The sequence below is a fragment of the Paraliobacillus ryukyuensis genome (genome assembly GCF_003315295.1).
Taxonomy (GTDB): domain Bacteria; phylum Bacillota; class Bacilli; order Bacillales; family Amphibacillaceae; genus Paraliobacillus; species Paraliobacillus ryukyuensis.
The window spans coordinates 115,344-173,014 of the sequence record NZ_QNRI01000003.1 but is presented as its reverse complement, the minus strand read 5'-3'; the positions used below and the strand labels follow the sequence as shown (position 1 = coordinate 173,014).

Here is a 57,671-nt window from a genome sequence, read left to right as displayed (position 1 = left end):
AAAAATAACCCCTTTTACTTCTACATTAAAAATCATGGATTAACAAGGAGAGGAAGAAAAATATTATGAATCATTTTATCGGTCTAGTTGGAACGAATTCTGATAAGTCTACCAATCGTCAGTTATTACAATTTATGAAACAACATTTTAGTGAAAAAGCTACAATCGAAATTGTTGAGATTAAAGATTTACCACTTTTTAATAAACCAGAAGATAAAACATTACCGCCACTTGTAAAAGAAGTGGCAGATAAGATAGAACAAGCTGATGGCGTTATTATAAGTACACCTGAGTATGATCATGCAGTTCCAGCATCACTTATGAGTGCATTAAACTGGTTGTCTTATGGGATTTATCCGTTTGTTGATAAACCTGTTATGATTACGGGCGCTTCTTACGGCACGCTAGGTTCTTCACGTGCACAAGCACACTTACGTCATATGCTTGATTCACCAGAATTAAAAGCACGAATTATGCCAAGCTCAGAGTTTCTCTTAAACCATTCGCTACAATCCTTTGATGAAGAAAATAACTTAAAAGATCTTGAAAAAACCGAAGAGCTTTCAAATCTATTTGATGATTTTCTTGTTTTTGTAAATATTGTCAATCAATTAGTACATGCACATGGTAGTAATAAAAAAGCTGCTGCAAACTTTTCTTGGGAAAATCAATAAAATAGGAGTGTGATTAATATGAAATTTGTAGGAATTGTCGGATCAAATGCAGAAAAATCGTACAATCGAAAACTACTTCACTTTATCAAAACAAAATATCAAGATCTATTCGAATTGGAAATAGTTGAAATTAAAGATATACCCATGTTTAATCAAAGTAATGACCAGACACATAGTGAACCTATTCAAAAAATAAACAAAGCAATTTTAGATGCTGATGGTGTCATTATTGCAACACCAGAGCACAATCATACAATCCCTTCTGGTTTAAAAAGTGTTCTGGAATGGTTATCATTTAATATTCATCCATTTGATGGGAAACCTGTAATGATTGTAGGAGCTTCCTATTTTAATCAAGGTTCATCTCGTGCGCAACTACACTTGCGTCAAATCCTAGATGCCCCTGGAGTAAATGCGATCGTGATGCCGGGTAATGAATTTTTACTAGGTAAAGTAAAAGAAGCTTTTGATTCGAATGATCAATTAAAAGATGCTAATACAGTCAAATTCTTAGGAAGTGTTTTAGAGAAGTTCACAAAATTTGTTAGCTTAGTTAATCGATTAGAAGCACCTAAAGAAGAGCCGTTGCCAAAAGAGGATCTACATGCAACGAATGCGATAGATACTACGATTGCAGATGTTGATATGGCGGCAGAAGACTGGGTTGAACAAGCTGCAAAGAAAGTCAATGCAGTTGAAGGTAATACGTATGTAAAATTAAATCGTGGTATTTTAACAGTAGATCAAATCAATACTTTCCTTGCATCAATGCCAATGGAATTAACCTTTGCGGATGAAAATAATCAATTCTTATATTATAACTATACGAAGGAAGCCGCAGATATGCTGGCAGACCGTGTTCCTGGACAGGTTGGAAATCCGCTTGTGCTTTGCCATCCTGAGCGCTCGCTAGGTAGTGTAGAATGGGTTATTCAACAACTACGTTCTGGTAAGCAAGATGCTGTTCGGGTAAATGTTCCGACACATGGTCCAGATAAATTTGTTGTACACAATTATCAAGCAATGCGTGATGAAGAGGGGAATTATAAAGGTATTAATGAATATATTCTTGACTTTAAACCGATTGTTGATTGGTACTTAAAACAAACAGGACTAAAACTTGAAGGTGAAATAGATGCTGGATCTGGCGCCTCTGCAAAAGATCACGGTGTAGACGCAGGTTCCGGAGCAACAGCTAAAGGGTAAGTGTGGGAAACAGGGGATAGTTCATTTAGAGAGCAATCGGAATTTTGCAATAAAGAAGGCACAACTAGTGGAACTTATCTGCTCGTTGTGCCTTCTTCTATTTATATAATAGGCATAATATTGATTGTTCAAGAATGATGGCTCTATTATCTATTTTAGATCCGGTTTGATGGGGGCCTTCAAGGTGCTGTGCACAATCATGTGGTGGTTCTGTAGCTTGCTACTCTAGTAAAAAGGTGGGAAACGAATTAGATGAGGAATGTTGTAGGGATCATGATTGTTGTTATTCTAAGGATGCTGATGATGGGTGACCTCACTGCTACTGTTATTCAATATTATGTGAATGCGCTAAGAAAACCAGTTTTTGGAACAACAAAATGAAAATAGTTGTACAGACCTTGATGTGTTCTATCATATTATTTTATAATAAAAAACTTAACTAACTTGTCCAACTAAGTGTAACCGATTCAAAAAAAGTCTTAAAAAACTCAATAATAGCATTACATTCAGGTGAGGCAAATAACTTAGATTTTGTGATAAACTCTGAATACTGTAAAATAACTGTAATAGACTCCCCAGGAACTACAAATGTAGATCTTAGCACTTTGTTTTTTTAATATCTCAAGACAACTGATAACTATTAAAAAAACAATACCTAAGGACCTGCGTTGTGTCCAATAATTTCCCGCTTATATAAATCTAATAACACAAAAATGTAATGCCACCTCTGCCCACAATTGTATCATCTGTATCTTGAATTTGTTGGAAAATGTTCTTCTTTTTCTTGGCATTGGTTGTCATTCATTTATCCTGGTTGCATTCGTAGTATATTGTTTCATCACCGCCCTTGACGTGTAGCATCTGCAGGTGTGATGATCTTGCCAAGGAACTAAGTGGCTAATAATTTGGTTCAACGGGCAAAGGGTCTCACACCCATCTCTACACGTAAAGGAGCTTTGTGAGATTTCCTTTTGTTTGATTAGTTATATAAAGTGGTAGTTTACTTTAAATCTACTGAACTTTATTTTATTTGCCTAGTCAAGTATAGCAATCCAGTTTTTGTGTAAAATCCCATTCTTTTTATCTAATATACTGACATTATTGCAAAAATACCAGACACCTTTTTCAAGATAAAGGATATCTGGTATTTTTGTTATGGAGTAACGATTGTCCCATCAGGTATTCTACTCTGTGTCCAGTCGTGTGGTCTATATGTTACTGGATAATCTGCTGCTTTTTCTTCATCAAAATCAACGCCAATCCCAGCTTTTTCAATTGGATATAGAAATCCATTCTTTGGTTTTGGAACATAGCTAAATAGTGATTCCGTGTTTTCTTTCACATGTATATTTTCTTGGATAGCCGCATTGTGAAGGTGAATATTTAAGTGCGTATTGACAGCCATTCCGATAGGTGTGATATCGGATGGAGTATGCCAGGCCATTCTTATCCCCATTACCTCACAAAAATGAGCAAGCTTAAGTGCAGGCGTAATACCTCCAATTTGGGATACATGGCAACGAATATAATCGACACGGCGGTTAGCTATTAGCTCTTTCCATTCCATAGGATTATTGAAAAGCTCGCCAGTTGCAATCGGTGTTGCTGATTGGTAACGTAACTGTTCTAGCCACTCATTTTGATCGGGGGGTAAAAGATCCTCGATATAATATGGTTTATATGGTTCAACCTCTTTCGCAAAATTTATTGCCTGATTCGGGAAAAGTCGTTCATGTACGTCATGGAGAATCTCGAAAGAGAAACCGTATTTTTCACGAATCGATTTAAACATTTTGACTGTTGTCCGTATATAGTTGCTTTGGTCAAAATAGGAGCCAGGAGTAGGGTTTTCAGTGGTATGGAAATTAGCCGCTAAGCCTCCATAAAAGCCTAATTGACACCGGATATGTTGGTATCCCTCTTCTAGAATACTATCAATTTGCTTGCAAAGCTCATCTAAATTATCTGCAACTGCATGAGTATAGGCAGCGATCGCATCGCGTGATTTTCCACCGAAAAGTTGATATAACGGCATGTTTGCTAGCTTTCCTTTAATATCCCAAAGAGCCATATCAATGCCAGAAACTGCATTATTTAGGACAGGTCCATTCCTCCAATAACTATTCACCATCATCATTTGCCAAATATCTTCAATATTCCTTGCATCTCTTCCTATTAGTAAAGGTTTAAGGTATTCGTCAACTATTGTTTTAACTGCAAGTGGTCGTTGCTGGAAGGTAGCACACCCGTATCCATGGATGCCGTTATTTGTTTCAACTTTTACAACAATTAAATTATGTCTATCGGGTCGAGTAATGTAACATTTGACATTTGTAATTAACATAGGACTCATTGAGGCACCTCTATTCTAAGCTTTTACTCTTTTATTGAAACACTAGCTACCACCCCATGTCAATTTGGATTGGAATGATCAGTTATAAGTGATAAAAACCAGTCCAATTTAGAATTGCAGATAGAAAAAAACCTTTAGTGCCAACGGTTTTGAGTGTTTCTTTGTCTTTTTTGTATAGTTTTTCATTTTGTGATTGTGTGTTATATTTTTCTCAGAAAGCGCGCTCAACTATTTTTTTGAAAGCGTACACAAATATTTTTAAAAGGGAGTGTAGTAATGAGCGAGAGTAAACAAGAAAAAGTAGTGAAAAGCATTATTGCGTATTTAGGCGGTAAAGAAAATATAAATAATGCATGGCATTGCATGACTCGTTTACGGTTTGAAATCAAAGATGATTCTCTTATAAAAGAAAAGGACATTAAAAGTATCCCTGAGGTAATGGGAGCACAAAATCAAAATAATCAATACCAAATTATTATTGGAACAGAAGTAGAGTCTTATTTTGAAGTAATAGCTAGTGAGCTGGGAATAAATGATGAATTTTCTTCGAATGGGGACAAAAAAGAGAAGAAGAATCTGATAACGTTGTTTATGGATATCGTCTCGGGTGTTTTTGGCCCAATTGTTCCTGCTATAGCTGGAGCAGGGATGATCAAAGGTTTAATAGCCGGATTTGAAGCTTTAAATTTGGTCTCAAGTGAAAGCCAGACCATTCAAGTATTGGATATGTTAGCAAGTGGTGTGTTTACATTCTTACCGTTTTTCATAGCAGCGTCCGCAGCAAAAATCTTTAAAACCAATCAATACTTAGCTATTGCGATAGCGGCAGCAATGCAATATCCTACAATGACGAATGCTGCGGCAGCTGGGGATATAAGTGCATTTCATATTTTTGGTTTTATTCCAATCCCAGTTTTTAATTATGCTGGTAATGTTATTCCTATTATCTTTTCTGTGTTTATTTTAAGTTATGTGCAGCGGTGGGTTGATAAAGTATTACCTAAAGTTTTTCGGACAGTTTTTACACCGACTTTTTCGTTATTTATTGCCGGATTAATTGCATTCATAGTTATTGGCCCGATTGGAATTCATTTAGGACGAGGATTAGCAGATGTTATTGCCTGGTTATTTGACGTCTCTCCTATCTTGGCAGGAATTGTAGTAGGAGCGATTAGACCAGTTGCTATTTTAACTGGTTTACACCATGCGATGACGCCAATCGCATTACAAAATTTTGCGGAGCAAGGATACGATATGTTAATGCCGATGATGTTCATGGCGAATATGGCTATTGCCGGTGCGACACTTGCCATGTACCGCAAAGCAAAATCATCAAATGAAAAATCAGTCATTGTATCATCATCTTTTTCAGCATTTTTGGGAATTACGGAACCAGCATTATTCGGGGTTCTAACGAAATATAAACGTGGATTACTTGCAGCAACTATTGGTAGTGCTCTTGCATCTGCTTTTATTAGTGCATTTGGTGTACGAATTTACGGTTATATTTTATCAAGCATTTTCAGCTTGCCAGCTTATATTGGTGAATACTTTATTTTTGCTATTTTAGGTATTCTGATAGCGGTTGTCTTAGCTTATTTAGTAGCTGCCTTATTTGCTAAATCAAATGAGGAATTGGATGAAGTGAAAATAAAGTCAGAATCAAGAGACGAAGAATTAACAGCACTAGCCACAGGTGAATATATAGCCATTGATCAAGTAGCAGATGATGCATTTGCCTCAAGGTCACTTGGTGATGGATATGCAATTAAACCGAATGAAGATAAAATTTTCTCACCAGTTTCAGGTGAAATTAAAACTGTTTTTCCAACCAAACACGCGATTGGAATCGAAACAAAGAGTGGTTTAGAAGTTCTAATTCATATGGGAATAGATACAGTTAGTTTAGATGGGAAACCTTTCAATATTTTAGTAAAACCAGGTGATACGGTTACTGTGAATACACAAATCGCTACGATGGATATAGAAGAAATAGAAAATCATCAAAAGGATACATCAATTATGGTTGTCATAACAAATATGGAAAAAGTAAAATCACTCCCTTCAGCAACGAAACAATCATATAGTGCAGGAGAGAAAATTGGCGAAATTTTGACAAACTAAAAAACGTATCAGGAGATGTTTTAATATGAACCGTGTAACAGTATTAAATGACTTAGAAAAAAGTGGTGTTATTGCCGTTGTAAGGGCAAACTCGGTTGATAAGGCACTAAAAATAAGTAGAGCAATTGTGAAAGGTGGTATCGAGGCATTAGAAATCACGTTTACGATTCCTGGTGCGGAGAAAGTAATAATTCAATTGAAAGATGAATATCGAGATCAGAATGTAATCGTTGGTGCGGGAACAGTTTTAGACCCTATAACAGCAAGAGCTGCAATTATGGCAGGAGCTGCATACATTGTCAGTCCAACTTTCAATAAAGAAACAGCGAAAATATGTAATTTGTATCAGATCCCTTACATTCCGGGGTGCCTGTCTGTGGGAGAAATTCAGGAAGCATTAACATATGGGACGGATATTATTAAACTGTTTCCAGGAAATGTTTTTGGTCCAAGTTTCATCAAATCAGTAAAAGGCCCCTTACCACATGTAAATATTATGCCATCTGGTGGTGTTAGTTTAGATAATATCAAGGAATGGATAGACGCTGGGGCAGTAGCAGTAAGTGTGGGGGGGAATTTAACTAGAGGAGCAGAAACGGGTGATTATGACAACATAACTGAGCTTGCTAAACAATATCAACAGGTTTACATTGCTGAAAAAAGAGGTAATGAAGTATGAAAAAAATTGTAACCATCGGAGAAGTCCTGCTTCGTTTATCGACAGAACAAGGAAAACGATTTTCACAATCGACAGCGCTTGATATTCATTTAGGTGGAGCGGAATATAATGTTGCTGTCAATATGGCTAAATTTGGATACGAAGCTACATTGGCAAGTGTGGTTCCACAGAATCCAATCGGAAATATGGTGATTGAAAACCTAAATAAATATAAGGTAAAGACTGATTTTGTTGAAACCAATGGAGAGCGGTTAGGTACGTATTATTTAGAAAGTGGTAGCGCGATGAAAGCACCTTGTGTCGTCTATGATAGGAAATATTCAAGTTTTGCGACTAGTGATAATGATTGGGATCTTCATTCGCTATTTAAAGATGTATCTTTGCTACACATCTCAGGGATAACAATTGCCTTATCAGATAAGTGGTTAGAAAGCATTATTGAAATTATCTTATATGCTAAAGATATGGGTGTCAAAATTAGTTTTGATATGAATTATAGAGCAAAGCTGTGGGATATTGATAAGGCTAAGAACGGATATCAAAAAATTCTACCGCTAATTGACTATTGTTCTGCAAGTCAACTAGATGCCGTTACGTTTTTTGGCGTAGAGAAAAGTGTGAAAGATTATTATTTCGAAATGAATCGTAATTATCCAAACATAGAATTATTCTATGCAACAAGTCGAACGGTATTCTCTGCTTCTCACCATAAGTTGCAAGGGAACTTATGGAAGGATGGGAGTTTATATACGTCAAGGCTCTTTGATATTTACCCGATTGTTGACAGAGTTGGTGCGGGGGATGCATTCACATCTGGTATCCTTCATGGGATTTTATCTAGTAATTCTTTAAGATATACAGTGGAATTTGCAACAAGTAATGCCGTTTTAAAACATAGTATAAAAGGTGATATCAATTTATATGGACTAGAAGAAGTAGAGAACTTTTTAAACGATGGTAGTTTAATAGTTAGATAAAAAATCTAAAATAACTAATTGACCTTGGTTCATCATTATTAGGAGCTGAGGTCGATTTACGTGCAAGGGCTAGTAAGATAAATAAAAGGTATTATGACTTATTAATAGAATATTATTATAGGTAATGTATGATTAATTTCAGTAGTAGTACCTCGGCATAGTTAAATTTAAATTAGAGAGAAGAGTTAGGAAATGAAAAAGAAAGAATTCATTATTAATGATTTATTGAGTAAAATTTATCAAGATTATTACTCTGACGGTAAATTGCCAACACAGCGGCAATTAGCGGAATTTTATGAAGTATCTAGGTATACTATCCAAGCTGTGATCGCTAAACTTCGGGATATTGGTGTTATTAATGTAATTCAAGGTTCAGGTATTTTTGTCCGACAAAATATGAGTCAAAATCCTCTAATTTATAATTCTATTACAGCAACACCGTATTCGCGCATCTTATCTAAGCCGATTTATCTAAAAAAAGAAGTGGCAACGGAAGCAGATCGGCGGATGTTCGAAATTGAAAAAGAAGATGAAATTTGGGAGTTCCAGAGAATTAGAATTGTCAACTATCAAATTGTTCAGATTGAAAATTCCAGACTACCTTATAAATTGTTTCCCAACTTAGAAAAAGAAGATATCTCTAATTCAATTCAGGAGTACGTACAATGTAAAGGTTATAAGATTTCACACTATATTACTTCCTATACGCCGATATTGATTAATAAAGAACAATCCCAATTAATGGCTTGTAAAAAAGGGCTCCCGGCCATGAAAATTCAAAATAGATGTTTACTTAGAGATGGAACTGTCTACGAGTATAGTGAGGTTATTGCTTTAGATTACTCTTGTACATACATTACACCGTTTAATAAACAAAATCATTTACAACGAAAACAAAAGAAATAATTAGGGATGGTTTATAATAAAAATGGTAGCATGTTATAAAAAGTAACTGTCATCAAAAAGGCCAGTTCAGAAAATGATAAACACAAGGTGAATCTAGGACTGGTATTCTAAAAGGTTGAACGAATCTGTTAATTCACGATATTCTTCCTTCAAAAGATGAAAGCGGATTCCCCCGAATTTTGGATCATATAACTGTTAATCTAGCTTTTTCTTAAAATATCACATGATTTAATGGATCTTCTGCTTCTTTTTGTCCTTTTGGCAGGATAGCCATCCCATCAAAGGTAAAGGCTTTGCCCTATGCTATGTCTTAAACGGACAACTGGATAGACAGGCATCTTCCAATAGCCGGTGGAAGGATTCAATATGGACATTCATATTTGGTGTTTTGGGTGGTGTTCTTTTGTGTTCGATGCCCTGGTTTCCCCTAGCACCATTGTAATGGAATAGCCGTGTTAAATCCTGCAATCAGCTATTTCCATTTTTTCAGTAAGTGAGGGTTTTTCTTTTTTATAGAGAAAGCACCTACTTACACAACCCTTCAGGCCCATTTTGTACACGGATACACCTTCTTTTTTCGTTCCGCATTTTGGGCAACACGTCGGTTCATAGGTTAAACGTCCTTTAAATTATATAAAGTTAATTTATGTGTAAAATAACAAGAAGCACGCTAATTAAATTGACAAAAAATAAAGCCAGCTTCCTCATTAATCAGGAGGGCTGGCTTTATTCAACTGACAAAACCTATTGCCATAACTCAGACAACAATGTATAACTTTTTCTTCGTTTTTCCTGATCATGAATATCAGACGTAACAATCAGTTCATCAAACTGTGTTTGATCATGGAAAGCTTCTAATTCCTTTGCTACTTTTTCTTTATCGCCAATAAAGGAATAAGAGAGCGTATTGCTTACTTGCTGTTTTTCCTGTTCGTTCCATATGTGATCCATGTTTTCAACTGGAGCAGTGGAAGCACCGGAGCGGCCACGGATGATACTGAGGAATTTCAGTTTCAGTGTGGAGGACAGGAATTCAGCCTCTTCGGTTGTATCTGCCACAACCGCGTTCACGGTTAACATCGCATATGGTTTATCTAAATAAGCGGAAGGTTGGAACCGTTCACGGTAAAGACGCAATGCGTTGTGCAGTTGGCCCGGCGCAAAGTGACTCGCGAATGCAAATGGTAATCCAAGCGTAGCAGCAAGCTGTGCACTAAATGTGCTTGAACCAAGCAAGTAGACTGGTACATGTGTGCCATGTCCTGGATGAGCTTTGATTTGCAGATTCTCATCGCCAAGATACTGCAGTAATTCTTGCACATCATCGGGAAATCTTTCTGCAGCTGTGTGGGCGTCACGACGTAGGGCGCGACTTGTCATAAAGTCTGTACCAGGCGCACGGCCTAACCCAAGGTCAATGCGGTCATCATACATCGTTGCCAATGTTCCGAACTGCTCTGCCACTATGAGTGGTGCGTGGTTTGGCAACATGACACCGCCCGAACCAACACGAATGGTAGAGCTGTGGCTGGCAAGAAAACTAATTAGAACTGCTGTTGCGGAGCTGGCAATTGTCGGCATATTGTGATGCTCGGCCACCCAATAGCGTTTATATCCCAGTTTTTCTGTATGTTGAATGAGTTGCTTACTATTTTCAAAAGCTTCTTTTGCTGTTTGGTTATCTGGTACGGGTGATAAATCTAATACTGATAATGGTGTTCGGGTCATGCATTTTCTTCCTCTCTGTCTAAACCTTTTTATTTATAGTTGTATCCTTGCTGCTTTAGAGCTTCTGTAACATGACGATATTCTTTGTAATGATCGGCATAAAAAGCTGCAATTCGTTCGGACCATGGATATTCTGATACTACGCCAGTAGCTTCCTGTTGTTTTTTATCCATCTCATCAACCGCTTCTTGCTGGTTTTGCTTATATGTTTCTTTATGATAAAAAGCATCCATCGGAATACGCGGGCGTGGCGTTGATGCTGGTTCTGCCGAATAGCCCACAGCTAAGCCTGAAATCGGGAAGGCAAGCGCTGGCAGCTCAAGTAGTTCTGTCACTTCGGCAGGTCGTCTGCGTACCCCACCGATTGGCACAGTACCCAATCCCATTGATTCGGCAGCCGCTACTGCTGTTCCAAGGGCAATGCCAACATCCGTAGAGCCGACAATAACTGCTTCAATATCTTCCATTACTGCGATTTCTTTGTTATGCATCGCTGCCGCCTGTTTGTTACGGCTGTAGTCCATGCAGAAAACAAGTAAAGCGGCAGCATCATCGACATGCTTTTGATTTCCAGATAATGTTGCCAGTTTCCGCTTACGTTCGCTATCGGTTACGACGACAACAGAAACTTGCTGGCCGTTAATCCAGTTCGGTGCCTGGATTGTCGCCTTCATAATGCTGTCTAACTGTTCATCTGTTAGTTTTTTATCTGAGAATGCTCGAACAGAACGGTGTTGCTGTAATTGCTGAATGATATCGTTCATAATGGCCTCCTATTTATGTAATTTTCATGCTATACAGTTTATTATACGTAGATGATAGAAAAGAAAGCAAAAGAATAGCTTATAAATGGAAAATACAGATACTTCTATACTTTTTATGTATTGATCCACTGCTACCTGTATGGATAGAGAATATGGTTGGTAATCGTGGTGATCCAGTGTAACTGAATACATAAGAGCATCTATTCGCGCGGTTTTAGCTTGCTGCCACCTTTGAAACATGTTCGGCATCATCTTCCCGCCGATAAATGAAACCCTTTAGGCACAAAAAACGTATGAAAGGTAACAGCAAACAAGATATGATCAGTAAGTATCCTATTGAAAAGAAGGGGCTTTAATATTGAAAAAATTGTATATAAAGCAAAAGGTACTTAGTTTCAACGAGAAATTCACGGTAAAGGATCAGCAAGGGAATGATGCTTATTATGTGGAAGGAAGTTTGATGAAGATCCCAAAAACATTCTCCATATCGAATACAGCAGGAACAGAGGTCGCGCTTATCACGAAAAAAGTGTTCAGCTTCCTGCCTAAGTTTTATGTGGAGGTACATGGGCAAGAGGTAGTCACCATTAATAAGGAATTCTCTTTCTTTAAAGCACGTTATTCGATTGATGCTGCGTCGATCGAAGTGCAAGGGAATTGGTGGGATATGGATTTTGAGGTTTTTCAGTATGGGGAGGTCGTGGGGAAAGTAAATAAAGAATGGTTCACATGGGGAGATAGCTACAAGATTCAAGTCCTAAACGAAGAGATGGAGACAATCATTATTGCACTAGTAATCGCCATTGATTATGTCAAGGCTTCTCAAGCAGCAGCCTCTTCAGCGGCTACATAATAATAATTAATGCAAAGTAGATGATACCTCTCATTAATTATTTGTTTGTTACATTTTAGAATTTGTTTTGTCCCACCCTGCTATTTAGATTAAATATTATAAATACGCAAAAAAGAAGGAATTTTTGTTAGCTGTATGGAATATTTAGGAGAGCACGATACTAAAGGTATTAACTGACTAAGTATATACGCAACACAAGCCGATATTTTAAAATTATTAAAATACTTTTAAAAGAAGCTATGATTATCAATGGAAACATATAAAATCTGAGCAGGGTACTTTAAATAAATTAGCTTGAAGTGATCACGTTTTATTTAAATTGGGTCCCTAGAATTCTTAATTAGCATGATAATTTAAATTTAATTGGTGAGAATCAATTTCATAATTGCATCCACACTTATAAAACACGAACATTAAATTATGAAATTGATTCGTGAAAATGAATAATAATGATAGAGGGGAACGATAATGGTTGAAATAATAAACAAACTTAAAAATCCTCTAGTGCAAGAGGCAAGAGAACTATCGAGTAGCAATAATAGAGTGCTAAAAAACAAACTACAATTGCGAGGTGTAGAGCAATTATTATGGGCTAAGCAAGCTAAATTAAAAATCAATCATATTTTTATTACTCAAAATGAAAATCCCGAAGACTATAAAGGTTTTTTGGTACCAATTTATCAAGTTTCTGATGGGATTCTAAAAAAAATTACTGAGACAAATTATTTGATTCCGTGCGTTGGGATTGCCGATGGATATTCTAACAAAGATGTTAGTGATGATTTTGTTTTATTATTAGATAATGTTAAAGACCGTGGAAATATAGGAACTATTATTCGTACGGGTAAAGCATATGGAATCAATAATTTTGTAGCAACGAATAAAGAGTTTGATCCCTATGTTCCTAAAACAATTGATGCTTCACGTGGGGCTGCTTTTAAGGTGAATGTTAGAAGATATGAAAAGCCTAATGATGCCGTTTCCTATCTAAAGGAAAAAGGCTATCAAATAATTGCTACAAGTCCACGTGGGAAATCATTACAGTCTACACTCCATTTAGAAAAAAAACCAGTAGCTTTAGTGGTAGGCAACGAAACATCTGGAGTTTCTGAGGAGGTTTTACAAGAAGCAGACCATATCATCCAAATACCAATGTATACTAGCATTGAATCACTTAATGTAGGAGTTGCTACTGGTATAAGTATTTACGAATTACGTTTAAAGGAGGTTTTAACCATGTTAGCGGAAAAAATCATATCCAGTCTTGGAAGAGAAGTAAATGTAACATCCCAACTCATTAGAAGAGCTATTAACGTTAAGCTGAAAGAAGTAAGTGAATTTACTGGAGACCAAATTATATTTTTGATGGTGTTAAAAAGAGAATCACAAATGAACGAAGAGCAGATTGAAAAGCAATTTGGTTATTTTGGAGATGAATTGGAAGCATTTATGAAACGACTATATGAACAAAATCTAGTTAAAAAAGAGAATGAAGAAATTGAAATAACAAAAGATGGAGAAGAACTGCTAGCTAAGTTATGGCCAGTTCAGGAAAAGGTTGAAGACTTGATATTACAGGATTTTACACAAGAAGATAAACAAGCATTAAAAACCTATCTAGAAAAAATTAAACAAAATTGTATAAATGTTACGGAATATAAAGCATAAAAGCCCAAGAGGAGATCTCGGGTTTATCATGATCCAACAAAATACTAGAAACTCCACATAGATTGTAGAGCTGAAAAAAACTATTAACGTAAACAACAAAGGAGTGACGACCCCAAAGGAACCGTCACCTCCTCCATTTATTCAACTATTTTGAAACAATAAAAGTCATATGGTTCCAAGCTAATAATGGTATCTTTTTCGAAGGTAGATTTCTTATTTGTAGTTAATTCTTTAACTGCTTTGTTCTCTAACTGAGGAACAGTTATCTTACTATTTTTTTCATTATTGTTTAGTATAAAAATTATTTGCTCATCTTCCGTGAATTTTTCATAGACAATGATATTTGTTTCATCATCAGTTGATAGAAAACGGAAGTTGCCTTTGTTTCCGAAAGCTGGTATCGTTTTTCGCAAATGGATTAATTGTTTAACAAAAATAAATAGTTGCCGGTCTTGGAACGTTTCATCCCAAACCATGCATGCGCGACATCCTGGGTCTTCCCCACCGATCATGCCAATTTCATCTCCGTAGTAAAGACAGGGTGTTCCGATAAATGATAATTGGAATAGGTATAACAGTCTCATACGACGTTTGTCATTGCCTGCTAAGGTCAAAATTCTTGGTGTGTCATGGCTATCTAGTAAGTTAAAAGATACTTCATTGACATTGGTAGGGTACATATGCAACACGCTTGTAAGGCTGTGGGCGAATGCCTTTGCAGTTATGTCTTGTTTGGCAAAGAATTCAATGACGCTATTGGTGAATGGATAATTCATGACAGCATCAAATTGATCTCCTTGTAACCATGGCAGTGAATCGTGCCATATTTCACCTAAAATATAGGCGTCAGGTTTCACTGACTTCACGACGTTTCTAAAATCACGCCAAAATGCATGATCTACTTCATTCGCTACATCTAACCGCCAACCATCAATGTCAAATTCCTCAATCCAATATTTTGCTACATTTAATAAATAGTTCCGTACCTCTGTATTAGCCGTATTCAACTTTGGCATGGTAGCTACAAATCCAAATGCATCATAATTTGGTGATGGTTCTGTTTCTACTGGGAATTCCCATAGATGGAACCAATCTTTATATGATGATTGTGTTTGCTTTTGCAGTACATCTTGGAATGGCTTAAAATAGTACCCACTATGATTAAATACAGCATCAAGCATAACTTTTATGCCGCGTTGATGACACGCTCTAACCAATTCTCGAAAAGTGTCTTTATCCCCAAATTGAGGATCTATTTCCATATAATCAATGGTGTCATATTTGTGATTGGAATATGCTTTAAAAATTGGTGTGAAGTATATTCCGTTGATCCCAAGCTCTACCAGGTAATCTAAGTGATTGATTACCCCTTGAAAGTCACCACCAAAAAAATTCGAAGAGGTAGGCTCCGTACTTGCCCAAGGTAAAGTTCCTTCTGGATTAATAGTAGGGTCGCCATTTCCAAAGCGTTCGGGGAAAATCTGATACCAAACGGTATCCTTCACCCATGATGGGGCTTGAAAAACATCGTTTTCATGTAAATATGGAAAACAATAAAAATTACCGATTTCTTTAGGTATTTCCTCAAAATATCCCCGCTCTGTAACGATAATTGATTCATTTTGCGCTGTGGTACAGTGAAAGCCATATCGTAATCTTCGATAGGGTGGTTTTATCTCGATTTTCCAATAATCGATAGTCGCCGTAGAACCGGTTTGATACATGTCGCTTAGTTGGTATTGCCAATTATCTCCTTTAAAATTATAAGGATCAGCATAGATTAGCTCCACTTTTTTTATCATATCCTTTTTTGTTTCCAGCATAATCTCCACTGTTTCTTCATCCTTACCATATACATATGGAAGGACTGCCCGATGACAAATAGCTGTTGACATTATCCACACTCCTTTTCCTATAGTAAACAACCCCATTATTTTAATGGGGTTGTTATAAAAAGCATTGCCCTCTTCTTGATATTAATTGTTCCAGTTAAACTGAATGGTGTCTGTTCCATCGGTAGGGGTTGAATAGTTCCTATTTGTGCCACTTTCCCAAGTAACTTTTCCTTGGCTGTCTTTTTTAATAAATTTAAACTCAATATTCTTTCCAGCGGGTACCCCTATGTCATAATACCAAGAAGGATATTGATACATAACTTGATTGAAAAATGGGCCAACAGCATGGTCTACATCCCAATTACCTAATTCCTGTGTATTACCAACTAGATAAACAGAGGAACCATAATCTGTATTAGCGTTATTGACCACAAAACGAATAGGAACCAGTTTGTTGGTTAATACTTCAAATTCTTTGTATTTATTACTTGTTACTTGCGATGAGGTCTCAACAGCAACCGGATATTTTCCGGCATCGACAGCAGGAATTGTCACCACAATTTCTGAGTTGGTCCAGTTTTTAATTTTTGCTGCTTCGTCACCGAAGAATACTTTTCCGTCTTCGTTTCCAAAGCCTTCACCAGTTATCGTTATCTCATTTCCTGGTTGACCGACCATTGGACCAACATGTCCGATGGTTGGCTTTTCGTTCTCTGCTTTAAATTCCCAGACAGCTACCTCATTTGGATTTAATGCAAAGGCATTAACATGTTGATCTTGATTAACGGTAATGGAGTTTCCGTTTAATAATCCATCTAGCACATCGTTATAGCTTCCACTTGGTAAAGCTGTCTCCATAGCTGAGATATTGTGTGCTTTGTCACCACTATTAACAGCAGTTACGACAACATGATTTCCAAATTTTCTTTCGTAAATATACACATCTTGATTAATCCAACGCTCTGTTGTATTCCCATAGCCTAGCGCTGGGTTGGTTTGTCTTAAGTCGGATAACTTATTGATTAGTTGATAGGCTTTTGTATTACGATTAAATTCTGGCATGGGCTTTCTATTTTCTGGATCCCCTTCGCCTGTAAGGTATTGTTCTGTTCCATAATAAATAGTTGGAACGCCTCTAGAGGTTAAGAGTACAGCCAATGCCATTTCCGTATCTGTTTTTGAAGTAGTGTCAGATGTAAATCTTCCCATATCATGATTATCGATAAAGGTAACCTGGTCATTAACTTCTGCATAACTAGCAGCTGTATCCGTAATCATTTTATGGAAGTCAGTCCACGTAGCATCTTCATCCTTTAGTACAGAACGGAGTGTTTGACTATAACGAAAATCTAGCAAACTCATTCCACTTTCATTTGCAAATGAATGATTTTTCGGATCGATTTCTCCTTTACCTAAAAACCATTCCCCAAATGTAAAAACTGGCTGATTTGTGTAAATGTGATTAACTAATGTTTCCTGCCATCCCTGGGACATATGCTTGACTGCATCAACACGAATGCCATCTATCCCCAAGTCTAACCAATGCTTGATTGACTCTTTTAAATATCGATCTATCGTTTCATTTTGTAAGTTATAGTCAGCTAAGTCATAGAGATTCCGATAAATTCCATCTTCAATTGAGGAAAAATCGGTGCCCCCATTATGATGGAATAAGCCTTGTTCGTCATTCGAATAATTACCGATTAACGAACCATTGTCAAAAATAGCCCCGTTTTCAACATAATCAGGGTCCGTTTCGAGAGCAGGTGAAGAATGATTTGGCGTAAAATCAATAATAATTTTCATCCCATTTTCATGAGCTACAGTCACTAACCGTTGAAAATCCTCCAAATCACCGAAAAAAGGATTGGTTTTCTTATAATCTTTTGCCCAATATCCGTGATACGAGGTATAACCCTCAGGGTGCACGGCATAAACATTTTCAACTGGTTGAGAAATCCATAAAGCGGTTACACCTAAATCTGTTAAATAACCATTTTCGATCTTTTCGATAATTCCCTGCCAATCGCCACCTAAATATTTATGGAGATTACCATCCGGACTATAAAGCTCACCTGTTGGATTGTTTGTTTCATCTCCATCATAGAATCTGTCTGTAACAATTTGATAGATAACATCTTGAGAATAGTCTACTTTTGACGACGCCTCGATTTCTAAGCTAAATTGATGAAGAACGAACAAACTAAGCAATGTTAGTGCAAACGTTTTCGTTAATTTCAACAAAAAATTCACTATCTACCCTCATCCTTTCTAATTGAATTTGAAATTTTAATCAGAGCCTCCTTTCTAAAAAACAAACCCCGACTTCATTTTAGGAAGTCGGGGTTGTTGGTAGAAACCAAAGCATTGCCCTCAAATTATAAAGAGAGATAACCGTTTCATTATTTATATTATTACAACCAATTATATAATAAGTCAATACAAAAAATGCTTTAAAATTTTTCAAAAAAAACTATTTAATGAAGAAAATTTTTTAGAAAAAAATAAAAAAGAAAACGCTTGCAAACAAAGGAATGCAGATGTATAATATGGGTAATTAAGTGCAAACGATTGCACAATTGTAAAGGGGAGTTAGAAATGAAAAAGAAAACATTTTTATTCTCATTTGGGCTTTTGCTGGTTTTGCTTTTAGCATTAACAGGATGTGCACCTGATAGAGAACAGCCAAGTAATGGCGGTGGATCAACAGATGAAGGCGCTGCTGGCAAACCTGAAGAGCTTACAATATGGGCAAATGACGAAGAAGAGCAATTACAGGCTATGGAAGAAATTGCCGCCAAATACGAGGAAAAAGAAGGAATTAAGGTAAACGTTGTGGCGAAGTCAATGTTAGAACAAATAGATGAGCTAGCATTAGCTGGACCAGAAGGAAAAGGTCCAGACCTATTCATTCAACCTCATGATCGAATAGGTGATATTGTCGCTCAAGGACTCGCTCAACCATTAGAAATTGAAGAATCTACTCAAGAATCATATAGTCAAGTTTCACTAGATGCAGTTACGTATGAGTATGATGGAAAAACAGATTTATACGGTGTACCTGCTGTCATTGAAACCTATGGGATTTTTTATAATAAAGATATTATAACAGAGAAGCCTAGTACAATTGATGATTTAAAAGCAGCTATTAAGCAACACACAGACTCGTCACAGGATGAATACGGTTTTTTGATGAAGCCTAATGACTTTTATTTTACTTATCCATTCTTTAAGAATTTTGGCGCTTATATCTTCGGTGGTGATGTAGGTGAGTACGATATAAGTGATGTGGGCTTAGCTAACGAGGGAGCTATTAAAGGTGGCGAATTGTATCAATCGTTTTTTGGTAAGGGGATGATTCCGGCATCGACTACTACGGATGTCATTGATGGATTGTTTACAGAAGGGAAAGTTGGAGCCGTTATAAACGGGCCTTGGAGTATACCTAGCTATAGAGAAGCTCTCGGAGATAAAGTTGGATTTGTGCCATTCCCTGAGATTAATGGTAGTCCCGCTACTACCCTTGTTGGAGTGAAATCATGGATGGTCTCCTATTTTTCTGAGAATAAGGAGTGGGCTACTGATTTAGCGCTATTCATTACAGATGAGGCTAATCAACAAACGTATTTTGAAGTAGCTGGTGAGCTACCAACTAACACGAGTGCATTACAATCAATTGAGGATCCTATCTACGCTGCATTTAGTGAACAAATTGAGCATGGTGTGCCGATGCCAAGTACACCGCAAATGTCACAGGTTTGGGAACCGATGAACAATGCGCTGCAATTTTTAGTAGAAGGAGAAGACCCTGAAGCAGTGTTAACAGAAGCAGTAGAGTATATTCATTCAAATATTGAAGCAAGTGGGGGAGCGCAGTAGAGTAGAGTCCCTTGGGGGAGTCGGTTGCATAATGACCGCTCCTCCAATCTTAAAATATATTAATTGAAAAGGGGAGGGATTAGAAGTTGGTGACATCTTGCAAGAATATGATGTAGGTAAAGTAAATGGCTTGTATGAGCTTTGGTTAAATAATAGATAATTCGCTGTATTTTATAGAAAGGAATGGGGGTAATTCTTTTGAAAGAAGAAACGAGTAACCATCCTTTTAAAAATCATAATCCTACGATAGCAACAGTTTTATCGATTATATTTGCAGGGTTTGGACAGCTATATAATCGTCGGTTTTTAAAAGGATTTATCTTTATCCTATTGGAAGTTGCATTTTTATTAACAGTACTCGATTCTATCAATTATGGGCTATGGGGACTAAGGACACTTGGTACCATGCCAGGAACGGATCATTCCATTCGATTGCTTGTTTTTGGGGTGTTGTCATTAATCGCGGTTGTGTTTCTACTCGTATTGTATGTATTTAATGTTATCGATGCAAGAAGACAAGCGAAAAAGCTGAAGGACGGCTGGCAACCAAAGGGTTTTAAAAAAACAATCATTGACTTTTATGATAGTGCATTCCCTTATTTAATGACTTTTCCAGGGCTGTTCTTCATGATATTTGTGGTCATTTTTCCACTATTGTTTTCTGTTTTATTAGCTTTTACTAATTATAATTTGTACAATTCTCCACCACGTAATCTAGTGGACTGGGTAGGGTTTGCGAATTTTAAAGAGTTAGTGACTGTTCCTATTTGGCAAGATACTTTTATTAGTGTAATGGCGTGGACTGTTGTGTGGACAGTTATTGCAACAACCTTGCAAATTGGCGTTGGCTTAATATTAGCACTAATCGTTAATGATACGAGAATCCGATTTAAGAAATTAATTCGAACGATTTTTATCCTACCATGGGCGGTTCCGGCATTTGTAACCATTCTCATATTTTCTGCCATGTTCAATGACGATTTCGGCGCAATCAACCGAGATATTATTATTCCATTGATTGGCGGAGATGGTATACCTTGGCTTAGCGAACCAATTTATGCGCGCACGGCTGTTATTCTCGTTCAAACATGGCTTGGTTTTCCATTTATCTTTGCTTTGTTTACTGGTGTTCTGCAAAGTATTTCGAAAGATTGGTATGAGGCAGCTGACGTAGATGGAGGAACTCGTTTTCAGAAATTTAGACATATTACTTTTCCCCACGTTATGTTTGCAACTGCACCGTTACTAATCATGCAATATGCGCAGAATTTTAATAATTTCAATATTATTTATCTATTTAATGAAGGTGGTCCCCCTGTCCGGAATCAAAATGCTGGAGGAACGGACATTCTCATATCGTGGGTATATAAGTTAACCTTTGATACGAATAATTATGCGATGGCTGCAGTTATTTCCTTGATTATGGGATTAATTATTTCTGGATTTGCCTTCTATCAATTCAGGCAAACGAAATCATTTAAAGAAGAAGGTGAAATATAATGAACAAGAAACAAAAATCAATTGTAGAACAAACCTTTATGTACTTGATTATCATCCTTGTATCTATCATTATTTTTTACCCATTGGTTTGGACAGTTGGTATGTCATTAAATCAAGGGAATAGCTTATATTCTTCTTCTTTAATACCGAAAAATTTTTCCTTTGAGCATTACAAATGGCTATTTAGTGAGCAGAGTGACTATTTAATATGGTATAAAAATTCGATGATTGTCTCGATATCGGTTGCTTTTGGGAGTGTCGTCTTAACTTCCTTGGTCGCTTATGCATTTTCACGATATAAATTTGTTGGTCGGAAAAATGGGCTCTATGTCTTCTTATTATTGCAAATGTTTCCGGTGATGATGGCAATGGTTGCCCTCTATATATTCCTAAATATGATTGGGCTGCTCGATACACTAACTGGATTAATTTTTGTTTATTTGGGTGGGCAAATTCCGTTTAATGCTTGGTTAGTGAAAGGTTATTTTGATACGGTACCGAGAGAACTAGATGAGGCGGCTAGAATTGATGGTGCTGGACATCTACGTGTTTTCTGGAGTGTGATGCTTCCACTTTCGAAACCTATCTTAGCTGTTGTAGCCTTGTTTAATTTCATGATGCCGTTGTTTGATTTCTTATTGCCATCGATTGTTTTATCTAGTCAAGAAAATTATACATTGGCTGTAGGACTCTATAATTTTATTAATGATCAATTTGCTAATAACTTTACACGGTTTGCGGCAGGTTCGATTCTTATTGCTGTACCGGTCGCAGCAATCTATCTATATTTGCAACGCTATCTTATTTCAGGACTTACAGCTGGTGGGACAAAAGGGTAGTCTGTCCGAGATGCACAAAATGGATTATAATAGGGTGAATTGTTATACTTTAAATGTATTTTTGAGTTGTAGAAAAGATATTGAAGAATAGATTGGTGGAAGGTGTCATTTATGAGGGTTACAATTAAAGATGTAGCAAAAAAGGCTGGAGTAGCACCATCCACCGTTTCTAGGGTGATTGCAGATAATCAAAGGATCAGTTTAGAAACAAAAAAACGTGTGCGAAAAGCGATGAAAGATTTAGGATATCATCCAAATGTGAATGCTAGAAACTTAGCTATCCGTTCTACCCAAGCGATTGGTGTAGTTATGCCTTCTTCTACAGATAAGGCGTTACAAAATCCATTTTTCCCTGAAATTTTAGGAGGGATAGGCTCGGTTGCTCATGAGATGGAGTACTCCTTGTATGTGTCAACTGGTAGTACAGAAGAAGAGCAATTTGAAGAAGTGAAACGAATGGTGTTTGGTAATAGAGTAGACGGGATTATCCTATTGTATTCCCGCGCCAATGATGTCGTGATGGATTTTTTGTTTGAAAAAAATTTCCCTTTTGTAGTCGTGGGTAAGCCTTATAGTGAAGAGAATCAAATTACGTATGTAGATAATGATAATGTCAAGGCTAGTAGGGAAATTACGCAGCATCTAATTGATCTCGGACATCAATATATTGCTTTTATTGGTGGATCTACCGAGCGTGTAGTAACCGTCGATCGATTGCAAGGATATGAGTCGGCTTTAGAAGCAGCGGATTTACCTAATCGTGAAGAATACAAAGTTCAAACGGAATTTCTAGAGTCTGGTGGTCATAAGGCCGTTGAAAAATTATTTTCTTTAGACCAACCTCCAACAGGTTTAGTAATTGCTGATGACTTGGTTAGTCTTGGTGTAATTAATATGTTAGAAGAGTTGGGTTTTCGTGTACCTGGCGATATTTCAATCGCAAGCTTTAACAATGTTTATTTGTCTGAAATTACCAGACCGCCGTTAACAACGGTCGATATACAGATTTATTTACTTGGTGTCCATGCATTCAAATGTCTGATTGAAAAAGTGAAAAAGAAAGATGAACCTTCAAAACGAATTATTGTTCCGTATAAGATAAAGTATCGTCAGTCAACGAAAGAAATAGATGGGAAGTAACTATTTTTAATAAATAATAATTTTCTTATTACCTGCTAAAGATCGAAAGGTAATAAGAATTGCTGATTGCGCAATCGGTTGCACTGATGGTTTTGTTTTTACGTATTAATATGCATCCTGATTGTGCAACTTCACTTAATGAATGAGAACTAGTCATAGCAAGGAACAAACAACGAGGAGGAAGCTAGATGAATAAGAAATGGTGGAAAGAAGCTGTTGCTTATCAAATTTATCCACGTAGTTTTATGGATTCAAATGGCGATGGAATTGGTGATATTCAAGGGATTATTTCAAAGTTAGATTATATAAAAGAACTCGGAATTGATGTAATCTGGATTAGTCCAATTTACCAATCTCCGAATGACGATAATGGGTACGATATTAGTGATTATAAAGCTATCATGGCTGACTTTGGCACGATGCGTGATTTTGACGAACTATTAGCTAGTGTTCATCAACGTGGAATGAGGTTAATTATGGATCTTGTAATTAATCATACCTCTGATGAACATCCTTGGTTTATTGAATCCCGTTCTTCTATCGACAATCCGTATCGAGATTATTATATTTGGCATCCTGGTACGAAGTATGGCAAAGAACCAAATAATTGGGAATCGATCTTTGGCGGATCTGCTTGGGAATATGATGAAATCACGAAGGAATATTATATGCATGTCTTCTCCCGTAAACAGCCGGATCTAAATTGGGAAAATGAAAAGGTGCGTAACGATTTGTATGAAATGGTTAATTGGTGGCTAGATAAAGGAATTGACGGCTTCCGTGTTGACGCCATTTCTCATATAAAAAAGGTCCCTGGTTTTCCTGATTCACCAAATCCCGAAAATAAAAAATATGTGCCGTCTTTCGAGGGACATATGAATCGTGATGGGATTCAAGTGTTTCTAGAGGAATTAAAGGAAAGAACATTTGATCAATACGACATTATGACAGTGGGGGAAGCGAATGGCGTTTCCGTTGAACAGGCAGATGAGTGGGTTGGTGAAAAAAATGGAAAATTTAACATGATTTTTCAATTTGACCATTTAGGCTTATGGGGGAAAAGTAGTGATGGTGGTCTTGATCTGAAGGCACTGAAAGAAACGTTATCAAAATGGCAAAAAGGGTTAGAAGGAATGGGGTGGAATGCACTTTTCTTAGAGAACCATGACCAGCCTCGTTCGGTTTCTACTTGGGGAAATGATGAAGAACTTTGGGAGAAGTCTGCGAAGAGTCTGGCAACCTTATATTTTTTAATGCAAGGCACACCTTTTATTTATCAAGGACAAGAGATCGGCATGACAAATGTTCAATTTAATTCCATTCATGATTATAATGATATTGCTATTAAGAATATGTACCGTAATGAAAGAGAAGAAGGGAAGTCTCATGAAGCGATCATGAAACAGATATGGAAAAATGGTCGAGATAATTCTAGAACACCAATGCAGTGGAATAATCAAAAAAATGCAGGATTTTCAGAGGGAACGCCATGGCTAAAAGTAAATCCTAACTATCAAAGCATAAATGTTGCTGATCAGATAGAAGACCCAAATTCTATTTACGCTTATTATAAGCAATTAATTAGATTACGAAAAGAAGAAGAGCTACTTATTTATGGCACGTATGATTTAATCTTAGCAGACCATGATCAGATTTATGCTTACACACGAACATTAAATAACAAAAAAGCTTTAATCATAACTAATTTATATGGGGAAGAAGCAGTAGTTAAGCTATCTAAGTGTTTAGAAGAGCATACACCAAGATTAATAATAGCAAATTATGAAGTTAGTAAGACCGATACTGTTGACAACATGATCTTAAGGCCGTATGAGGCAAGAGTATATATTTTGGATTAGATTATTAGCTTGAGAGAAAAAGGGGTGGAATCTTATGTGTAATAGATTCCACTTTTTTCATAATACTTTGAAGGAGGGAAATTATGATGAATAATTGGTGGAAAGAAAGTGTTGTTTATCAAATCTATCCTAGAAGTTTTCATGATAGTAATGGGGATGGGATTGGAGATCTAAGAGGAATTACGCAAAAATTAGATTACTTAAAAGACTTAGGGATTGATGTGATTTGGCTATCTCCAGTCTATCAATCACCTAATGATGATAATGGCTATGATATTAGTGATTACCAAGCAATCATGGAAGATTTCGGTACGATGGAAGATTTCGATGAAATGCTAGCAGAAGCGCACAAACGTGGACTGAAAATAATGATGGACTTAGTGATTAACCATACATCGGATGAACATCAGTGGTTTGTGGAAGCGCGCGCTTCTAAAGATAATCCATATCGTGACTATTATATTTGGAAAAAAGGGAAAGATGAAAAGCCTCCAACGAATTGGGGAGCTGCCTTTGGAGGGAGTGCGTGGCAATATGATGAAACAACAGAGGAATATTATCTACATATCTTTAGTAAAAAGCAGCCAGATTTAAACTGGGAGAATCCGCGGTTAAGAAAAGAAGTGTATGAGATGATGACATACTGGTTAGATAAAGGTGTGAATGGATTCCGCATGGATGTCATTAACTTTATTTCCAAAGACGAGCGCTATCCAGATGGGGAAATAAACGCCACAGGTTATGGGGATGGAAGTCCATATTATATGAATGGTCCTCGTATTCATGAATTTTTACAGGAGATGAACCGAGAAGTATTAGCGAACTACGACACGATTACTGTTGGGGAGATGCCTGGAGCCACAGTGGAAGATGCTAGATTATATACAGGAAACACGCGTGAGGAATTGAATATGGTTTTTCATTTTGAACATGTGGATATTGGAAACGGTGAATTGGGAAAGTGGACGCCAAAACAGTGGAAGCTAACAACATTAAAAAAAATCTTCTCTAAATGGCAAGAGGGTTTAAAGGAAGAGGGGTGGAACAGTTTATATTGGAGCAATCATGATCAACCAAGAGCAATCTCTCGTTTCGGAAATGATTGCGAAGCGTATAGAGTGCTGTCAGGGAAGATGTTAGCAACGTGCCTGCATATGTTAAAAGGAACACCTTATATTTATCAAGGGGAAGAAATAGGGATGACAAATGTTGCGTTTGATTCCATTACAGATTATCGCGACATTGAAACATTACAGGCATATGAGGATTTGGTGAACGAATCATTGGTAAGTCATGATGAAATGATGAAAGGGATCCATCAACGAAGCCGTGATAATGCTCGGACGCCAATGCAGTGGACAAATGAGGTGCATGGCGGTTTTACTACTGGGGAACCATGGATCAAGGTGAATGAAAACTACAAGGAAATCAATGCAGAAAAAGTATTGCAAGATCCTGATTCGATCTTTTATTACTATAAAAAGCTAATCCAATTGCGAAAGGAAAACCCGATTATAGTATATGGTGAATACGAATTGCTTTTGGAGGATGATGAGCAAATTTATGCTTATACTAGAAGCTGGGAGCAGGAGAAGCTTTTAGTCGTTTGTAATTTCACAGACAAAAGACCCGTATTCCGTCTACCCGCACATATTCGGTGTAATCAAAAGCAACTAATGATAGCTAACTATTTAACAGATGAAGAAGAGGATATTCACACCATCAAGCTAAAACCTTATGAGGCTAGAGTCTATCTGCTGAAATAAAGGCATATAGGGGATGAAAACAGTATCTTCAGATAGATAAAACGTTGATAAGCAAAGGAGCAACAGCGTGACGGTAATGGAAGATTTATGGTTTGGTCATTTTTCACCTGTTGATAAAGAACGCGTCACATCTTTATGTTTTACGATATTGAATAGGTAGAGCTGTTTAATTATTCTTGCTTGATGACAATAGACCCCACCATGTCATGGGGTCTACTTTAAAAATGTATGGAAAAGAATAAGATGGCTTATGAACAATGCTATAAAATAGATCAAAATAATTTAGTACAATGGAAGAATCTATCCAAATTGGAATTTGTCCAGTTCTCGGTTTAATCACATTTTGCTTTACAGGAATCCTTAATGGCACAACCTGCACATTTTCCTTGTGCACTTTTTTTGAAAAAACGATAAAGTGTCCACACAATATACCCTACTAACACGGAACCAATTACAATATTAATTACCATTTGTATCATCCTCTCCTATGGAGTTTTACACGCACTTCCACTTGCAATAAGTACGTGTTAACGTGAAATGAAAATACGCCGATCCTAGCTTATGAACGTGTCTGCTATTACATGGCATTTTCTATTACATTCCGCTGATTATCTGCTTTTTGTATGGTGGCTAGTACGAGTGCGATTGCAAATATCGTAATTGCAATAGCTGGTATAAACCCGGGAGCTGGTTTGCCGTAGATAAGCAATGTGCCAACCTGGGTGATTACCAAAGCTAACATATATCCGATACCTAACTGAAAAGCTAATCCTTTCCACAACCAGCTTCGAGATTCCATTTCGGCATTCATCGCACCAATTGCCGCAAAGCATGGTGGGGTGAAAAGATTAAACGCTAGGAACGCGAAAGCTGTTACGGGTGTGAACAGTTGGTTTAGAGCGCCGCCAGGTAAATGTAAAGCCTGTGTTGAACCAGCGGATACTAAGACAGCGAAAGTCGCCACTACGTTTTCTTTTGCAATAAATCCAGTAATTGCTGCCGCCGCTAATTGCCAACCTACAAATCCCAATGGAATTAAAATAGGGGAGACAACTGTCCCTATCCCAGCTAACATACTTAGCGATTGATCTTCTACGGGCGTTAAGCGCCAGCTATACCCTTGTGTGAACCAAACGAGTGTATTGCAAACTAGAATAATCGTAGTCGCTTTATAGATAAAAGCTTTTGCCTTAACCAACATCTGTGTCGTTGCATGACGCAAGCTGGGCACCTTGTATGCAGGGAGTTCCATGATAAAAGGAGAAGTAGCTTCCCAAACAAAGATTTTCTTTAATAAAAGGCCACCTAGAATAATCATTAAAATGGCTAGCATATAAACGCTTGGGGCAACCCATGTGCTCCCAGGGAAAAAGACAGATGCAAATAGTGCAATGATTGGTAATTTAGCACCACATGGAATGAATGGCGTAAGAATTGTTGTCATTCTTCGTTCATTAATATCTTCAATGGTTCTTGTTGCCATTACCCCAGGAATGGAGCAGCCAGACCCAACAATCATGGGAATAATCGATTTACCGGATAGACCAATTTTCTTGAAAAAACGGTCCATTACTACGGCTACTCTGGCCATATATCCACAGTCTTCCAGGAGAGATAAACAGAAAAACAATAACATGATCAGTGGCAAGAATCCGATAACGGCTCCAACGCCACCAATGGCTCCATCTACGATAACTGCTTGTAAGGTAGGGTGTACCCCTAAGCTTTCTAAGAGACGATTTGCCGTATGGGGAACCATTTCACCAAAAAGCACATCATTAAAGTAGGCTGATACATATCCACCAAGCCCCTCAATCGAAAACCAAAAGATGAGCCACATGATGAGCAAGAAAATGGGTACCCCTAACCATTTATGTGCAATCCATCGATCGATGTTGTCTGATAATGTTACTTGGCTGGATGCTGTCTCTTTAACGAGGGATTGGCGAATGATGTCATCCACAAATATTTGGCGAGTTGTATCTGTGTGTGTTTCCGTTAATTGCGGAGCTGTAAGTGGCTCTTTTGCTGTACCTAATGCAATCGCCTCGGTCATTAAGGCTTGAATTCCCATTTGAGCAGTGGCCGTTAGGAGCACAACCCTACTGTTTAATACCTTACTTAATGTAGTTAGGTCAATAGTATTTTTTCTGCGTTTCACCATGTCACTTTTATTAATCGCTATCACAACAGGAACATGAAGTTCTAATAGCTGTGTGGCAAAGAAAAGGCTCCGTTCCAAATTTGCGCCATCAACGATGTTGATAATCACATCTGGTGATTCATCTAGAATATAATCTCTAGTTATCTTTTCTTCACCTGAATACGGAGATAACGAATATGCGCCAGGTAGATCAACGATGGTTACATCATGATCTGTTCCGTGATATTTTTTTCGTAACGTACCTACCCTTTCCGCTACGGTCACGCCAGACCAGTTTCCTACACTTGCAGTTTGTCCAGTAAGGGTATTGAACACGGTGGTTTTTCCTGCATTTGGATTACCAGTTAAGGGTATTTTCAAGCGACACCCCTCCTTGTGAGTTATTGAGCATAATTTATTGAAAAATGTGCTACATCATTGAGTGGAAATCAAGAGGTAGTTAATGTAGCAAGCGTAATGACAAGAAATTTTTTCTATCCTTCCACAACGATTGCTTTTGCCATATTCTTATCAATGGCGTATCTACTATCCTTAATATTCACAACGTAATTTCCAGCAAGAATGGAGATCAACGTAATTTTTTCTCCTTCGTAGCAACCTAGTGTCAAAAGAAACTTCTTTATCTTGTCTTTACCCTCTATATGTTTTACATATAACGTTTGCCCTATCTTTGCTTTTGTCAATACCATGTATACCACTCCTTTACTTAAATAATGGCGAATCATAATAAAATTGAAAGGAAAAATGAAAATGAAAATCATTATCACTTACAAGTATAATGGAAGCTGCGGTATTTAAAGTGTTATAAATTTTACAATTTTTTGAACATTTATAAACTAAATTTATATTTCTGCTAATGTGATACTAATAAAGGTAGGGTTGACGCATGAATGGAATATTTGTAGGGTGTATGAGTTACACCATCTGCTGATTAGATTTGGTTAAAGGTGAGATTCATTTTATAAAGATGAGATAATCAATGCTATATTAAAAAAGGGTGATGCAATCAAATCACCCTTTCACTCTTAACTATTACTGTCACTATGCTTCTTGCTAGGTAGTTTATTACTCGGACGACTATAGCCTTGGTTCTTTTTATTCTTTTCCCCTTTTCTTTGCTTGTCGTGAATTTTTTCGACAAAATCATGTGTGTTATCCATAACGGTTCCTCCTTGAAAATGTTTATGTTAGCTTTCCCAATATACTGTCCTCCATTCTCAAGCCACGTTTCATTTTAAGAAAGGTGCACCCAAACATACGAGTTTAGTGGGCGCACCTTTTGCCTATTAATTATCTGATTTACTACACATTTTGTTTGCAATTCACTGGTACACCATAATGAAGGTTCCACACCAACGAGGCTATGATAGAACCCGGTTTAAAAATCTCTCTATATGGTCTTCTTGATGACGAAGATGTCGATGTAAGAGTAGAGAATACATCAAATGAAACTCTATATTATGATTCGACACAACTTTGTGTATTTGATGATGCTTACCATTAAATATTGAAAGAGAAATTCATGCTACCAGAAGATCTAGCTTAATTTATGGCTGCGCAATTAAAACTTCATCAATGTAACTTTATCAAACAATCGTTGCAATGGACGACCAACCCGTTTTAATCGTAGCAAGGATAAAATGCTGCAACATAGTACGTATCACCATCGAATAGGAGGGCGGTACATATGTTGTTTTTAATCTCAGTGTCCAATGCCCAATGCATTCGCTTGCTAATCCAACGTATCCTTAGGCTTCACCGTGTGTTTTCTGTTTTTAACCTCTGTGAAGATGGTATCTGTTTCCGTTAGTGGCACTTGTGGTGCTGGATTGGCAGGGATCGATTGCTTGGATGCGATCATTGTTTTTAGCATCTCAATATCTGCTTTGGTCGCATATTGTTTCTCCGTTTTTAACATATAACCTAATTGTCCGTTTGATTCAATCGTTGCCCATGCTAGATCACTAAAATTGGCAATGTTTTGTTGTCGGAGTCGTACTTCAAGCATATCAACAGTTAACCGTAACTTCTTTAAATTGGCTTCATTAATTTGCCCGTCTTCAACAACGATAAGTGATTTGCCATAAATAAAAGTCTCGAGTACATTTGATTTTAAAACGATGTACTCCACCAAAAGCAACGTGACTACCATGACAAAGGTAATCACCATCGTAATCCATATATTCCGATCACCAACAGGTTCAATAATTAAGGAACCAACAGCAATCATCATCACGGTCTGTGCCACTGTAAGTTGGGAGATCGATTTTCTTCCGGCTAGTCGTAAAATAAGCACGCCGCCCACCACTACTACCATCGCTTTCCAAATAAAATGTAAATCCACGTATCTCACCTCTTTTTTCGTTTTTCCGCTTGTTTAATCGTTTCACCAAGTTTGGTCTGGTATAATTTGCTTTTTGGTTCATATATTTTTTGAGCAGGCCATAACCCATGGGTACCTGAGAGTAGATAGCTGATCACACAAGCAATAAAAAAGAATTCCAATCCTTTGCCATTAAACATCTCTAGCGCTAATAGAAAAGCTGCTATCGGGGTATTCGTTCCGCCAGAAAATACAGCGATTAGACCTAAAGCAACGAAAAAAGAAAGTGGTAAGTCGATAAAAGCGTGCAAGGTATTTCCTAAGGTAGCGCCAATAAAAAATAACGGAATCGCTTCTCCACCGACAAACCCAGTACCAAGTGTGATGGCGGTAAATATTAGCTTAGCTAGAAAAGCAAACGGTGGAACATCTTCCGTAAATGCTTGTTCTAATATCTGTAACCCTCGTCCATTATAGTCTTGTGAACCAATCAACCATGTTAGAATGGCAATAATGACGCCTCCGACAAAAGCTCTTTTCATATGGTTTTGCTTAAATAGCTTTGTTGAGATTTTTTCAATGCCGTGTCGTAACTGACAGTACAACACACTGACAAGGCTAAAAATGATCGATAGTAAGATGACAATAAAAAAGATCTTCACCGATGTTTCTGGTACAACTGCAATCGTGAATATTTCATGATGATGGTGCCAAACAGCGGTTGTTACGAAATGAGCCACAAAGCTAGCGGTCATACAAGGAAGAACTGCTTCCCACTTCAACTTTCCTAATGTAGCAGTCTCCATACCAAATACCGTCCCAGTGATCGGTGCACCAAAAGCTGATCCAAATCCAGCACTAATTCCACTCATCAGAACCACTTTTTTATCTATGTTATTCATTTTAAATAGTTGATTAACCGTAGCCGCTACACTTCCCCCCATCTGAATCGCGGCGCCTTCTCTACCTGTGGAGCCACCAAAGAGAACGGTAAGAAACGTGCCCAAATAAACGATCAGTCCCATTCTTTTGGGGACCTGTTTCTGTCCATGAACAGCCTTGATGACTAGATTATTCAGTTCGGAAGTGTCACTCTGCGAATGGTTAAACATTACTTTACCAAACCGCATATAAATGTAGCCGATCAATAAGCCAGCGAATGGAAGCAAGAAGATTAACCAATCATGTTTTAATCGAATATCGTCCCCTAGAAAATCATTTGATTCTAAAAGTATCGTCGTCGTTGAACCGACCACCACGCCAACTATGCTTCCTAATATAATCCATTGCATTAGAAGAGAAAGTAGGGTATTATTTTTTAATTGCATGGGCTGGTACCGCCTTTCTACTCTATTGGTGGGAAATAATTTTTTCTATTTTTCCCCAATAGATGAAAAATATTAGTAGCGCTCATGGTTATCAGGCTTGCTCAACTTTTTTTGCTCAAAACAAGAAACCATGTATAATGGAAGTGAGCAACAGACAGAAATGGGGTGATCCAATTGGTATTATCAATTAATACAAAAGTTGATTTAACAATGAAAGCAACGTCACATATCCGGATTTCCGATTATGGTCATATTATGATTGGTGACAAAGGATTTGAATTTTATAACAAGCGTGATGCGCGTAAGTTTATTCAAATTCCTTGGGAAGAAGTGGACTATGTCATTGCCTCCGTTATGTTTAAAGGGAAATGGATTCCGCGTTATGCGATTCAAACAAAAACGAATGGAACGTTTACGTTTTCTTCTAAAAATCCGAAGAAAGTACTACGAGCTATTCGTGAGTATGTTGACCCAAATCGTATGGTCCAATCATTAGGTTTCTTTGATGTGATCAAGCGAGCATTTAAAAATATATTTAAAAAATCATAATGGTACGGTAAATGGATCTTTTTGTGGACAAACCTTTGGTAGCTGGTCCCTAGCAGGTAGCGCAACATACAATTTTTAGGATTTATTCTTGTTATATCTATTAATGTTGAAAGCGTTAACTATCCCGGTTTGTAGCTATTGGTGGAGATAAAAAATAAAAATTTGCTTGAAAGACCATATCTATGATGCTATAATATTTTTGTAAACTCATTAAAGTAATAATTAAACGCTATAAAATAATAGCGTTTTCAAACAATTTAATATGTATCGCATTTATTTTTTTGCGTGTTACTGATTCGATCAGGCATGAGTAAAAAGTAATGATTAAAATAGGATAAGAGAACCTTGCTATACCTCTATCTTTTTTTAATCTGCTTTTTACTCTTTTTTATTCTTTAACTAACGCATCGAAACTGTCATCCGTTTCGAACGACACACCAATCACTACTTTATGGGTTTACGTACTTACGTTTGGCTAAAAAACAAATAGGAGGGAAAAAAGATGGTAGGTATTATCATTGCCACGCACGGTGAATTCGCCGAAGGTATCTTGCAATCTGGAGCGATGATCTTCGGAGAGCAACAAGATGTAGCAGCGGTTACATTGATGCCTAGCGAAGGACCGGAAGATGTAAGGGCAAAAATGGAAAAAGCAATTGCCTCCTTCGAAGATCAAGATGAAGTTTTATTCTTAGTCGATCTTTGGGGTGGAACGCCTTTCAATCAAGCTAGTGGCTTAATGGAAGGCAAAGACAACTGGGCCATCGTTGCTGGCTTGAACTTAGCAATGTTGATCGAGTCCTATGCATCTCGCTTATCGATGAACAGTGCGCATGAAATCGCGTCACATATTCTCGGGACAGCGACAGAAGCAGTAAAAGTTAAACCAGAATCATTAGAGCCAGAGCAAGAAGCAGCTGCTCCAGCTGCTGATGCAGGCACATCATCTACTGGCAAGCCAGGTACATTTGATTATGTGCTAGCACGGATTGATTCTCGTTTGTTACACGGGCAAGTTGCAACAGGGTGGACAAGAAATACGATGCCAACACGTATCATCGTGGTATCTGATGATGTTGCACAGGATGATCTTCGTAAACGATTGATCCAACAGGCAGCGCCATCAGGAGTAAAAGCGCATGTGGTGCCAATTAATAAAATGATCGAGCTTGCCAAAGATGATCAACATTTTGGTGGACAGCGTGCATTATTACTTTTCGAAAATCCACAAGATGTACTTCGAGCAGTTGAAGGTGGCGTACCATTGGATACGATTAACGTTGGTTCCATGTCACACTCCACTGGTAAAGTACAACCGAATAAAGTGTTAGCTTTTGATCAAAATGATATCGACACATTCAAAAAGCTAAAAGAATTAGGGTTAGAATTTGATGTGCGAAAAGTCCCTGCTGATCAATATGGTAATATGGACGATATTCTTAGAAGAGCACAAGCAGAGATAGACAGACAAAAGCAATCCTAAATTATCAGACAAAAAGGAGGATTACTAATCATGGATTTAACTATGATTCAAATAATATTGGTTATTATTGTAGCGTTTTTGGCTGGTATTGAAGGAATTTTGGATGAATTCCACTTCCACCAACCAATTATTGCTTGTACATTAATCGGTTTAGTAACAGGAAACTTAGTTCCATGCCTTATCCTAGGTGGTACGCTTCAATTAATCGCATTAGGTTGGGCAAATATCGGAGCTGCCGTAGCACCAGATGCTGCATTGGCGTCAGTTGCATCTGCTATTTATTCTTCCAATTGTATGTAAAATCAGATACGATTGGAAGAGATACATACGAGAAGGAGGAATACATATGCGTGCGAAGCGTTGGATTGCACTCAGTATTGCAATAGGGTTATTCATTGTTTCCATAGGGTTTCGGTTTGCTACCAGTGTAGCATCAACGGATTGGGAGTCTATGTTCGACTTATCTGAAGAAGTGGCAGGGACAAATGAAAAAGTAGTGGAGGAAGGATCACCTACGAATAAAATTGCAGTTTTACAGGTGAATGGCGTGATTCAAGAAGGAGCTTCTAGTTCGCTTCTGGCAACGACAAGCTATCATCATCGACGGTTTTTAGAACAATTGGAGAAAGCTGGAGAAGATCGAAGGGTAAATGGGATTATATTAAACGTGAATACACCAGGCGGGGGCGTCGTTGAAAGTGCTGAAATCCATGACAAAATTGTCGAAATTAAAGAAGCCTATGATAAACCTGTTTATATATCAATGGGAAATACTGCGGCTTCGGGTGGTTACTATATTTCCGCTCCTGCAGATAAAATTGTTGCGCATAAGGCTACATTGACTGGTTCCATTGGTGTGATTATGGAAAGTTATAATTTTGCTGAACTAGCAGATAAAATTGGTGTAGATTTTAACACTATCAAAAGTGGTGAATACAAAGACATTATGTCCTCATATCGTGATATGACAGAAGATGAACGAGCTATTTTACAAGGAATGGTCGATGATATGTATGATGATTTTGTGCAAGTGATTGTGGATGGTAGAGATTTATCAGAGAAGCGTGTACGTGAGCTAGGAGATGGTCGCGTGTATACTGGTGAACAAGCGCAAGCTGTTGGTCTTGTTGATGCACTTGGTTCATTAGACGATACTATTACCATGATGAAAGAAGAACAAGACTTGGCTAATGCGCAAGTTGTTGAATACGGACAACGAGATGGTTTAGAACAATTCCTAGCTGGAGCGGTACAGAACCTCACGAGCCCAGAAGCGAAATTAACTGGCATCAAAGAAATGTTAAGACAAAATAATGGCCCTCGTGCTATGTATTTATATTCGAAGTAAGGAGGTGTCGTAATGCAGACGGCGACGGTAGAAAATAGTTCGGTGGAATCTACAACAACTAACAAAAGATATGCTGGCTTTTGGATGCGTTTTTGGGCATATGTAGTTGATCTTCTAATTGTATTTAGCATTAATGGCATCCTACTTAGTCCGTTTAAGTTTATTAATGAAGGGATTGCTTTGGATATTGGGTTCTGGACAGTGACTGGCATAATTGGCTCTATCGTGTTTTATTTGTACTTCTTATTAATGACCAAAAAGTTTCATCAGACTATAGGTAAGATGATTTTGTGTTTAAAAGTAATACGTGAAGATGACGAGCCTTTGCGATGGAGCGACCTGCTTTTTAGAGAATTAGTTGGAAGGTTTATTCATCGTGTATTTAGTATTTTTGCATTTTTATATCTATTTGTGGCATTTACGGCACAAAAACAAGGCATACATGACATGATTGGTAATACACGTGTAATAATAGAGGAGTAAAATAACTAGTGACATAGCTAAAGCTATGTCACTAGTTTTAATCATTCGATCCAAATAATTTGGCCCAAAAGGACTTTTTCTTCGTCTTGTTGCTTGTATTTCTATTAGCCTTTTCTTTTTCGTTTAAAACAATGGATTCATCACTGTAATCAACGGCATAGTCATAAGCCATGACGAGACCATATTCTGATGTAGCATCACGATTATTTACTGTCGTGTAAAGTATATTATGTTTTGTTGCAATTTGGCGATAGGGCTTAAAATAACGAAAAGTAATATTCCCATTTAATAATATTTTAGCATCTGGGTGTTCTTTCACTTTTTGTTCCAAGGTTTTTTTTCCTTTTGCTTGCATTACTTGACCTTTCGTTAATACAAACACTACTCGTTCACGGATCGTTCCAAGAAATTGTTTTCTTTCTCCCGGATTGATTTCTTTTGCCCCATATATTCCCTCTTGTAAATAATCATCAACATCTTTTTTCATACATTCACACTCCCTAGGAAGCTTTTCACCGTTATTATAAAGGAACAGAAAGGGAAATTACAAATATTCATCATAAAAAAACACCTCAACATAGTAGTTAAGATGTTTTAAAACATTATCTTTATCCCTCGTCTACTGGATAAACGCCATTCTCATCGTGAACTTCATTGCCTGTAAGCGGTGGATTAAACACACATACCATGCGCATATCTGTTCTTGCACGTAGTAAGTGTTCATCATTTTTATCTAGTGCATAGAGTTGGTCTTTTGCAATTGGCCAAACTTTATTATCGCTTAATGTCACGACTTCCCCTTCCCCTTCAATACAGTACACGGATTCTAAATGGTTTTGATACCAGATATGGGTTTCTGTACCAGCTTTAATAAGTGTGTCGTTAACGGAATAACCCATTCCATCTTTTTTGGTAATTAGTCGGCGGCTAATCCAATTGCCACCATCTACGTCATGTTCTGTTCCTAAGATATCTTCTAATGCTACGACTTTCATGTGTTTTCCTCCTGTATGGCTATCATTTAGTTAGTTACTGGTTGTTTGATTACATCTTTGATACTCTGTTCGATTATTGCAAGTCCTTTGGTAAGTCCTTCATCATCAATTGTCAAAGGAGGGAATAACTTAAATACTTCGTCATTTGGCCCAGATGTTTCCATAATTAAGCCATTCTCAAACGCCTTAGCAGCAATTTTGTTAGCCAATCCGTCTACATCTGAAGCAATTCCTACCATGAAGCCACGACCACGCACTTCTCCTTGTAATTCAGGGTAGTTCTCTACCATTTTATGAAGAAAAGTCATAATCGTTTGTGACTTCTGCTTGACGCTGTTTTCCAATTTATCATCTGTCCAATAATCAAGTGCTGCTGTTGCGGTAACAAATGCATGGTTATTGCCACGGAAAGTACCATTGTGTTCACCAGGAGCAAATTGATCAATTTCTGGTCGGATAAGTGTTATTGCGAAAGGTAATCCATAGCCACTAATTGATTTCGACATACAAACGATATCCGGTTTGATATCAGCAGGTTCAAAGCTAAAGAATGTTCCAGTTCGACCAACACCTGCTTGGACATCATCGACAATTAGTAAAATACCCCATCGTTTACATACGTTTTCAATTTTCTTTATCCATTCAAAGCTTGCGGCATTAATTCCACCTTCACCTTGTACAGTTTCTAAAATAATAGCAGCAGGAATATCAACACCACTACCGCTATCTTCTAAAAATCGTTCAAGATAATCAACAGAACTTTGGTCATCGACATAGTTGTCATAAGGCATGGTAACGACGTTCTGTAATGGAATACCTGCGCCTTTACGTTTCATTGCGTTACCAGTAACAGATAAGGATCCAATTGTCATACCATGAAACCCATTGGTAAAGCTAATGACATCAGTACGTCCAGTCACTTTACGAGCAAGTTTTAATGCACTTTCTACTGTGTTGGTTCCAGTAGGCCCAGGGAACATGATTTTATAGTCAAGATCCCGTGGTTTTAAAATGATCTCTTGAAACTTTTCTAGAAACTCTGCTTTAGCAGCAGAAGCCATATCTAACGAATGGGTAATTCCATCATTAGTTATATAATCAATTAATTTTTGTTTCATGTGATCATTATTGTGTCCGTAATTTAAAGCTCCAGCACCTGAAAAGAAGTCAATATACTCATTTCCGGCCTTATCCCACATTTTATATCCTTTTGTTTTGGTGAAAATAGTAGGGAAACTACGCACATAACTACGTACCTCAGATTCTGATTTTTCGAAAATTTTCATATCTTGATTCACAGATTGTCCTCCTTCATTTTTGCGTACATATAAAAAGTATTTGGTATTTGTTTACCTTAGTTAAGTAAAACTTATGCTCTTTCAATAGGTCCGATGCGGAAGTTTAACTCTTCCTCGTGTGTATCATTTGGGAATAAATCTTTTGTGAAAAACTCACTTACGTCGCATGTGGTATTATGCGTGCGAGCTAGCTTACGGAATAAAGCTTGGGACGCTTTATTCGTCGGTGTAACCGTTGCTTCAACAAATCGAATATCTTCACAGGCTTCACGGTGGATAAGCTCGTTTAATAGTTTAGAAGCTAACCCTTTACCTTGTTGAGAAGAATCAACACCAATTTGCCATACGAATACAACATCTGGTCGTTCTGGGGGAATAAATGCAGTAATAAAACCTACTAGTTCTTTATCTACTTTTGCAACAACACATGTTTCTGCAAAGTACTCACACATCATAATATATTTATAAGCAGAATTCTGATCTAACGTTGAGTGCTCCACCAACTCCCACATGGCTGATCCATCTTCTACCGTTGGCTTTTCTAAACGAATCATATCTTCAGGAGCAGTTGCAATTTGTGTGTTAATGGCGATAAACCCCTTTCCTAATGAAATCAAAATAACAACAATATTGTTTCCATATATCATCATAACGAGAAACAAAAAGAAGCACAAACTGGGAGAAACGTGATTAATTGGCTTTAAATGGGATGGCATGTGATTATAGAGGTCTGAGCATAGTAGCATTTAAAAATGCTTGCCTATTGTTAATAATTCTTACAATTCGATTAATTTTGCTAAAGTAAAAATACTTTTAAGCAAGTCGTGGTAGTTTTTTTTTCTTATAAGGGGTGACTTTATCATTTTTCATTAATATACAAATCATTAAACGTGCGGTGATGGGGAAAACCAGCTTGAATGGTGACAAATAAAATGATTTCAACACATCCTACATGGTAGGTGAATAAAGAAATAAGGTTTTGATTAGACATCTAATCAAAACCTTATTTCATATATTGAACTATTATGTTCTACGCTTCTGCAACTTTTTTCGTAACATTTTTTTTATCTTTGTGATCAAATGTTTTACGTACGAATGGAAGAACGAATCTGTCTAAACCATATCGACCTGCATTATAACCAGCTACGATCAAGAAAATAGTTAATAAAACCATTTGTGCATTGGTGCTTACAGTACCACTAAATAAAAATGCAAAGTTCATTGTCGCTGCCATTAGTGCTGCGAAGTTGGTAAATAGACCTAGAATTAATGCAGCACCTACTAATACTTCTCCCCACATGACAAGAAGACTAAAGATATTAGCTCCTGGAAGGGCAACTGTTTCTAAAAATGTTCCCCACCAGCCTTGCACTGTGGCACCTTCCCCAGTTGAGTTTGCGATGGCGCCTTGAATAAATCCACTCGCATCAAAACCGCCGCCTGTTAATTTTTCAATTCCGTGTGTAAACCATTGATAACCTAAATAAATACGAATAAGTGCTAATACTCCTGCTACATAACGATTGTTTCTAATAAATTCATTAAACATATCCAACAACTCCTTTTGTTATTTGTTCAATATTTCACATTAATGTGTAAAAAAATGAATTAACTTAAGTACATTTCTATAATAACATGTATAGAAAGTTTGAAAAGTATTTTGTTCAACCTTTCACAATTTGTTAACAAAATTATGTCTGATTTGTGAAAAGCGGGAAGCGAGAAGTTTAAACAAAAAACTGCCTCCTGTATAACTCAGGAAACAGCTTTTATGTCTAGTAGTAGAGTTTTTAGCTCACTAATGATCGTGTTTGTTTTCGACGCGTTGATCTGCTTGCTCCATCCGTCTTATTGCTTCTTTATCCTCATTGTCAGCAAGTGCTTCTGAAAATACCACATCTTCTGCTTTAGCAGTTTGTTTTTTAGCTTTATTACGCAAACTTATCACCCTTCCTAGTAGGTAGTTTTTCTCAAGTAAAGGTAGTTATTCATTACTAAATTGATTTTATTTAGCAAAAAATTCAATGTTAACGCATTTTTGAGACATAAGCATTTCCAGTGATCCAAAATCGCCAAGGATAATTTGTCGCTTCGCCTGCATTCGGTATACCAATTCTGGGACCAGTTGAAATTTCGGGTTGATCATTCAATCCCTTCGCTATCAAAAGTGGAGCAGAAGTAAGCTCATGTCCATAATCACCCATTGTAATGCCGAGTGCTTTTGTTAATTTACCTGGACCATTTGTACGGTCAACAACTTTTTTAATCTTAGATCGTCGTTCTTCTATTAGTGGAGTATTAAACACTGGTTCAACTGCTCGTATTAGGACGGCTTCTGGTTGTTCTACAGGACCACTAACAACATTAAATAAGCAATGGGTGTGCATTTGATATGTATAGGCATAGCCTGGAGGACCAAACATTATTTCTGTTCGATTTGTTCGCTTATGGTTAAAGCTATGAGCAGCTTGGTCAATTGTTCCCATATAAGCTTCTGTTTCTACAATAAGCCCTGCAGCAGTTCCTTCAGCAGTCTCCTTAATTAAGATGCTACCAAGTAAACGTTTAGCTAATTCTAGTGTTGGTAATTGATAAAAGCTTGCCAGATGAGGTTTGAGTTGATTCATTTCTAGCATGTGGCACCTTCCTTTGAGTGTTTTTAATTTTGCAGACGATTCGCTGAAGATAATATGATAAAAGACACTGTCTGATCGACAGCGCCTCAATTATAACATTATTTTAATAGTATATATCTTCTGGAACTTCGGTCTCTAATTCTTTTGCAATTCCTTCAGCCAACTCTGGAGCCACTTTGTAGAATTCTTTTAGTTGTCGCTCAATAATTTGTTCATCACGAACTCCACGCATATGATCAGCAAAGTTAGTGATTAGACGTGCGCGCTCCCCATCATCCATGACGTCCCGGAATAAAGCGCGAGGCTGTGAGTAATGATCCTCGTTATCATAGTTAACAGCATCGGCCATGCCAGATACTTCAAACGGATTGATTCTTCCTTCAGCTGATTCTTTTGGTCCATCATAGCTATTTGGTTCATAGTTAACGGAACCACCGCCATTGCCATCAAAACGCATCTGTCCATCCCGTTGATAATTATGAACGCCAGATTTTGCACGGTTAATTGGTAATGCTTCGTGGTTCGCGCCAATACGATAACGGTGCGCATCAGAATAACTGAACAGACGTCCTTGTAACATTTTATCTGGGGAAGCTTCAATTCCAGGAACAAAATGTGCAGGAGAAAATGCTGCTTGTTCTACCTCTTCAAAGTAGTTTTCTGGATTGCGATCTAATACCATCCGGCCAACTTCAATTAATGGATAGTCCTGATGTGACCAAACTTTTGTCACATCAAATGGATCATAGCGATAATGTTTTGCATCTGCTTCGGGCATAATCTGCACCTTTAATGTCCAAGAAGGGTATTGCGCATCGTTAATTGCATTATATAAATCTTCTAAGTGGTAATCAGGATTCTCGCCTGCTAACTTACCGGCAAGATCTACATCAAGATTTTTAACACCTTGATCGGTTTTGAAGTGGTACTTAATCCAGAATGCTTCGCCATCTTTATTTACCCATTTAAATGTATGACTTCCATACCCGTTCATATGGCGTAAAGTCGCTGGAATACCACGATCAGAATGTAAAATGGTAATTTGGTGAAGTGATTCAGGCGATAATGACCAAAAATCCCAAACCATATTTGGGTCTTTTAAATGTGTTCTTGGATGACGTTTTTGTGTATGGATAAAGTCTGGGAACTTGATCGCATCACGAATGAAAAATACTGGCGTGTTGTTCCCAACCAAATCATAATTACCTTCATCTGTATAAAATTTTACCGCAAACCCACGTGGGTCTCTTACGGTATCAGCAGAACCTAGTTCTCCGGCAACGGTAGAAAAACGGATAAACATTGGTGTGCGTTTTCCTGCTTCAGATAAGAAATCTGCTTTTGTGTATTTAGCAATATCATTATTTGTTACTTCAAAATAACCATGCGCACCTGCACCTTTGGCATGTACCACACGTTCTGGTACACGTTCACGGTTAAAATGTGCTAGTTTTTCTAATAGATGTACATCTTGAATTAGCGTAGGTCCACTATCACCAGCTGTAAGCGAATGTTGATTGTCACCAACTGGTGCACCTGAAGCTGTCGTTAGATTTTTTCTTTCGTTACTCACTAGGAATTCCCCCTCATATGTATCTTGTTAATTATAATAATCTGTTTTTTATTATAATATAAATCTTATAAAAATCAATATTTAATTATAATTATTATAAATAATAAGTCTGGTTTTTAAATCAAGCTTGTGTTCGAGTGCTGGTAAAGGTGTGAATAATTGTTTTTTAATTCTATCAATAGAATTTAGACAACACATATGACAGCTAAGTGTTTTTTATTAAAGAAACGAAGCGTGCTTCTTATTAATTAGCATTGACAAAATGAGAACCATGGTTAAGTATCGAAATATTTTGATAAATATAAGATAATAGAAAGAAAAGGTGGGGTTTAGATGTTAGACTTGAATGATGTTGGTTTGCTTCGAAATGGAGATTGGATTTTAAAAAATATAAATTGGGAAGTTGAAAAAGGCGAAAATTGGGCTTTACTAGGTCTTAATGGTGCAGGAAAGACAGCATTATTACATCTGTTATGTGGTTATTATTTTCCAACAGAAGGAGAAGCCACAGTATTAGGTCGTCGCTTTGGTAAAGACCGATTAGGTGAAGAATTAAGACAACAAATAGGTGTAGTTTCATCAACCATACAATCTCGATTTTATGAATCGGATAGTGCCTATCAAATTGTACTAAGTGGAGCATTTGCATCAATTGGATTGTATGAAGCACCAACGGATGAGATGCGACGAAAGGCACAACAATTGTTAAAAGATTTAGGTTGTTTTCATTTTGCTAACCGTAATTTTTATACATTATCGCAAGGGGAAAAGCAACGTGTGATGATTGCGCGTGCTTTAATGACTGATCCTAGTTTGCTTATTTTAGATGAGCCAACCAATGGTTTGGACTTTTTAGCAAGAGAACAATTATTAGAAATAATTAAACAGGTTGCCCAACAATCAAAACAAGTATCGATTATTTATGTTACCCATCATGTCGAGGAAATTCTGACATGCTTTCAACATACGTTACTGTTAAAAGAAGGAGAAGTATATGCTAAAGGAGAAACAAGAAATGTCATGACAGAAGCAACGCTAACTAATTTTTTTGGTATACCCGTTTCTTTAGGTTGGGTAAACGATCGCCCGACACTAACTAAAAGATAAAGGCCAAAAGTAAAAAAGGTGTTATTTATTAGGTTAGAAGAAGGCGCGAATAAGCAAGATTTTTTGTAAACATTGCAACTGGGAGTTATTTATTGGTGGTTATTAAGAGTGGAGGTGTAGCAAGATCGAAATACGATGGTTGTGTTAACTTTAACTGACGGCATGCGTAATATAAGTGCTGGAGTTGTTATTGCGGTAAGGTGTTTTCCAGCTCCGGTTGCAGTACCCGTCGTTTTGGGAATGTTATTTTAACAAGTGTTAGCGGCATTATATGGCCACTTAATTGGGCATTCGAAACCCCAACCTTCTCAACAATATAACAAAGTGTAAAAGAATAGGATGTTTGCCTGATACCAAGCTTACATCTCATGAATAAGATAAAGTATTCGTTGAGGTAAGAGGTGAAGACCATCGTGTTAAGTATTTTTGAATTTGTTTTGTTAGGTTTAGCGGTATTTCGTTGTATGCGCCTGTTTGTGTTTGATTTGGTATCCATTAAATTAAGGCAGTTTTTCCAAGTAGAAGAAGAACACGTACTAGAAGATGGTTCAGTAGAGATAATTGTTAGCGGAAGAGGAAAAGGATTGCGGTATATTATTGGCGAAATGCTAGCATGCCATTGGTGTGTTGGTATGTGGTCCACGCTTGGTCTCTATTTAGGATATACACTTGTTCCAATTGTTTTTACACCGATTATTTACGTGCTGGCTATTGCAGGTGTTGCAGGTATTATTCAAGTTATGATTAGTAAGTGAAAAAGCGACTGTTCACCTAACAGGTGTGTACAGTCGCTTTTTTATGGTATAATCTCAGTCTAAATCGCTACCGTTGGAAGCAATTACTTTTTTATACCAATCAAAACTTTTTTTGCGTTTACGCTGCAAGGAGCCTTTTCCTTCATTATCTCGATCGACATAAATATAACCATAGCGTTTTTTCATTTCACCAGTACTGGCACTAACTAAATCAATTGGTCCCCAGCTCGTGTAACCGATAATTTCAACGCCGTCTTCAATTGCTTCACCTAGCTGTTCAAAGTGTTGGCGAAGGTAGTCAATCCGATAATCGTCTTGGATAGAACCATCAGATGCGAATTGGTCAACGGCACCTAATCCATTTTCTACAACGAATAAAGGTTTTTGATAACGATCATACAATTGGTTAGCAGTAATGCGAATTCCTTTTGGATCAATGGTCCAACCCCACTCAGATGTTTTTAAATAAGGGTTTTTAACAGAACCGAACACATTTCCAGCAGTTTGATTTTTCAGGATCTCAGGGTCGGTACTAATACAACGACTAGCATAATAACTAAAGCCGATGTAATCGACCGTATTATTTCTCAGAATCTCTTCGTCACCGTCTTCCATTTTAATCGTTAAATCATTATCACGGAAGAAACGTTTCGCATAACCGGGGTATTTGCCGCGAGATTGTACGTCAATAAAGAAGAACGACTCTCTATCTTTCTCCATTGCTTTTAAAACATCATCGGGATTACTTGTGTACGGGTAAACTTTTCCTGCAGCCAACATACAACCAATTTGGGCGTTCGGGATAATTTCATGACAAGCTTTGACAGCTAATGCGCTTGCCACGAGTTGATGGTGAGCGGCTTGGTAAAGTACTTGGTTTTTATCTTCGCCCTCTTCAAAGACAATACCAGCACCAGTGAATGGAAGATGAAGTAACATATTAATTTCATTAAATGTCATCCAATACGTTACTTTATCTTTATATCGTTCAAAAATGGTGCGTGTATATTTTTCATAGAAATCAACTAATTTTCGATTTTTCCAGCTTCCATATTCTTTGATTAAATGGACCGGTACATCAAAGTGTGCAATCGTAACTACTGGTTCGATATTGTATTTTAATAACTCATCAAACACATTATCATAAAATTGCAGACCTGCTTCATTCGGTTCCCTATCATCTCCATTTGGGAAAATACGTGCCCATGAAATTGATAAGCGAAAACTCTTGAATCCCATTTCAGCGAACAGTGCAATGTCTTCTTTGTAGTTATGGTAAAAATCAATCGCTTGGTGGGATGGATAATAAACATCTTTATGTGGTTCTAATGTAGATGGATACCCTTCCATAATTTTAAAGCGTTCTTTTCCAGTAGGTAGTAAGTCTACCGTTGTTAAGCCTTTTCCATCTTCTAAGTATGCGCCTTCAATTTGGTTAGCGGCAGTAGCGCCTCCCCAAAGAAAACCATCTGGGAATTTACTGATTGTTTTCATATAATCACCTCTTAGTTTTGATTCTAATGAAATGATTGCAAGAAAACAAGTGAAGATAACTTAGCTGTCTAGTAATATAAGTTAGTAAAGATAAGAACATAAAAAATGCTCCTATATAGTAGGAGCGAAATGACGTGCTATTTTGTGTTTTTGCGTCTTTTGCTGCAACCACAGCCGCCAGATCGACGTACTGACTTCGCTTTTAAGACTCTACGTTGTGGCATAAAGATATACCTCCTTCTTTTATTACAATTGATATTGGGGTATAAGATAAGTGGTTTACTTGGTAGCATTGGATTGGATATGGTTGTTGTTTTAGTGATAAAATCATCATTTTAACGTCGGAAGTAGGATGGTTTACTAGATCTGAGGTGGAAGGAGTTGCTTGCGAGCTTGGATGCGTATGATAGATCGCTAAAACTTCTTCGTTCTTTTCGCTTATTTGATGAAGTGCTTTAGCTACATGTTGTTCTTTAATATAAAATCGATTGATTGAGCTAGATGTATTAGGTAAATGAAACACACTTTTAACAAAATTGCCATTGCCACTAATTAGACCACATGCCTCATTGGGTAAACAATTTTTTGCGTGATTACAAAGTTGTTGATATAGCTGCTCGGTAAGTGTAATTGTGTTATTTTTCATTTGATAAATCCAATCTCTTTTCTAATAACTCCTTGTTAAAAAGCACACGCTGATCTTCTGGTCGGTAAATTCTTGCTTTTTCATTATGTTCATAGGCTTTCTCGAATTGCTGTAAATTGTAATAGCATACACATAACTGTAAATGTGGGTACCAAGTTGCATAAGCTGGATAGGTAAAACTCCATTTGTTTGGATCTGTTTTAATCGTTGTGGCAAGTTCATACCAATAGACTGCGGGTTTAAAGTCGCGTTTTTGTTGAAAATGGTATCCTAAACGACTGCAAATTTCAGGTCTAGGAAGCTTCGCTAATTGTAAAGCATAAAAAAGTGAATTTAATTCTTGTTTTTCATTTTTCAGTATTCGATAACAATCTGCTTGATAGGTAGCAGCGTAAACTTTGTCCTCGATCCATCCACTATGCATTTCAAGATTTTGTTGGTAGCTTTTAATTGCTTCTTCATAATATTTATTTTCGCGAAGTTCATTTCCGTAATAAAAGTAATCCCGTGCTGAAAAATCTTCATTTCGTTTCTTTCTTTCCTCATATATCGATAGATTTCGTCCAACGGAATGGGATATTTTTTTATGTGTAATCGCAATATCGCTATTGATAATGTGACCAGTTACGTTTAGATAGTTGTGACAATCCCCTTGCCATTGAAATTTTTTTGCTGTTTTTAATAATCGATTTAACCGATATTGAATCGTCACATTTCCAAATTCATCTGTTCCAGCATGATAGTACATGGAAACCGCATCTACATTAGGGTCTAATGTTTCTTTTAATTGTAAAAATTTCTCTTTATCTTTTGGCAAAATTACATCATCTGCATCTAAATAAAGTGTATACTCTTTCGTAGCATATGCATGTGCAACATTTCTTGCCTGTGCGAAATTACCAGTCCATTCGTAGTGATATACATTATCGGTAAAAGAAGATGCTATTTCCACCGTTCGATCAGTGGAACCAGTATCAACAATATTGATTTCATCGACGATATCTTTAACAGACTCTAAGCATCTAGCTAAAACTTCTTCTTCATTTTTAACAATCATACAGAGGCTAATCGAGATCAATTGGAATACTCCTTTCATTTAATACATCATACGTCGTTTAAATAAAATTGCTTGTATACTTACCCTAAAAAAGAATAGGAGAACGCTCTCCTATTCTAATTGAATGTTATTAAGTTCAGATCTATATTATTTGCAGAAGCAGAAGTAATATTAGATGCGGTGGTTACGATAACCCTTATTGAATAATCGAATGAACCTGTTGCTGGTGCAGTATCCACATAGGTGCTGGAAATGTTAAAACGTTGCGTGCCTGCAGCAGCTAGGGAACGATTAGTAGTTCGTGTGTCCACTAAAGTCGCATCTCGGTATAAACGTGTTTCAAAGATAATATTATTGTTTGCTGTGTTTACACTTTCTAAAGATAAAGCATAATCAATTTTAATGTTGTCATTAATTTCTAAATCGACACCAGAAACTGTTGCTAGCGTTACTTCTGTGTTTAACGGTGGAAAAACAGCAGTAGGTCCAGCGACATCTGTGAAAGTTAATTCAGGTTGAATGCCTGTCGGTCCAATAGGCCCAGTTGGCCCAGTTGCTCCAGCTGGTCCGGTTGGTCCTGTTGCTCCAGTCGGTCCAGTAGCGCCAGTAGGTCCGGTAGCGCCCGTCGGTCCAGTAGCGCCAGTTGGTCCAGTAGCGCCAGTTGGTCCGGTAGCGCCCGTCGGTCCGGTAGCGCCGGTCGGCCCAGTGGCGCCAGTAGGTCCGGTAGCCCCAGTCGGTCCAGTGGCTCCAGTAGGTCCGGTAGCCCCAGTCGGTCCAGTAGCACCGGTCGGTCCAGTGGCGCCTGTCGGTCCAGTGGCCCCCGTCGGTCCGGTAGCGCCAGTAGGTCCAGTGGCTCCCGTCGGTCCGGTAGCGCCGGTCGGTCCAGTAGCCCCAGTAGCCCCAGTCGGTCCAGTGGCCCCCGTCGGTCCAGTAGCGCCGGTCGGTCCGGTGGCCCCAGTTGATCCAGTAGCGCCGGTCGGTCCAGTGGCCCCCGTCGGTCCGGTAGCCCCCGTCGGTCCAGTGGCTCCAGTAGGTCCAGTAGCGCCAATAGGTCCAGTGGTTCCAGTCGGTCCAGTAGCGCCAGTCGGTCCAGTGGCCCCCGTCGGTCCAGTAGCGCCGGTCGGCCCTGTAGCGCCTGTCGGTCCTGTAGCGCCTGTCGGTCCAGTGGCTCCAGTTGGTCCGGTAGCGCCTGTCGGTCCGGTGGCCCCAGTAGGTCCAGTAGGCCCCGTCGGTCCAGTGGCCCCAGTAGGTCCAGCAGCACCGGTCGATCCAGTGGCCCCAGTAGGTCCGGTAGCGCCGGTCGGCCCAGTAGCGCCAGTCGGTCCTGTAGCGCCTGTCGGTCCAGTGGCGCCAGTAGGTCCAGTGGCCCCCGTCGGTCCAGTAGCGCCAGTTGGTCCAGTAGCTCCAGTCGGTCCAGTGGCTCCCGTCGGTCCAGTGGCCCCAGTTGGTCCAGTGGTCCCCGTCGGTCCGGTAGCGCCCGTCGGTCCAGTGGTCCCCGTCGGTCCGGTAGCGCCGGTCGGTCCGGTGGTCCCAGTTGATCCAGTAGCGCCGATCGGTCCAGTGGCGCCAGTAGGTCCGGTGGCCCCCGTCGGCCCTGCACTCCCGCCACCAGTTACATCAAGTAAAGCAACATCATCAATATAAATGAAGGCTACATTTAGGGCGCTGGAAGGTTTACTAATGGTAAGTCTTGCTTGCGTTGTTCCTGTAGGTGCACTAGAGGTGGTTTGGTAAATCTCATTCCAATTGTCATCAATAACAACTGGAAGTGTGTTATAAGCTATGGTAACGTCTAATCCAGTTCCGATTACATTATCTGAAGCATCAAGATATTCCACTAAGAGGTTGATAACAGGACTTGGCTGCAGGTTAAACCTAGCTAGAGATACGATTAATTCAAAACTACTACCAGAAGTGGCGGGAACAACTTGTGAAATAAAAGCAGGGACAACACTATTGGCAAAGCGAGCAGAGTAAAAGCCAGAGTGTGCTTGTTCGCTGCTGACAGTTGTATTTAAGAAATCCCATCCGATTAGATCGCCTGATTCAAAACTATCATTGATGATTAAATTCTCAAAAGACATTTCTTTTATTCTCCTTTTAATCAGACTTTTAATTAACCAGTATAATAATAAAATCAGTGGTTGCAGTTATTTGGAAAATTTCATAAAAACCTAGCTGATTATGAATCAACTAGGTAAAAAAGCTTTAGACTAGATTTTCATCAACTTTAATAATTGATAAAGTAGCACCTGCACCTGTTTGTAAGGTGGCAGCACCTAGTAAACCAAATAGTTCAAGTGAAACCGTATCTCCTGTTGATAGTGGTGTGATAAAATCACTATTAAAACTAGAAATTGATAATACAGGACTCACTCTTGACTCAAGGACCTCAGTACCGTTCACTAATATTCTGGAACCAAGTAGTAAGGCTGTGGTTAAATTCACATTGTAGCTAATATAATAGCGACCATCTTCAGGTGCTGTAAAGATAGTATTTGCACCGTTAACCGTAAAGTCATCTAGTGTTTGCGCACTTGGCAATGGCACCAATGTACCAGCTATAACTACCGCTATATCTGCACCTGTTGTATTAGCAGCAAACATAGACGTTTCTGTTACTGCTGGCCCGGTAGTGCCGATAGGTCCAGTGGCGCCGGTTGGTCCGGTAGCGCCTGTAGGTCCAGCAGCCCCAGTCGGTCCAGTAGCGCCGGTTGGTCCGGTAGCGCCTGTAGGTCCAGTAGCCCCAGTCGGTCCAGTAGCGCCGGTTGGTCCGGTAGCGCCTGTAGGTCCAGTAGCCCCAGTCGGTCCAATAGCGCCGGTTGGTCCAGTAGCCCCAGTCGGTCCAGTAGCGCCGGTTGGTCCGGTAGCGCCTGTAGGTCCAGTAGCCCCAGTCGGTCCAGTAGCGCCTGTAGGTCCAGTGGCGCCAGTTGGTCCAGTAGGCCCGGTCGGTCCGGTAGCGCCCGTAGATCCAGTAGCGCCTGTAGGTCCAGTGGCACCAGTAGGTCCAGTAGCGCCGGTCGGCCCTGCGCCCCCACCACCAGTTACCTCAAGTAAAGCAACATCATCAATATAAATGAAGGCTACATTTAGAGCACTGGATTCCTTGCTAATGGTCAGCCTTGCCTGCGTCGTTCCAGTAGGTGCACTCGATGTGGTTTGATAAATTTCATTCCAATTGTCATCAATAACAACAGGAAGTGTATTATAAGCTATGGTAACGTCTAATCCAGTTCCGATTACATTATCTGAAGCATCAAGATATTCCACTAGGAGATTGATCACAGGGCTTGGTTGTAAGTTGAATCTAGCTAGCGAAACAATTAATTCAAAACTACTATTAGGACTGGCAGGAACAACTTGTGAAATAAAAGCTGGGACTACACTATTGGCAAAGCGAGCAGAGTAGAAACCAGAGTGAGATTGCTCGTTAGTGACATTTGTATTTAGAAAATCCCAGCCTGTTAAATCACCAGTTTCAAAACTACCATTAATGATTAAATCTTCAAATGGCATATATTTTCCTCCTTTCATTGTAGTAGAGTTACTTTCTTCCATTTAGTAGAATAGCAACTCGAGATATTGTATGAATCTTTATAAAAAAAGAACAGGCTATCTTCTTTATAAAGTCGAAAATGTGCGCTAGTGCTCCTCTATTCAACTAAAGTGCTGATCTGATTTTAGTGTGAAACCTATTTTATTAGTCTTTTAAAACGCTATTTATTCATATTATTTTAAAAGGAGGATGGTACAAAGCTAATTTTTAACTACAGTACACGAATGATTGATGAGAGCTTAACCATCACAACTGGAAATACACTCGCGTTCTGCGGGAACGACCTCGGGCACACAGGACGTGACGGTTTTCGTCTAACTTCTAGCCGTTTTACAAAGTGGATCTTCTGCTCGTGGGACTGCGATTACTCGTCCTATCAAAAACATGTGCTGTTCCAGTTAGAGTCTTGTATATTTCCAGTTACTTAGTTATGTTTTCTAACTAAAAAACGAACGATAGATGAAATATATTATCCATTGTTCGTTTATCAGGAATCTTAATTCACTTTTGTTCCAGCCTCCTTTTAAACAGGATTAGTTTTTTGGTAGAATTTTTTCTCCACTACCAATTACTGTGGTATTCTCTGGTACATCGTGTACGACAGTAGTTCCTGCTCCGATGACAGCATTTTCTGCTAAAGTAATACCAGGTAGCAATGTAGCATTATTACCGATTTTTACGTTTGATTTGATAATAGGCCCTTGCAGACTTGCTCCCCCTGAACGCATAATTTTATCGTTGGACGTAGAGCAGTGTGGACCAATGAATACATCATCTTCAATTATCATATAGGCAGTAATATAACTGCCGGTTTGTATAGTTACGTGTTGACCGATAGTTGTTTGCGTTTCAATCATCACATTTCTACCGATCACGCTGTTTGATTGAATTTCTACCTGCTCTCGTATGCTTGTTAAGTCGCCAATAAACACATCTTCAAAGATACTTGTGCCACGGTAGATGACACAATGTTCTCCAATTTTTACATTGTCACTAATAATTAACGGCGTAAGTTCTTCTGCTCCGTATGTTACCATGTTTTTATTTCTAGCAGGACGCTTTCCTAAGGAAGTTAAACTTCCAATTGTTACGTTATTTCCTATGATAGTGTCTTGGTAAATGATCGTATGGTGACCAATACTTACGCCATCTCCAATAATGGCACCTTCCTCAATTATTACGTTTTCTCCTAACTTTACATTCTCTCCTATATGTGCAGAAGGATTAATCATGCCGTTCACTTCCTTTTATAAACATATTCGTCATATCTGTTGTTGCGAATTGTTTCATTGGGATTGCTTGTTCTTTCGATAAAAGACTAGACTGATAAATGCCAAATAAACATTCAAGACTTTTTCTTGCTTCTGTTGGACTAATCATAGATGAAGTAGTATCCTCTTTGACAAGCTGTTTGTAGATAGCTTGATACATATAACTGTGTTCTTCGGTATCAGTCGTTAGTGGAGCTAGTGTTTCAGTAAGATCCGCTCCATCCAAATAAAAACGTTCCAGTTGATTGAAATTAGGTCCGCTAATTGAAACTGTCCCTTTCTCGGCAGTGATACTGATTAGATAACCAATATTGGATGGGTTAGTGACAATATCACTGTAAATGGTTGCAATAGAACCGTTTCGATAATTTAAAATGGCTGTCGCAATATCTTCTGTTTCTTTCCAATCTCTTGTGTTTACTATTTTACCTTGAATGCTAGCTAAATCACCCATAAACCAACAAAGTAAGTCAATAAAATGAAGTCCTTGATTGCACAGCATGCCACCGTCTGTCTGCCAGGTTCCCCGCCAAGTTGCTTCTTCAAAGTAAGGGGAAGATCGATTGATTCGCATCAAACCTACCCCGCTGTATATTTTGCCAAATGCATTGTGCATGATTTTATTTTTAATTTCTTGAAAAATCGGCCGATAACGTAGTTGATGACATACAAAAATTTCCCTTTGTTTCAATGTAGCTAGTTGGATTAAATGATCAACCTCTTTTAAATTTAATGTTAATGGTTTTTCAACAATCACATGTTTTTTAAATTGCAAAGCACTTTGTACCATGCCGTAATGAAGAGAAGAAGGTGTTGTTATTACTACTACATCAAGTTCCTTATTACTTAATAGCGATGAGGTGCTGATGTGTGTGGTAATATTATTTAATTGATAATCTTGCATAACTACATCCATTTGCTCTGGATTCGTATCACATACATCGGTTAGTTGAAATAAATCTTTATTCTTTTGTATCGTAGCAAGATGTTTTTTTGCGATATGCCCACATCCAATTAATCCAATGCGTAGTGGTTTCATTGCGGATGCACTTCTTTAAGCACTTCTATTATTTTTTGTTGATTGTCAGCAGTTAAAAAAGGGTGCATTGGAATAGCGAATATCGTTTCTGTTAGTCCTTCAGCATGTGGGAAATCTCCTTTTTGATAGCCTAGGAATTGATAAGCTTTTTGCTGATGGAGGCAAACGGGATAATAGATTGCAGCAGCAATCTTATTATTTTTAAGGTGTTCTACATAGTGATCGCGATTTGGGCTGTTTAAACAGTAAAGATGATAGATGTGTTTGTTTGTCTCTCGTTCTACAATTGGTGAAAGATCAGGAATTGACTGAAATGCTTGAAGATAGACTTCTGCTAGCTCACGCCTACGGTTATTCCATTGATCAATATGTTTCAGACAAACCAGTAAGATAGCCGCTTGGATTGTATCTAATCGACTGTTATAACCAATTTCTTCGTGGTAATACTTTCGGTCACTGCCATGCACACGTAATCGTCGTAAGTGAGAAGCTTTTCTTTCGTGATTGGTAACGATCATCCCTCCATCACCTAAACTACCTAGATTTTTAGTTGGGAAAAAAGAAAAACATGCAGCATCACCTAAGGCCCCGACCGGTTTTTGGTTGTAAGTCGCTCCAAATGCTTGGCACGCATCTTCAATCACAACTAGACCATGTTGTCTTGCTATTTCCATAATCGCATCCATGTCAGCTGCCTGACCAAACAAATGGACAGGTATAATTGCTTTTGTTTTCGTGGTTAATTTGTTTTCAATTTGTTGTGGGTCGATTAAACCAGTACTTGGATCAACATCAGCAAATACTGGTATGGCTCCAACTCTGCTAATGGCTTCAGCAGTAGCGATAAAGGTGAATGGCGTGGTAATCACTTCATCCCCTACGCCAATGTGAAAAGCTTCTAATGTAAGGGTGAGTGCTTCGGTACCATTAGCTACACTAACGGCTTCTTGAACCTCCAAACGTTCAGCTATTTTTTTCTCAAGCGTACGAACTTGTGGCCCCATGATATAGTTGCCACTTTTTAATACGTACTGGACTTCTTTTTCAATTTCTGGTTGGATAGAACAAAATTGAGCTTGTAAATCTATTAATGAAATCATTATGACTCCTTTCATAAATCTGATGTCTATGTAACTTATGAAAGAAGCATGTCATTGGAACGGCATATTGTCTGGTGGAGATGCGGATAATCTAGTTGTAGTTAATAGCCTTTTTCCAGAGATGTGGAGCACCATTCTTTTCTTCTATTCATATAAAATAATAGATTACATCTAGAAAAGAGAGGATAGGTGCAATGGATAAACAGTTAGATGATATATGTATTGGAATGGTCGGATTAGGTTATGTAGGGCTTCCGGCAGCGATTGCTTTTGCAGCGTTATATGATGTGATAGGTTATGACATAGAAAAACAGAAGGTGGATGCGTTAAGAAAAGGAAGAGAAGGGACTGGCGAGGTAACAGAAGAAGAGCTTGCCAACACAACATGCCGCTTCACTTCTGATCCAAGCGACTTAAATATATGCGATGTGATTATTGTGGCTGTGCCAACACCAATTGATAAAAACAATCGACCAGATTTAAGCTATCTCGAAAAGGCAACGGAAACTGTTGCTAGTCATCTGAAGGATGGTGCTATCGTTGTCTATGAGTCTACGGTTTACCCTGGAGCAACAGAAGAGATTTGTATACCAATTTTAGAAAGGATAACAGGATTTTCTGTAGGAGAAGGTTTCTCCATTGGCTATTCGCCAGAACGAATAAATCCTGGTGATAAAAAAAATACATTTAAAACAATAGGAAAGTTGGTAGCTGGATATGATCAAGTAACCCTTGATACATTAATTGCACTCTATGGCAGTGTATTAGAAGCTCCTGTTTATCCGGTAGCAAGTATCAAAGTTGCAGAAGCAGCAAAAGTTGTCGAAAATACGCAGCGCGATGTAAATATTGCTTACATGAATGAATTAGCGCAACTGTTTGATAAAATGGATATTGATATATTTGAAGTATTAGCAGCAGCGGGAACGAAGTGGAATTTTATCCCGTTTGAACCAGGTTTAGTAGGGGGGCATTGTATTAGTGTCGATCCTTATTATTTAATTGAAAAAGCAAAAAATGTTGGCTTTACACCAGCGTTAATCTCCACTGCTCGTAATCAAAATGCAAAGATGGGCAAGTATATTGTAGATAAAATAACGAATGTTGCAAATGAATTGAACCTAACCAACAGAGAACTGAAAGTAAACGTGTTAGGTGTGACTTTTAAGGAGAATGTTCCTGACTTACGGAATTCGATGGCAATCGATATTGTAAAACTGTTAAAAGAGAAGGGGATTCATGTTCACATGGCAGATCCAGTTGCAAATGAAGAGGAAGTTGAGGAAATGTGTGGAGAGGGAATTAGCGCATATCATGAGCTACCTTCAGCAGATATTGTACTATTACTAGTTCCTCATAACCAGTTTACTAAACAACCAGAAGAATATTATCATGCTATGTTAAAGAGTGAGCAATCCGTTATAATCGATCTCAAAAACAGACTATCGATTGATCAATGGAATAAAAAAGTGAATTATTGGACGTTATAAAAAAACTCTCCCTGTTTCAAGTAGGGAGAGTTTTTCGTTGACGGTAATCAAAAAGTGGAAAGATACAACTATAAAGGATGATAACAATGACTAGTTCGTTTGGTTAATTACTCTTGAAGTAATCTAAAAATCTACGAAAGAAAGATTTTGTTGCTGTTTCATTCTCCTGTTGTTCTGCTTCTTCTTCCGGGTGTTTTGTCATTGTCTGTGTCGTCGGAGTTTCAGGTACTTCTTCCTTATTTATTTCATGTGGCTCAGTCGTTTCAAATTCTTCAGTTGCTTCTTCTTCAGCTTGTTTATTTGATTGCTCAGTTGGATGGGGTTCAACGATAGCATGTAAGCTATTACTTTTTTTAAATTGGTTAGCTTTTATTTTTTTAAATTGCTTTGTTTTAACTGTGAAAAGTGATTGCTCGGTCAAGTTGTTCTCGGATTGTTTATCAGGTAATATATATGCCTGTTGATAATCTTGCAAATCTTTGAAATGAAAGGGTTTTGGTTTCGGGGCTGGAAGACTTTTTGTTTGTGCGTTTGGTTTGTTTAAGAACAGTGGTGTTTTCTTTTCATGTGTTTGTTCTTTTTCTGCATCTATATGGTTTGCTTCGGTCATGTCAAGCACCTCCTTACTCGTATGTTGATATAAGTTAACCCAATGATTATAAAGATAATAAATGGCCATAAAGTGAAAATGGATTTCATCAGTAACTATTTCTTGTAACATATTCAAACCCTGGTCGTTCTCAGTTGGTTGATTTAGCTGTTGTTGCAAGTGCTCTTTTTCCTTTTGTAATACTGCAATTTTTCTTTCTTTCTCTGTTAACTGTTGTGTCAGTAAGGTGTTTTGTTGTTGCAAGTGCATAATGGTGCTGGTAAGTTTCTCTTTCATTTGTTTTAATGCATGGTACTCTTTGGTCAAATCATTCTGCTGATAACTTTTAATTATTTTTTTATAGCGTTTCTGTTGTCGTAATAAGTAGTGTATATCTTTGGAATCATGTGTCATATGTGGTCAGCTCCAACATTCATACTATAATACTTTCATTATATGTGAAGGAGGAAGAGGTGTGCTATTTGCCAGATGACTCAACCTATTGGTTAAAAGCCCTTTTTTCAACGAAATCACTAGAAAATAGACTGTTGTATCAGACAATTACAGGTTATTCACATACTTTGTAATTGAATGAAAAATAATTTATGTAAAGGAGTAGATTAGATGCAGAGTCAAT

Annotated in this window: 54 protein-coding genes and 1 pseudogene (2 of these 55 cut by a window edge); 25 read left to right on the top strand and 30 right to left on the bottom strand. The window is 38.0% G+C overall.

The features are described 5' to 3' along the window. From DES48_RS07005 to DES48_RS16370, 4 genes are all read left to right on the top strand, one after another. On the top strand, window positions 1-43 hold the 3' portion of the coding sequence (locus tag DES48_RS07005; protein WP_113868014.1) for an FAD:protein FMN transferase. It extends 917 nt beyond the left edge of the window; only the last 43 of its 960 coding nucleotides appear in the window; its start codon lies beyond the left edge, outside the window; it ends in the stop codon at window positions 41-43. 22 nt (window positions 44-65) lie between these two features. After that, entirely contained in the window at window positions 66-674 is a 609-nt protein-coding gene (locus DES48_RS07000) for an NADPH-dependent FMN reductase (protein ID WP_079710209.1), read from the top strand. An 18-nt stretch (window positions 675-692) separates the two neighbouring features. After that, on the top strand, window positions 693-1,880 hold the full coding sequence (locus DES48_RS06995; protein ID WP_079710211.1) for an NADPH-dependent oxidoreductase: 1,188 nt from the start codon (window positions 693-695) through the stop codon (window positions 1,878-1,880). 252 nt (window positions 1,881-2,132) lie between these two features. Then, window positions 2,133-2,261, top strand: coding sequence for a hypothetical protein (locus DES48_RS16370; RefSeq protein WP_281269228.1), 129 nt, complete (start codon window positions 2,133-2,135; stop codon window positions 2,259-2,261). Between the two features lie 772 nt (window positions 2,262-3,033). Here DES48_RS16370 and DES48_RS06990 read toward each other — a convergent pair. Further along, window positions 3,034-4,233 (bottom strand): enolase C-terminal domain-like protein, encoded by a 1,200-nt coding sequence (locus DES48_RS06990; protein ID WP_113868012.1) that lies wholly within the window; start codon window positions 4,231-4,233, stop codon window positions 3,034-3,036. 276 nt (window positions 4,234-4,509) lie between these two features. On the opposite strand from DES48_RS06990, the gene DES48_RS06985 reads away from it, so the two are divergent. From DES48_RS06985 to DES48_RS06970, 4 genes are all read left to right on the top strand, one after another. Continuing rightward, on the top strand, window positions 4,510-6,357 hold the full coding sequence (locus DES48_RS06985) for a glucose PTS transporter subunit IIA (protein WP_113868010.1): 1,848 nt from the start codon (window positions 4,510-4,512) through the stop codon (window positions 6,355-6,357). 25 nt (window positions 6,358-6,382) lie between these two features. Further along, complete coding sequence (locus tag DES48_RS06980) at window positions 6,383-7,036, top strand: bifunctional 2-keto-4-hydroxyglutarate aldolase/2-keto-3-deoxy-6-phosphogluconate aldolase (RefSeq protein WP_113868008.1); 654 nt, start codon at window positions 6,383-6,385, stop codon at window positions 7,034-7,036. After that, complete coding sequence (locus DES48_RS06975; RefSeq protein WP_113868006.1) at window positions 7,033-8,013, top strand: sugar kinase; 981 nt, start codon at window positions 7,033-7,035, stop codon at window positions 8,011-8,013. Before DES48_RS06980 ends, DES48_RS06975 begins: the two co-directional genes overlap by 4 nt. A gap of 192 nt (window positions 8,014-8,205) precedes the next feature. Next, a complete protein-coding gene (locus DES48_RS06970) occupies window positions 8,206-8,919 on the top strand; it encodes a GntR family transcriptional regulator (protein WP_113868005.1) in 714 nt (237 codons plus the stop codon). A gap of 303 nt (window positions 8,920-9,222) precedes the next feature. Here the strand turns inward: DES48_RS06970 and DES48_RS16580 are convergent, their stop codons facing one another. From DES48_RS16580 to DES48_RS06955, 3 genes are all read right to left on the bottom strand, one after another. Further along, entirely contained in the window at window positions 9,223-9,387 is a 165-nt protein-coding gene (locus DES48_RS16580; protein ID WP_113868003.1) for an integrase core domain-containing protein, read from the bottom strand. A 276-nt stretch (window positions 9,388-9,663) separates the two neighbouring features. Further along, entirely contained in the window at window positions 9,664-10,647 is a 984-nt protein-coding gene (locus DES48_RS06960) for an LLM class flavin-dependent oxidoreductase (protein WP_079710214.1), read from the bottom strand. 29 nt (window positions 10,648-10,676) lie between these two features. After that, entirely contained in the window at window positions 10,677-11,411 is a 735-nt protein-coding gene (locus DES48_RS06955; RefSeq protein ID WP_113868001.1) for an NADPH-dependent oxidoreductase, read from the bottom strand. A 358-nt stretch (window positions 11,412-11,769) separates the two neighbouring features. Here DES48_RS06955 and DES48_RS06950 point away from each other — a divergent pair, with 358 nt between their 5' ends. Together DES48_RS06950 and DES48_RS06945 are read left to right on the top strand one after the other, a co-directional pair. Then, entirely contained in the window at window positions 11,770-12,264 is a 495-nt protein-coding gene (locus DES48_RS06950; RefSeq protein ID WP_113867999.1) for an LURP-one-related/scramblase family protein, read from the top strand. A 468-nt stretch (window positions 12,265-12,732) separates the two neighbouring features. Next, on the top strand, window positions 12,733-13,932 hold the full coding sequence (locus DES48_RS06945) for a TrmH family RNA methyltransferase (protein ID WP_113867997.1): 1,200 nt from the start codon (window positions 12,733-12,735) through the stop codon (window positions 13,930-13,932). A 137-nt stretch (window positions 13,933-14,069) separates the two neighbouring features. On the opposite strand, the gene DES48_RS06940 is transcribed toward DES48_RS06945, so the two are convergent. Continuing rightward, entirely contained in the window at window positions 14,070-15,830 is a 1,761-nt protein-coding gene (locus tag DES48_RS06940) for an alpha-glycosidase (protein WP_425451866.1), read from the bottom strand. A gap of 78 nt (window positions 15,831-15,908) precedes the next feature. Beyond that, window positions 15,909-18,020 carry an alpha-amylase family glycosyl hydrolase gene (locus tag DES48_RS06935; protein WP_245911325.1) on the bottom strand — a complete coding sequence of 704 codons (2,112 nt, stop codon included), beginning with the start codon at window positions 18,018-18,020 and terminating at the stop codon, window positions 15,909-15,911. 345 nt (window positions 18,021-18,365) lie between these two features. Between DES48_RS06935 and DES48_RS06930 the strand changes: the two genes are divergently transcribed. The 6 genes from DES48_RS06930 (at window position 18,366) to DES48_RS06905 (ending at window position 26,750) form a co-directional block, all read left to right on the top strand. Beyond that, window positions 18,366-19,646 carry a sugar ABC transporter substrate-binding protein gene (locus tag DES48_RS06930; protein WP_113867994.1) on the top strand — a complete coding sequence of 427 codons (1,281 nt, stop codon included), beginning with the start codon at window positions 18,366-18,368 and terminating at the stop codon, window positions 19,644-19,646. A gap of 198 nt (window positions 19,647-19,844) precedes the next feature. After that, window positions 19,845-21,146, top strand: a complete 1,302-nt coding sequence (locus DES48_RS06925) for a carbohydrate ABC transporter permease (protein ID WP_245911324.1) — start codon at window positions 19,845-19,847, stop codon at window positions 21,144-21,146. Next, the gene (locus DES48_RS06920) at window positions 21,146-21,985 is read left to right on the top strand and encodes a sugar ABC transporter permease (protein WP_079710223.1); all 840 of its coding nucleotides are present in this window, start codon (window positions 21,146-21,148) and stop codon (window positions 21,983-21,985) included. Before DES48_RS06925 ends, DES48_RS06920 begins: the two co-directional genes overlap by 1 nt. A 111-nt stretch (window positions 21,986-22,096) precedes the next feature. Next, entirely contained in the window at window positions 22,097-23,125 is a 1,029-nt protein-coding gene (locus DES48_RS06915) for a LacI family DNA-binding transcriptional regulator (protein ID WP_079710225.1), read from the top strand. Window positions 23,126-23,313: 188 nt separating this feature from the next. Next, the gene (locus tag DES48_RS06910; protein WP_113867990.1) at window positions 23,314-24,984 is read left to right on the top strand and encodes a glycoside hydrolase family 13 protein; all 1,671 of its coding nucleotides are present in this window, start codon (window positions 23,314-23,316) and stop codon (window positions 24,982-24,984) included. Window positions 24,985-25,067: 83 nt separating this feature from the next. Next, a complete protein-coding gene (locus tag DES48_RS06905) occupies window positions 25,068-26,750 on the top strand; it encodes a glycoside hydrolase family 13 protein (RefSeq protein ID WP_147232388.1) in 1,683 nt (560 codons plus the stop codon). A gap of 332 nt (window positions 26,751-27,082) precedes the next feature. On the opposite strand, the gene DES48_RS06900 is transcribed toward DES48_RS06905, so the two are convergent. The 6 genes from DES48_RS06900 to DES48_RS06870 form a co-directional block, all read right to left on the bottom strand. Beyond that, on the bottom strand, window positions 27,083-27,220 hold the full coding sequence (locus DES48_RS06900) for a FeoB-associated Cys-rich membrane protein (protein WP_079710227.1): 138 nt from the start codon (window positions 27,218-27,220) through the stop codon (window positions 27,083-27,085). A 107-nt stretch (window positions 27,221-27,327) separates the two neighbouring features. After that, window positions 27,328-29,274, bottom strand: coding sequence for a ferrous iron transport protein B (feoB, locus tag DES48_RS06895; protein ID WP_113867988.1), 1,947 nt, complete (start codon window positions 29,272-29,274; stop codon window positions 27,328-27,330). 113 nt (window positions 29,275-29,387) lie between these two features. Next, window positions 29,388-29,603 carry a FeoA family protein gene (locus DES48_RS06890; protein WP_113867987.1) on the bottom strand — a complete coding sequence of 72 codons (216 nt, stop codon included), beginning with the start codon at window positions 29,601-29,603 and terminating at the stop codon, window positions 29,388-29,390. Window positions 29,604-29,939: 336 nt separating this feature from the next. After that, window positions 29,940-30,074, bottom strand: coding sequence for a DUF4023 domain-containing protein (locus DES48_RS06885; protein ID WP_113867985.1), 135 nt, complete (start codon window positions 30,072-30,074; stop codon window positions 29,940-29,942). A 572-nt stretch (window positions 30,075-30,646) separates the two neighbouring features. Continuing rightward, on the bottom strand, window positions 30,647-31,258 hold the full coding sequence (locus DES48_RS06875) for a DUF421 domain-containing protein (protein ID WP_113867983.1): 612 nt from the start codon (window positions 31,256-31,258) through the stop codon (window positions 30,647-30,649). Window positions 31,259-31,263: 5 nt separating this feature from the next. Beyond that, window positions 31,264-32,565: a chloride channel protein gene (locus DES48_RS06870; RefSeq protein ID WP_113867981.1), complete on the bottom strand. Its 1,302-nt coding sequence runs from the start codon at window positions 32,563-32,565 to the stop codon at window positions 31,264-31,266. A gap of 174 nt (window positions 32,566-32,739) precedes the next feature. On the opposite strand from DES48_RS06870, the gene DES48_RS06865 reads away from it, so the two are divergent. The 5 genes and pseudogenes from DES48_RS06865 (at window position 32,740) to DES48_RS06845 (ending at window position 36,428) form a co-directional block, all read left to right on the top strand. Then, window positions 32,740-33,114 (top strand): DUF956 family protein, encoded by a 375-nt coding sequence (locus DES48_RS06865; RefSeq protein ID WP_079710238.1) that lies wholly within the window; start codon window positions 32,740-32,742, stop codon window positions 33,112-33,114. 502 nt (window positions 33,115-33,616) lie between these two features. Continuing rightward, window positions 33,617-34,597: a mannose/fructose/sorbose PTS transporter subunit IIA gene (locus DES48_RS06860; protein ID WP_113867979.1), complete on the top strand. Its 981-nt coding sequence runs from the start codon at window positions 33,617-33,619 to the stop codon at window positions 34,595-34,597. 30 nt (window positions 34,598-34,627) lie between these two features. Further along, window positions 34,628-34,876 (top strand): annotated as a pseudogene (locus DES48_RS06855) (PTS sugar transporter subunit IIC); the annotation flags it as partial. 67 nt (window positions 34,877-34,943) lie between these two features. Next, on the top strand, window positions 34,944-35,945 hold the full coding sequence (gene sppA / locus DES48_RS06850; protein ID WP_113867978.1) for a signal peptide peptidase SppA: 1,002 nt from the start codon (window positions 34,944-34,946) through the stop codon (window positions 35,943-35,945). 12 nt (window positions 35,946-35,957) lie between these two features. Then, complete coding sequence (locus tag DES48_RS06845; protein ID WP_113867976.1) at window positions 35,958-36,428, top strand: RDD family protein; 471 nt, start codon at window positions 35,958-35,960, stop codon at window positions 36,426-36,428. A gap of 37 nt (window positions 36,429-36,465) precedes the next feature. Here the strand turns inward: DES48_RS06845 and DES48_RS06840 are convergent, their stop codons facing one another. The 9 genes from DES48_RS06840 to DES48_RS06805 form a co-directional block, all read right to left on the bottom strand. Then, the gene (locus DES48_RS06840) at window positions 36,466-36,915 is read right to left on the bottom strand and encodes a YueI family protein (protein ID WP_079707875.1); all 450 of its coding nucleotides are present in this window, start codon (window positions 36,913-36,915) and stop codon (window positions 36,466-36,468) included. Between the two features lie 121 nt (window positions 36,916-37,036). Further along, a complete protein-coding gene (locus tag DES48_RS06835) occupies window positions 37,037-37,423 on the bottom strand; it encodes an ectoine synthase (protein WP_079707874.1) in 387 nt (128 codons plus the stop codon). A gap of 26 nt (window positions 37,424-37,449) precedes the next feature. Beyond that, window positions 37,450-38,709 carry a diaminobutyrate--2-oxoglutarate transaminase gene (ectB, locus tag DES48_RS06830; RefSeq protein WP_425451865.1) on the bottom strand — a complete coding sequence of 420 codons (1,260 nt, stop codon included), beginning with the start codon at window positions 38,707-38,709 and terminating at the stop codon, window positions 37,450-37,452. Between the two features lie 83 nt (window positions 38,710-38,792). Next, window positions 38,793-39,371 carry a diaminobutyrate acetyltransferase gene (gene ectA, locus DES48_RS06825; protein WP_425451864.1) on the bottom strand — a complete coding sequence of 193 codons (579 nt, stop codon included), beginning with the start codon at window positions 39,369-39,371 and terminating at the stop codon, window positions 38,793-38,795. 209 nt (window positions 39,372-39,580) lie between these two features. Further along, a complete protein-coding gene (locus DES48_RS16365) occupies window positions 39,581-39,712 on the bottom strand; it encodes a hypothetical protein (protein WP_281269227.1) in 132 nt (43 codons plus the stop codon). A 39-nt stretch (window positions 39,713-39,751) separates the two neighbouring features. After that, entirely contained in the window at window positions 39,752-40,270 is a 519-nt protein-coding gene (locus DES48_RS06820) for a DoxX family protein (protein WP_113867972.1), read from the bottom strand. Between the two features lie 249 nt (window positions 40,271-40,519). Further along, complete coding sequence (locus DES48_RS06815) at window positions 40,520-40,660, bottom strand: YfhD family protein (protein ID WP_370622718.1); 141 nt, start codon at window positions 40,658-40,660, stop codon at window positions 40,520-40,522. Between the two features lie 88 nt (window positions 40,661-40,748). Next, window positions 40,749-41,348 (bottom strand): DNA-3-methyladenine glycosylase, encoded by a 600-nt coding sequence (locus DES48_RS06810; RefSeq protein ID WP_211318477.1) that lies wholly within the window; start codon window positions 41,346-41,348, stop codon window positions 40,749-40,751. A gap of 112 nt (window positions 41,349-41,460) precedes the next feature. Continuing rightward, a complete protein-coding gene (locus DES48_RS06805; RefSeq protein WP_113867966.1) occupies window positions 41,461-42,930 on the bottom strand; it encodes a catalase in 1,470 nt (489 codons plus the stop codon). A 333-nt stretch (window positions 42,931-43,263) separates the two neighbouring features. Here DES48_RS06805 and DES48_RS06800 point away from each other — a divergent pair, with 333 nt between their 5' ends. Continuing rightward, window positions 43,264-44,037: an ABC transporter ATP-binding protein gene (locus DES48_RS06800; RefSeq protein WP_113867964.1), complete on the top strand. Its 774-nt coding sequence runs from the start codon at window positions 43,264-43,266 to the stop codon at window positions 44,035-44,037. A gap of 413 nt (window positions 44,038-44,450) precedes the next feature. Beyond that, on the top strand, window positions 44,451-44,792 hold the full coding sequence (locus tag DES48_RS06790) for a DUF1360 domain-containing protein (RefSeq protein WP_113867962.1): 342 nt from the start codon (window positions 44,451-44,453) through the stop codon (window positions 44,790-44,792). 54 nt (window positions 44,793-44,846) lie between these two features. Here the strand turns inward: DES48_RS06790 and DES48_RS06785 are convergent, their stop codons facing one another. The 8 genes from DES48_RS06785 to DES48_RS06750 all read right to left on the bottom strand — a co-directional run bounded on the left by DES48_RS06785 (window position 44,847) and on the right by DES48_RS06750 (window position 54,955). Further along, entirely contained in the window at window positions 44,847-46,277 is a 1,431-nt protein-coding gene (locus DES48_RS06785) for a 6-phospho-beta-glucosidase (protein WP_113868194.1), read from the bottom strand. 211 nt (window positions 46,278-46,488) lie between these two features. Further along, a complete protein-coding gene (locus DES48_RS06780) occupies window positions 46,489-46,932 on the bottom strand; it encodes a M67 family metallopeptidase (protein ID WP_113867960.1) in 444 nt (147 codons plus the stop codon). Further along, window positions 46,922-48,010, bottom strand: a complete 1,089-nt coding sequence (locus DES48_RS06775; RefSeq protein WP_113867958.1) for a glycosyltransferase — start codon at window positions 48,008-48,010, stop codon at window positions 46,922-46,924. The genes DES48_RS06780 and DES48_RS06775 overlap by 11 nt, the downstream gene beginning before the upstream one ends. 95 nt (window positions 48,011-48,105) lie before the next feature. Further along, window positions 48,106-50,073, bottom strand: coding sequence for an NTTRR-F1 domain (locus DES48_RS06770; protein ID WP_113867956.1), 1,968 nt, complete (start codon window positions 50,071-50,073; stop codon window positions 48,106-48,108). A 124-nt stretch (window positions 50,074-50,197) separates the two neighbouring features. Further along, on the bottom strand, window positions 50,198-51,505 hold the full coding sequence (locus tag DES48_RS15790; RefSeq protein WP_170126180.1) for an NTTRR-F1 domain: 1,308 nt from the start codon (window positions 51,503-51,505) through the stop codon (window positions 50,198-50,200). Window positions 51,506-52,078: 573 nt separating this feature from the next. Beyond that, window positions 52,079-52,777, bottom strand: a complete 699-nt coding sequence (locus DES48_RS06760; protein WP_113867954.1) for an N-acetyltransferase — start codon at window positions 52,775-52,777, stop codon at window positions 52,079-52,081. Continuing rightward, on the bottom strand, window positions 52,770-53,855 hold the full coding sequence (locus tag DES48_RS06755; RefSeq protein ID WP_113867952.1) for a Gfo/Idh/MocA family protein: 1,086 nt from the start codon (window positions 53,853-53,855) through the stop codon (window positions 52,770-52,772). Before DES48_RS06755 ends, DES48_RS06760 begins: the two co-directional genes overlap by 8 nt. Then, window positions 53,852-54,955: a DegT/DnrJ/EryC1/StrS family aminotransferase gene (locus tag DES48_RS06750; protein WP_113867950.1), complete on the bottom strand. Its 1,104-nt coding sequence runs from the start codon at window positions 54,953-54,955 to the stop codon at window positions 53,852-53,854. The genes DES48_RS06755 and DES48_RS06750 overlap by 4 nt, the downstream gene beginning before the upstream one ends. 194 nt (window positions 54,956-55,149) lie before the next feature. On the opposite strand from DES48_RS06750, the gene DES48_RS06745 reads away from it, so the two are divergent. Further along, the gene (locus DES48_RS06745; RefSeq protein ID WP_113867948.1) at window positions 55,150-56,445 is read left to right on the top strand and encodes a nucleotide sugar dehydrogenase; all 1,296 of its coding nucleotides are present in this window, start codon (window positions 55,150-55,152) and stop codon (window positions 56,443-56,445) included. Between the two features lie 103 nt (window positions 56,446-56,548). On the opposite strand, the gene DES48_RS06740 is transcribed toward DES48_RS06745, so the two are convergent. After that, window positions 56,549-57,448, bottom strand: coding sequence for a hypothetical protein (locus tag DES48_RS06740; RefSeq protein ID WP_113867946.1), 900 nt, complete (start codon window positions 57,446-57,448; stop codon window positions 56,549-56,551). A gap of 210 nt (window positions 57,449-57,658) precedes the next feature. On the opposite strand from DES48_RS06740, the gene DES48_RS06735 reads away from it, so the two are divergent. Continuing rightward, a protein-coding gene (locus DES48_RS06735; protein ID WP_079707859.1) for a BMQ_0737 family morphogenetic spore coat protein crosses the window boundary here: on the top strand, window positions 57,659-57,671 show its start. 689 nt of this gene lie beyond the right edge of the window; only the first 13 of its 702 coding nucleotides appear in the window; its start codon is at window positions 57,659-57,661; its stop codon lies off the right edge, out of view.

Coding starts and splice junctions, on each gene's coding strand:
- DES48_RS06835 (WP_079707874.1), bottom strand. CDS start 37,423: ATGAAAGTCGTAGCATTAGAAGATATCTTAGGAACAGAACATGACGTA.
- DES48_RS06740 (WP_113867946.1), bottom strand. CDS start 57,448: ATGACACATGATTCCAAAGATATACACTACTTATTACGACAACAGAAA.
- DES48_RS06920 (WP_079710223.1), top strand. CDS start 21,146: ATGAACAAGAAACAAAAATCAATTGTAGAACAAACCTTTATGTACTTG.
- DES48_RS15790 (WP_170126180.1), bottom strand. CDS start 51,505: ATGCCATTTGAAGATTTAATCATTAATGGTAGTTTTGAAACTGGTGAT.
- sppA (WP_113867978.1), top strand. CDS start 34,944: ATGCGTGCGAAGCGTTGGATTGCACTCAGTATTGCAATAGGGTTATTC.
- DES48_RS06820 (WP_113867972.1), bottom strand. CDS start 40,270: ATGTTTAATGAATTTATTAGAAACAATCGTTATGTAGCAGGAGTATTA.
- DES48_RS06905 (WP_147232388.1), top strand. CDS start 25,068: ATGATGAATAATTGGTGGAAAGAAAGTGTTGTTTATCAAATCTATCCT.
- DES48_RS06870 (WP_113867981.1), bottom strand. CDS start 32,565: ATGCAATTAAAAAATAATACCCTACTTTCTCTTCTAATGCAATGGATT.
- DES48_RS06755 (WP_113867952.1), bottom strand. CDS start 53,855: ATGAAACCACTACGCATTGGATTAATTGGATGTGGGCATATCGCAAAA.
- DES48_RS06745 (WP_113867948.1), top strand. CDS start 55,150: ATGGATAAACAGTTAGATGATATATGTATTGGAATGGTCGGATTAGGT.
- DES48_RS06780 (WP_113867960.1), bottom strand. CDS start 46,932: ATGAAAAATAACACAATTACACTTACCGAGCAGCTATATCAACAACTT.
- DES48_RS06885 (WP_113867985.1), bottom strand. CDS start 30,074: ATGGATAACACACATGATTTTGTCGAAAAAATTCACGACAAGCAAAGA.
- DES48_RS06915 (WP_079710225.1), top strand. CDS start 22,097: ATGAGGGTTACAATTAAAGATGTAGCAAAAAAGGCTGGAGTAGCACCA.
- DES48_RS06970 (WP_113868005.1), top strand. CDS start 8,206: ATGAAAAAGAAAGAATTCATTATTAATGATTTATTGAGTAAAATTTAT.
- DES48_RS06770 (WP_113867956.1), bottom strand. CDS start 50,073: ATGTCTTTTGAGAATTTAATCATCAATGATAGTTTTGAATCAGGCGAT.
- DES48_RS06890 (WP_113867987.1), bottom strand. CDS start 29,603: ATGGTATTGACAAAAGCAAAGATAGGGCAAACGTTATATGTAAAACAT.
- DES48_RS07000 (WP_079710209.1), top strand. CDS start 66: ATGAATCATTTTATCGGTCTAGTTGGAACGAATTCTGATAAGTCTACC.
- DES48_RS06995 (WP_079710211.1), top strand. CDS start 693: ATGAAATTTGTAGGAATTGTCGGATCAAATGCAGAAAAATCGTACAAT.
- DES48_RS06945 (WP_113867997.1), top strand. CDS start 12,733: ATGGTTGAAATAATAAACAAACTTAAAAATCCTCTAGTGCAAGAGGCA.
- DES48_RS06800 (WP_113867964.1), top strand. CDS start 43,264: ATGTTAGACTTGAATGATGTTGGTTTGCTTCGAAATGGAGATTGGATT.
- DES48_RS06955 (WP_113868001.1), bottom strand. CDS start 11,411: ATGAACGATATCATTCAGCAATTACAGCAACACCGTTCTGTTCGAGCA.
- DES48_RS06990 (WP_113868012.1), bottom strand. CDS start 4,233: ATGAGTCCTATGTTAATTACAAATGTCAAATGTTACATTACTCGACCC.
- DES48_RS06930 (WP_113867994.1), top strand. CDS start 18,366: ATGAAAAAGAAAACATTTTTATTCTCATTTGGGCTTTTGCTGGTTTTG.
- ectB (WP_425451865.1), bottom strand. CDS start 38,709: ATGAAAATTTTCGAAAAATCAGAATCTGAGGTACGTAGTTATGTGCGT.
- DES48_RS16365 (WP_281269227.1), bottom strand. CDS start 39,712: ATGTCTAATCAAAACCTTATTTCTTTATTCACCTACCATGTAGGATGT.
- DES48_RS06840 (WP_079707875.1), bottom strand. CDS start 36,915: ATGAAAAAAGATGTTGATGATTATTTACAAGAGGGAATATATGGGGCA.
- DES48_RS06985 (WP_113868010.1), top strand. CDS start 4,510: ATGAGCGAGAGTAAACAAGAAAAAGTAGTGAAAAGCATTATTGCGTAT.
- DES48_RS06900 (WP_079710227.1), bottom strand. CDS start 27,220: ATGGTAATTAATATTGTAATTGGTTCCGTGTTAGTAGGGTATATTGTG.
- ectA (WP_425451864.1), bottom strand. CDS start 39,371: ATGATGATATATGGAAACAATATTGTTGTTATTTTGATTTCATTAGGA.
- DES48_RS06860 (WP_113867979.1), top strand. CDS start 33,617: ATGGTAGGTATTATCATTGCCACGCACGGTGAATTCGCCGAAGGTATC.
- DES48_RS06910 (WP_113867990.1), top strand. CDS start 23,314: ATGAATAAGAAATGGTGGAAAGAAGCTGTTGCTTATCAAATTTATCCA.
- DES48_RS06960 (WP_079710214.1), bottom strand. CDS start 10,647: ATGACCCGAACACCATTATCAGTATTAGATTTATCACCCGTACCAGAT.
- DES48_RS06845 (WP_113867976.1), top strand. CDS start 35,958: ATGCAGACGGCGACGGTAGAAAATAGTTCGGTGGAATCTACAACAACT.
- DES48_RS06760 (WP_113867954.1), bottom strand. CDS start 52,777: ATGATTAATCCTTCTGCACATATAGGAGAGAATGTAAAGTTAGGAGAA.
- DES48_RS06980 (WP_113868008.1), top strand. CDS start 6,383: ATGAACCGTGTAACAGTATTAAATGACTTAGAAAAAAGTGGTGTTATT.
- DES48_RS06975 (WP_113868006.1), top strand. CDS start 7,033: ATGAAAAAAATTGTAACCATCGGAGAAGTCCTGCTTCGTTTATCGACA.
- DES48_RS06750 (WP_113867950.1), bottom strand. CDS start 54,955: ATGATTTCATTAATAGATTTACAAGCTCAATTTTGTTCTATCCAACCA.
- DES48_RS16370 (WP_281269228.1), top strand. CDS start 2,133: ATGAGGAATGTTGTAGGGATCATGATTGTTGTTATTCTAAGGATGCTG.
- DES48_RS06810 (WP_211318477.1), bottom strand. CDS start 41,348: ATGAATCAACTCAAACCTCATCTGGCAAGCTTTTATCAATTACCAACA.